Below are 56637 nucleotides of genomic sequence, written 5' to 3'. Positions count from 1 at the left end.
AGCCGCAATTTCTTCAAGGCCGGACGTGTCGCCATCGTTACCCAAAAGAACGATGTCATTGCGGCCAAGTGCCTTCGCAGCAAAGGATGCCCCGATGATCATGTAGTCGTTCGCCGCGAAGATCATGTCGAGATCGGGGTTCGACTGCAGGATGTCCATACCAGCAGTGTTGCCGCCCTCAACGTTCCATTTACCGTCGATAGACACCACAACGTCGAAGTTTTCGTTGCCCTCGATACCATCGAGGAAGCCACCCACACGCTCGGTTGAGTGATAGCCAGGCTGCCCTTCGATAATGCCGACCTTCAACGGTTTATCGCCATAAGTCTCAATGGCCCAGTCAGCGATAGCATGCGTGCCGTTGCGCTGAGAGTACCCGACAACGCCATGAATGGGTGTCGGGAAGTTCGGAATGTCCGAGTTGATCATCAGAACTGCCATGCCCTTGTCGACGGCCTGCTTCAGCAGTGGTGCCGCAGCAAATTCATCGTGTGTTCCAAAGATTATCGCATCCACGTCCTGCGTCAGCACATCCTGGATCATGCCCATTTGGCCGTTGATGTCCGCACCGGACTGGGGCGCAAGCATGAACACTTCGACCCCGGCCTCAGCAGCAACCGCTTTGATGCCTTCACCGATGGCGATGTAGTAGTTGAACTCGGTCGCCGGCGGCATATACGCGATCCGGAACGTTTCGTTCTTGGGTTCTATCGCATCGATCGGCGCTTGTGCCCCGTCCTCAAGTGGAACCGGCGCTGGATAATTTTCCGCCAGAGCGACCGTTGCCAGCGTGGCGAACCCTGCGGCAAGCGTAGTGGTCATTAGCGTTTTCAACATAGTTTTCTCCTCCAGAATTTCGTTGGTTATCCTTTGAATGGCGCGTCGATCACGCCACGAACGCCGGGTTTCACAGCATAGAGGCCGCCGGATTCCGGTTCTTTTGTTAAAGTTGCTTCGTCACTCATCAGCCTTGAGGTCGTGATGAACAGCGTGTCGAGATCAGGGCCACCAAAAGCGCAACAGGTGGGCTTCCAGACAGGCACCTCGATCACGCGATCTATCGTGCCGTCAGGTGCGACTCGAACAATGCGATGGCCTTCCCATTCGGCATTCCAGACACCCCCTTCGGCATCAACACAGGACCCATCAGGCAAGCCAGGTTCATCATTAAAAGAAGCGTGCTGCCGAGGGTTCGAAACGGTTCCACTGCTGGTGTCGTAATCAAATGCGACGATTTCCCGATCCGGGGTATCGGCGAAGAACATCGTCTCACCGTCGGACGTAAAGCAAGTCGAATTGGCGCAAGACACTCCTTCGATAATCGTCCGTACACTCAAATCCTTATCTACGCAGATGACCGACGAGTCGGCGTTACCAGAAACTTCATTCATGCCTCCGACAATCAATCGCCCCTGGCGATCGGTTCGCCCGTCGTTCAGCCGTGTTTCTGGGTTGTTCGGCTCGAATCGTGCCACGAGGGTTTGCTCGCTATTCGGCGAATCGAACAAGACAACTCGATCCGCATAAGCAACAATCAGACCGCCAGACGCGCGCGGCGCGAAGCAACACACGCGCTCCGGCATCTCATGAGAGGCGGTGTCTGACGTTGCAGGATCAAATGACCAAAGCGCACAGCCTTCAATATCGGTCCACCAGACAAGACCATCGGCGGGATTCCAGAAAATCCCTTCCCCGTGCTGGTTCTTACAATCGACGACCAACTCTGCGCGCACTTTTTGATCTCCCAAATACATTCTGATATCTGATATACCAGCTTGCCTAATCTGGTGTATCAGATATCTTGCATCTGGCAACACCTTTTTTTGGAGATATCCTCAGATGGCGCTTGAGAGACCCAAGTCTTTGCGTGAACTCGCACTGGAACATTTGCGGAATAGTATTATCGATGGCTCCCTGAAAATGGGTCAGGTTTTGTCGGAGCGAAAAATCTCCGAAGAGCTGGGCGTATCAAAATCGCCAGTACGCGAAGCACTCGCTCAATTACGTGACGAAGGGTTGGTCAGTATCGAGCCTCAAAAAGGCGCACGCGTTTTTTCGCTGTCTGAGCCGGAAGTGACTCAGATCTGCGATTTCAGACAGGCTATCGAAACTGCCGCCTTTGAACTTGCGTTGTTACGGAACCCGGAAGGTCTTGCCAGCGACATGCAGCGTGTCGTGAAGGACATGGAGAAGGAACGCAGGCGAGGTAATGAAAAGGGCTACCTTTCACTGGATACCACATTTCATCAGTTGATTTTTGAACATGCCGGTAACGATTATCTGACGGCCAGCTATACACGCTACATCGGTAAGATTGCCGCATTGCGAACCCATTTGGCGAAGCTGCCACAGCATACTGAGCTCTCCTTCGACGAGCATTCGAAAATCGCTATTGCCGTTAGCGAAGGTGACATGGCCAAAATCAAATCTCTTCTCACAGCGCATATTGACCGCACCAGACAAGCCTACAAAAGCGCCGCCATCGTCCTCGAAGGAGCGACCGCATCCTAGCAAAAACGTAGCTTCGTTGTGACGGGGGCGGGCCAGAACGGCGCCGCCCCTTTCTTTTGGGCACCTCACGGTCTTTTCTTTTTCAGTTGACATCTGAGATATCAGATGCCAATCAAAAGGCGGGAGGAAGCTTGTATGACGCCAGCAATGAAACCTGACTCACCGGGGCTACAGCCACTGATCCAGCTGGATCGGGTTGGCAAAAGCTTCGGCACGAACATTGTTTTGGATGGCGTCGACTTTGAATTGAGACCCGGCGAAGTTCACGCGCTATGCGGGGAAAACGGCGCCGGAAAATCCACCTGTCTCGGCCTGTTTTATGGACTTCACCAACCTTCTGCTGGGCGTATCCTGTGCGACGGCAAGGAACAGCGGGTCGAAAGCCCGTCGCATGCGCAATCCCTGGGCATCGGCTGTGTTTTCCAAGAGCTCAGCCTCGCTGGCGCGCTCTCTGTTGCAGAAAACATCTACGCGGGCCGCGTACCCACCCGGTTCGGCGTAGTTGACTGGCCCGAACTGCGCCGCCGAGCGGAGGCGTTGCTGGCGGAATTCGGTCTGGATATCGACGTCTCAACACCCGTGGAAAACTTGCCGATCAGCTCCCGCCAGATTGTTGAAATCGCCAAGGCTCTGTCGTTGAATTCCCGCGTCCTTTTGCTGGATGAACCGACATCGGCATTGGCACCCGACGAAGTAGACGCATTATTCGAAGTCCTAAAGTCCCTGACAAAGAAAGGGATTGGCATCGTCTATGTCAGCCACCATATGGCCGAGATTTTCCAGATCTCGGATCGCATTACCGTTTTGCGAGATGGGCGCCACATCAGCACTTTACCGGTTTCGGAAACTTCTCAGGAACAAGTCGTCGCCGAGATGATCGGCGGCGCTCACCCCGGTGATGTCACGCGGTCAGGTAAGGTTAACGGCGAAGAGGTTTTGCATGTCCAAGAATTAACCCATCCAGATGAATTCGAAGACATTTCTTTCTCCATTAAAGCCGGAGAGATTGTAGGGATGGCAGGGTTGATGGGCGCTCGCCGCAGCGAGATTGTTCGATCGATTGTCGGGTTGATGCATGGCGCGACCGGGGAGATCAGACTGCACGGCAAGCCTGTTAACTTTGCGTCCTTGCGGCAGGCGATGCGTGCTGGGGTCGGGTTTGTTCCCGAGGAGCGCAAGACTGAAGGCCTCTTTCTGGAACAATCACTCAGCGACAACCTGATCGCGGCCAGTCTTTCCGATCATGCGTCTGCTGGGTTCATGCGTTCGGGCTCGATCAAAGCAGCCAGCCAAACAGCCATTGACGCATTCAGTGTCAAAACCAGCGGGATTAACGAACTTGTTGGTGATCTCTCAGGGGGCAATCAGCAAAAGATTATGTTGGCCAAGTGGCTCAAACGCGCGCCAGCTCTTCTGATCATTGAGGAGCCCACAAAAGGGGTCGATGTCGGAGCCAAATTCCAAATCCACACGGAACTTTTGCGTCGAGCAGCCGAGGGAATGGCCATCCTCGTCGTGTCATCCGATTTTCCCGAACTGGTCTCTCTCTCGACCCGCATCCTTGTCGTCCACGACGGTCACCTCATGGGAGACATCGCAGCCGCTGAGGCAACCGAAACCACGCTTCTTCAAATGGCCGCTGGAAATTCCGTTCCAATTGTGGACGCACCCCAAACCAATCAATCAGGAGTCGCGACGTGACCATGACCGCTCAAGCCAACTTGCCCATGAAGCGTCCGCTGCTGCGCCGTGTTCTACAAGCTTTTGTCGATATTCGTGAACTGACGCTGATCGTTCTGATCGCCGCCATCATCATCGTGATGTCCAACGTTAATCCCTATTTCCTCAGCTTCTCGAACTTTCGAGCCGTGGCCGTGGGCATGGCCCCCACCGCGATCATCGTGATCGGTATGGCGATCCTACTTGCATCCGGCGGGTTCGATCTTTCCGTTGGATCGGTTATGGCTTTGTCTTCTACCGTCGTAGCCATGCTGCTTTTGACTGGCATGCCAATTCCGCTCGCTGTGGTATGCGGATTAGTGTTGGGTGGAATTGTCGGGGTAGTGAACGGTTTGCTCGTGACCGGCCTCGGGATCAATCCGCTTATCGCGACCCTCGGCACGATGTCGATCGCGCGAGGCATCGCTCTTGTCCTGACCGAAGGTTTTTCTGTCTCAAGCCTGCCGGCATCATTTGCCTGGATCGGCAAAGCTGACATAGGCGGCTTTCCGGTAATCGTCTTGTTCACCATTCTGCTCGTCGTTCTGTTTGACCTGGCCGTCCGCCATACGCGCTTTTTCCGTCAGGTCTATTTCATCGGCGCCAATGAAAAGGCCGCGATGTTGTCAGGCATCCATGTCACACGCGTACGTATCATTCTGTACGCACTGACCGGTATTCTGGCTGCTTTGGCGGGTGTTTTGCTGGCCTCCCGCCTGATGAGCGGCACGCCCACGGCAGGAAACGGTATCGAACTTCAGGTTCTGGCAGCGGCTGTCATCGGTGGCGCATCTCTACGCGGCGGCGAAGGTACTATTCTTGGTGCTTTCCTCGGCGTCGTTTTCGTTGCGTTGATCAACAACACTATGACGATGCTGGCTGTATCGATCTACTGGCAGATGATCGTCATCGGCGGTGTACTCGTTACAGCGGTCGCCTTGGACATGCTGATCCGAAGCAAACGGGGCTAATCCCGAAGCTTTCCAAAACTCAACAACAACCAAAGATCCAAAACAGGGAGACTACGATGACTGAATTGAACGTGAATCGGCGCAGGCTGCTGACAGCGGGCACCACCGCTGGATTGGCCGCAGCGTTCGGACTGCCCATGCTGTCCAAAGAAGCCATGGCGCAAGCGGCCGGCAAGGAGTATGTGTTCCTGTCCATCGTCACGCAGGTGCCGTTCTGGGTGGACTATCGAAATGCAATGGAAGACCTTGAGGAACTGATGGGCATCAAGGCCACATTCACGGGCCCCTTGGATTTCGACACGGCCGCACAAGCACGCCAATTGGATGAACTGATCGCAAGACGTCCCGCAGGCATCCTTATCTTCCCCGGTGATCCGGCCACTCTGGCCCCCGGCGTCGAACGTGCGGTCGAGGCGGGCATTCCGGTCACATGTTGTATTGGCGATATTCCCGACAGCCCCCGGTCCACATTCCTTGGTATCAATGGCGTTCAGGCAGGACGTGTCGGCGGCGAAATGCTCGCGCAAGCGATTGGCGGGAAAGGCAAGGTTATCCTCGGCACTTTCCCTGCCCCCTCCACATTGGAGCGGGTCGAGGGGTACAAACAAATCTTTGCTGAGAAATACCCGGATATCGAAGTGGTCGACGTCGTCAACGATAAGGCCGACCCTTCCTATGCGCCGACAGCCTACCTTCAGGCAATTCAGGCGAACCCGGATATTGTTGGAATTGGCGGCACGGACGGCGACAGCGGCAAAGGCGCTGCAATTGCCGTCAATGAGGCGGGACGCAAGGACATTAAGATCGTCGCGATGGACCGAAATGATGATATGCTTCCCTATATCGAAGACGGCACAATTCACGGCGCTGTGGCACAGAAATCCTATCTTGAGATCTTTCTAGCCTTCCACATGATGCATTGGCAGAACACAGACGCGCTGAAGGTCTTGCCCGATTGGAAGGCGGCTGGCATCAACCCTTTGCCGGAGCGCGTTGAGACCGGGGTTATGCCGATTACGGCCGAAAACGTCGTCCAGTTCAAACACACCTAAGCGATTGTCCCGGCGCATTCGATCGCGCCGGGAACCCGATAGGAGGGGGTACATGTCGGACAGATGGAGCGTTCTTCACCTGCAGCAAAACGATCTGCAACTGACACTCCTGCCCGGCATCGGGGGCCGCCTATGGGATATAAACTTCCAAGGTCGCTCCCTCCTATTTCAGAACGCAGATCTCGACGGTTTGGATGTCGATGACACACGGCTTACTGATCTGCCCACACGCTCTCCACAATTTGGTTTTCCGCTCTGGGGCGGAGAGAAGACGTGGATCGCCCCAGATGCATCCTGGGTAAACGGCGCTCCGTTTCCCGTGTTGGACAGCGGCTCTTACCAGATCACTTCAAGAAGCAGCACTCGTATCGACATGACCAGCGCAGTATGCCCGACCTCGCACTTGTCAGTGTCGCGCCGCATCACGCTGACCTCGGCGGAAAGCTGGGAAATAGAACACATCGTGGTCAACCATGGGACCTCCTCTCGCCTCACCGGCATTTGGTCAGTCATGATGCTTAACACCACTGCCAAGATCGGTGTCGAGTTGGAAGACCCCGCGTTTTATCCTGTTTTTGGCTCTTCCGAAGGGATGATAGCTACGCACGGCAAAAGCATTGTCGTGGATTGCAACAGACAGCAGGAATTCAAGGTCGGGCTACCGAACCCCAACGGTCGTACATTGATACGGTGCGGCGCCGATGCCCCGTTGCTAATGTGCTCGGTACCAGAACCTCAAAAGGGCGATCAATTTGCACACGACTATCCGTTTGAGGTCTTTAATTCAGCCGATTACGCCTATTGCGAAGCGGAGTGGCACTCCCCGGCACGCAAGCTTGCACCAAATGAAACGCTGAGTTTTCGGCAGACGTTCCGCGTCTTGACGGATGAAGATGCAACCCAAATGCGATTGGGGCTCACAAACAACAAGGAGTTCCTGTCATGCATGTCCTGATTACAGGCGCTGGTGGGCATCTCGGCCGCAAACTTTTTGACGCGCTAGAAAGCGACCCCGACTACACCGTTTCTGGCATCGACATTCGCCCCGTTGATCATCCCGACATTCACGCCGCAGACCTGTCCGACGACAGCAGTTGGGTCAGTTTGCTAAAGGGAGTGGACGTTATCGTGCATCTAGCTGGTGACCGAGAGCCCTCCGCCACTTGGGCCTCCGCGATCAAACACAATATGGATGCAACGCTTTCTCTCTATCACCATGCGGCAGCCATGGGCGTCAGCCGCGTGGTTCTTGCCAGCTCCAACTGGGTTCACGGCGACAAAAGGTTCACGCATGAGGTGCTCAACAGCGCGACACCACCAGGGCCAGTAAACGCCTACGGCATGTCAAAGTTATTCTGTGAACGGACAGGGGCCTATTTCGCCGAGCATCACGGACTGTCGGTCATCTGCTTGCGCATCGGCTGGACGCAATGGACTCACGGCAACCAACCCGGCACACACATGGCGATGGGCCGGTGGGGTCAGGAAATGTGGTTGAGTGATCGGGACTTTCTAGGAGGAATGCGCGCCGCAATAGATGCCAAGGATATTTCCTTCGCAGCCCTGAACCTAATGTCAGATAACCCAGGTATGCGCTGGGATATCACCGAAACGCGGCAAGCGATTGGCTACTCTCCAAAGAACGGAAGCCCCGCGAAAACAACAGTGGGCATTGTCTTAAGATCCACGCTGAAACGGCTGTTTACAGACCGACTCCCCAGCTACGTCACGACACGTTTTCCAGATTGGTAAAGTACAAGGTCCGGGCACTGTTGTTGCGTTGTGCAATCATTTTCAGAAACCTCGCATCGAAGTAAGCGCTGAAAAGGTCAGCGTTGTCCGCTTTGCATTCGACGGAGAGCGACAGAACGAGCGCCAGATATCGCAGCCGTTGGATGATTGATAGCACGGTAACGAACCGCGAACGTCGCTGTATGGGTATAATGAGAAGCGATCTCTGGTTGAGTGGTCAACTGCCCTGCGGACGAGACGAACCAGCACTTCAATCCGCCAGATAGCAGCCGTTGATACTGTGCACGGAAAAAGAAAACATCGCACTCGGCTGGGCCGCTATTGCACGCTCGTTCGAGAAGTAGCCCTATAAACTGCTTTTGCCTTCTTCTCGACATAAGCAAGATGACATTTCGAAAGTCCGCATTGGGCTCATAGCCGACGTACGCTGCTATCTGAAGCAATGACCGTTTGGAGCAATCTGCTGCACTTTCCAAAGTCTGCTTTCCGCGCATCTCTGCCGTTCGTGGCCAGCGCAGCAATTGCCCCTACTCCAGCACCTCATTTCCGTCGCGAGCAGCCGCACGCCTTTCGGCTAGACGTTTGGCCATGTTGTACTCGTCACTGCCGCGTTCGAAGCGGCTTTCATAGAAGTCGAGCACCATTGCGTTTTCCTTGGCGGTCAGCAAACCACCAGTAGAAAGCCCTTCAATAATGCTGCGACGTTGCTGGTCCGACATTTTCCCATAGTAGATTTCCGTGATTTTTTCGTTCGTATGGCCGAGGTTTAGGGACCAGGCTTTGCGGTCTTTGGGAGAGGTGCAGAGCTCATCCCCAAGTGCCTTGAGTGTATCACGAACGGAGTGCGGTGTGCATTTGCGTCCGATCTGGGAGGTGGCGAGATCAAAGGCACAACTCACGGCTGAGGAGGATTTCATAGGGGGTACGGGGCTGATCTCTGGACCTCGTTGTTTCAGATGTGCAAGCTCAGGGAAGATAGCGTCGTCTTGGGTGAAGCCCAGTACAAATAACTCCGAAAGCCAGGATACAAGGACCTCTTGGAAGGCTTCAGTACGCGGGAAGAAAACACTGCGAAAGCTCTTCCCATTCTTCGCGCGCATTTCTAAGGCGTCCTGAACCAGCTCCCCTTTACAAAGGTCAATATGTTTCAGTCTCAGGGTAGTGAGCGCTGCGGCGCGTAACCCACTGGCATAAGCACAAGCCACCATGGCGCGATCACGGCGCTCCGCAATCGTGCGATCTGGCATCTTCTCCAACATCTTTTCCGCCTGCTCGATCGTCAGATAGTCGCGATCATCGCGTGGCAGGGTTTTGGCGTGTACCGCCTTCGGAAGCGCTAGATAGAGCAGAATGTTTTGGTTCAAACGCTTGTAGCCGTCCTGAAGCCGGAGCCATTCGAAGAACTGGCGAACCTGCGAAGCGTGGTGCCGGATGGTGGAATTGCCCAAACCTCCATGCGCTTTGGGCGTTTGGCCAAGATTGACCAAATGATCACGAAAGGCTGCGGCGTCTTTCGGCGTGACCTTGTCGAAGGCTTTGCCTCCTAGGTAAACCTCCAGCATGCGGATGCTGCGCAAATGGGCGCGCTTGGTCGAAGTCTCAAAGCGCCCAGCATAGATTTGCCACTCATGCACGATCCGATCGTTTGTCGGGTACCAAACCGTCTCGCGAAAGTCGGGTTTATTCCCGGTATCAGCTGGGATCTCGCAATTACTTTCGTCTATTAGAGCCAGGCTGGTACCCGTCTTTTGGCATTTTTTTATGCTGTCGTATTCTGACGCTTTCAGTAACTTTGTTACCTGGGCGTCGCAGGTAGCGCAGACGCCCGTTGCCATGTACCGAAAACTGGAGGTAGTCATCAGCGAGATCGACTGAGGAGCGGGATAGCCTGCACTGCCGCAGCTCAAACAATTGAACTCACCCTGCTTCAGTTTAGCCAGCGGTTTGCGCTTCTGGCCATTGTGGTAGCGTTGCAGCTCAGCCCCACGAAAAACAAAAGGGCGCAGATCGTCTGATTTCCGCAGGCCGGATTTCATCCAGTCGGTGATGGCATTGCGGCGAACATTGTAGAGTTTGCATAGTTCATCTACCGAATAGACTTGATCTTGGCAGACCTTTACCTTGTAGTGGGCCCGCGTCATATTTCGCGCCCTGACTTGCGACTTATCTTTTTGGTTTGGCGTGATGCTTCAGCCAGTTTTTTCTCAAATGCGAGCAGGCTGGATAGGCGCCAGCGACTGCTGTTTGGAGGCAGCTTGATCGGTGCGGGTAGAACACCAAGCTCCACGCGTTTCCAAACTGTTTGGCGAGCGATACCGAAGCGTTTGGCCACTTCAACGTCTTTGAGATAACGTTCGTCTTCGCCGAGGTTTTCAGCTTCTATCGCCTCCAATGCAGCAACCTGCACTGACGTCAGAGCGGGCGGATTGGAGTGAAGCTGAACTTGAGCCGGAACCCCGCCTTGATTGGTGTCAGACACAGGCGATTGCGAAACGGCAGTAGAGGGATCTGCGAACAGATCCCCCATTGCAGAATTGTAGCTGAATTTAGCCATCGGCACCCCCATTCCGAGATGCCCAGTTATGGGAAAGAGAAAAGCTCTGGGGCTGGTACATCAAGCGCCCTCCCGCAAGAGTTCGCGGATGTCACCAACACGCCAAGCTGTTGTGCGAGGTCCGAGGCGAACAGGCTGAGGGAAGCGCCCAGCGCGGACGCCTGCCCACCACGTCGAACGGGATACAGGCACGGGACCGTGAGGGTGCAGGATCTGCTTTTCGCGCAGCAGCGCATCGTCGGGAAGATCGTCAAATTGCATCGTAGTCCATCTATGTTTGTTACAGATGGTCCAAGGCTGACGAGGTCCGGTCTTGTGCAGCGAGTATCCACGAAGCCCGATCGTGGATCCACGATGTGAATTATATTTTTAAGGGTTCAGTCGCTCCAATAGTCGCTGTTGACGTGCAACTCACTGGCATCCTTAAGAAGCCTGCGAACCGTTTGTTGGTCCACCCCGCAGCCAAGTTCAGCAGCCTTGTCCGCAATCTGCTTCGGCACATCAGAGCGTTTTTGAATGGGCGTATAGCTGTGGCCGTCCACTGCGCAGGCAATGAGGGCTTTTTGAAGCGTTGCGATCCGTGTAGTGCTTGCAGACTTTTGAGCCCGGCTATTTTCGGCGGAGGAAGAGGCCTCTAGCTTTGCGTCCAATTCAGACAGGCGCTCATCTTTCGCTCGCAGCATATCTCGAAGTTTATCGTTCTCCGCGATGATTTCCGCATTCTCGACAACAGTATCCGGATGCTGGTTATTGTGAGGCGGCATCCCTACGGCACGCCGCCACGCTAAGGACACATAATACCCCCTTTTCGCCAGCCAAAGCAGATAGTCCTTTGCAGGCGCCTTCTCACTGATTTCCCCGATCTCTAACGCCCTTTCCAAAATCAGGAACCTGTCGTTACGCTCACGTATCGTCTCTCCGGTTTCCGGGGCGATGCCGTGCCAGCTATCTGTGCTGAATGGCTTAAAGTTCAGCGACAAATCGATTGCCTCGCGGGCTGTCCAATAAGGTTTTCGGACCCATTCCCCAATCAGACGCCGTTCCTGCCCGGCGTAGTCGGGGGACAGAATTTCCTTCCTCCGATGGGCAAAATGCTGACCGTCAAATGCGATCGGACCTTCCGGTGTGATGGCCAGCCACCAATCCGTATGGAACGGTAGGTTGTTGCGCTCTGCCCACCAAAGCCAAAACACAGGCGCGCCCAATCGTTCACCTGACTGCTTCGCTCTGGTTAGTAGCGCGCTATGGTCATTCAGCACCTGTGCGACTCCGGCATCATCTGGCGAAATGCCCAGCGCCAGTGGGACGGCTTCTTCGAGAGACCAACTGCTCTGATAGATCCAAGCCTGCATCAAGTGTTCAGCAGGTTGTACCGGGGCCTGTTTACATTCAATCATGTCCCAGTTTGTCCTTCTTCATCTTATCAAGCTGATCTGCCCACCACTGTGTCAAATCAACTCGCTCATCCCAGTGAGCGCCGCGTGCGTATGCCCGGCGGATTTCGTTCTTTTCCACATGGGCGAGGGCTCGCTCAATGGCGTCCGGATGCCAGCGGCCGGATTCATTGGCCAATGTGGAAAACATTGCCCGAAAGCCATGCGCCGTCATCTCGTCCTTCTCATACCCCATGCGGCGCAGCGCGGCATTCAAAGTATTGTCGCTCATGCAGCGCTTGGATGAACGTACCGATGGAAAGAGCAACTTGCCCCAGCCCGTCAGTTCGCGCAGTTCCTTCAAGTGATCGAAGGTTTGGCGGGACAGCGGTATTGTGTGAGGCCGACGCATCTTGGCGCGATGTGCCGGAATGGTCCACGCCATTCTGGCTTCGTCGATCTCATCCCACTCCGCCATTCGCAACTCTCCGGGGCGCAGGGCAGTCAACGCGAGCAGTTGCAACGCGAGGCGCGTAGTTCTTTGACCGGAAAACCCGTCGATAGCCCGGAGCAATGCACCGACCTGCGCCGGATCAGTGATTGCCGCGCGGTGCTGTACCTGGGGCCGGATTAGGGCATCCTTCAAACCATAGGTCGGATCGTTATCCGCGAGTCCTAGGGCAATGGCATAGCGAAAGACAGCCCCGGCAGCAGACCGCATCCGTACGGCGCTTTCGTGATTGCCCTTTTTTTCCATCTTCTGCAGCGGAACCAGAATATCCCGTGCTGTTATTTGCGTGATCGGCATTTTCCCGATGTCTGCGGAAAGTAGCCGGTGAAACCAGGCGGTCTTTGTCAGCGTTGCTTCGGCACGGCCTTCACTGCGCTTTTTTTCCAGCAGTTCTGCCGCCAACTTGGAGAAGGTAGCGTTGTTCTCTGCCTCTTCTCTGGCTTTTTTGTCTTTGCGAACGCTGGAAGGATCTTTGCCATTTGCGATCAGGCCGCGGGCGTCGTCGCGTTTCCGTCGCGCATCAGCCAGTGTCACTTCAGGATACTTGCCCAGCGCCAGCAGCTTTTCCTTTTGGAGCCAACGATACTTGAAGCGCCAGAGTTTCGAACCGTTCGGCTTTACCAGCAAATATAGTCCGTCAAAATCGGCCTGCTTGTAGGGCTTCTCCTTAGGTTTTAGAGCCCGAATCCGTGCGTCGCTCAAGACAGGCATTGGGGGTACCTTCCAGTCATCGTGTGGCACGTACCCCAATTCGGCACCCCATTTGGGGGTAGATTACAGCGCACGTGGCAGGACAACATCGGACAATCCGACAGTATAAATCCTGCAACTACAAGCTACTATCAGTCAAAATCGGACGCAACTGGATGTTAAAGTGGTGCCGCTGAAGGGACTCGAACCCCCGACCCCATCATTACGAATGACGTGCTCTACCAGCTGAGCTACAGCGGCCTAGTTATGTTCGCCAAGCCCTGTATTGGGCCGGACTGTGACGGCCTTTTCTAGTCAATTCGAAGCGAACGTCAATCGGAGATGGGGCGTTTTGAGAAAAACTTGCGCTCCTCACTCGGATGTGGCCGCTGTGCTCTCGACCCTGTGTGGCCTGTTAGCTTTTTGAGACGGGATGAGCCCAGTTCAGAAATCCAGGCCTAGGTCGATTGTCCGGTAGGAATGGGTCAGCGCGCCGGAAGAGATATAGTCCACTCCGGTGGCGGCGATTGCCGCTACCGTTTCACGGGTTACGTTTCCCGACGCCTCGGTTACCAGACGTCCGTCGACCATCTCGACCGCGTTTGCCAGGGTTTCCACGGACATATTGTCCAGAAGAACCACATCCGCGCCACCGACATCCAGGACTTCGGCCAGTTGATCCAGGCGGTCGACCTCGATCTCGACCTTCATCATGTGTGAGGCACGGGATTTCGTAGCCCGCAGAACGGCGGCGATTCCACCGGCGGCGGCGATATGGTTATCCTTGATCAGGATTGCATCTGACAGGGAAAACCGGTGATTGAAACCGCCGCCATGCAGGACGGCCTGTTTTTCGACCAGACGCAGGCCGGGCGTGGTCTTGCGGGTGCAGGTGATGCGCGCCTTTGTACCTTTGGTTTCCGCCACAAGGGCCGCTGTTTTTGTCGCCACGCCAGTCAAACGTCCGGCAAAGTTCAGCGCGACGCGTTCTCCGGACAGGATCGAGGCGGCGCTGCCCCTGATTTCCATCAGCGTTTCACCTTTGGCGCACCGCTGTCCGTCGGCAACAAGCGGCGTAATCTGAAGTGATGGGTCGACCAGACGGAAAGCCAGTTCCGCGACCTGCATTCCGGAAACAACAGCGTCTTCGCGCGCGTTGAGACGGGCCGTGTACTGCGTTCCTGCCGGAATAACGGTCAGGGTGGTGATGTCGCCATTGGAGCCGAGATCCTCCATCAATGCAGCCCGGACAAGGGGCTCCAGGATCATGTCAGGCAATGTCGGGATTGTCATTGTGGAACCTTTGCGATGCGGTCGCGCAGTGTCACGGCCTCGCCGAGTGTCAAAGCTGAGCGTTTACCGGGGCCGGGATCTGTCTGGGGAAAATCGGACCGAAAATGCGCGCCGCGGCTTTCTTCGCGCATCAGCGCGGCCGCGGTAATCAGGGTGGCGGTTGCGGTCATGTTCAGAAATGTGGCCGATGCCGCACTTTGTTTTTCGAGCCTGGCGATTTCGGACAGCGCTAGGCGCAATCCCTTGCCGTTCCGAACAACGCCCACGTAATCCGTCATGACCCGCCGCAGAGTTGAAACCGCCGGGACCTCTGTTTTCGGGTCACCTTTAGCCGGGTCAATCGAGACCTCAGGGCAAGGCTCCGCTGCCGTATTCGCTGCGATGTCTTGGGCGCAGGTGCGGGCAAAGACCAACGCCTCCAGCAACCCGTTTGAGGCGAGGCGATTGGCTCCGTGCAGGCCCGTGGATGCGGCTTCGCCACAAACCCAAAGCCCTGTGAGGGTGCTGCGGCCGTTAAGTTCTACTTCAACACCCCCCATGTGGTAGTGAGCTGCGGGCGTGACAGGGATCGGTTGGGAAACGGGATCCACCCCATTGCGAATACAGGCGTCGGTCACGGCCGGAAATTGCGTTGTGATTTCCACACCAATGGCCGCCCTTGTGTCCAACGCAGGCCGCTGTCCGGATTGCGCCTGCAAGTAAACTGCCCGGGCAACAATATCCCGGGGCGCCAGATCACCATCGGCATGAACCCCTTGCATGAAGCACTTCCCGGCTTTGTCGATCAGAACCGCCCCTTCACCGCGCAATGCCTCGGTGGCCAGCGGCGTTGGATCTTCGCCGACATCCATTGCGGTCGGATGAAACTGGACGAACTCAGCATCAGCTATTCGCGCCCCGGCGCGGGCGGCCATGCCGATCCCCTGCCCGCGGATACGCGCCGGATTGGTGCTTTGGGCGTATAGCCCCGCGGACCCGCCAGTCGCCAGAATGTGTGCGGCCCCGCGCAGAAGCACTGGTTTGGCGCCGTTGTCGGCAGCAGCAGTCAGGTAGACGCCGCTTACATGTTTGCCGTCGCTTTCCAGCCCGATGGCCTGAACCCCTTCGATCACCTGAACCGACGGGGTCCGGCGCAATTCGGCAATCAGAGCGCGCATGATTTCCGCGCCTGCCTGATCCCCTTTCACCCGCACCACGCGCGCAGCGGAATGGGCGGCCTCGCGGGATTGAATATAGGCCCCGTCCGGCGTGCGATCGAAATCAGTACCCAGATCAGTCAGATCCAGAACATGGTCGCGGGCAGAGCGGGTCACGTATTCGGCAACCTCACGCAGAACGGACCCGGCCCCGGCACGGATGGTGTCTTCGGTATGGGCTTCAGGACTGTCACCCGGAGCCATGGCAGCGGCGACCCCGCCTTGTGCCCATGCGGAACTGGCCCCTGACCCCAGCGGCTCGGGCGAAATCATGACAACGGGTCGTGGTGCCAGTTTCAACGCGGCGTAAACGGCGGCCAGCCCGGCGCCGATAATGACCACCCTTGGAGTCACAATTTCCTGCATCGGCTGGGTCAAATACCCAGCTTGCGGGACAGGTCGATCATTCGCTGCACGGACAACCGCGCCTTTTCGGCAATGCTCGCGTCAACCTCGACCTGACCGGTCATCGTGTCGAGTGCATAAAGCACCTTTTCCAGCGTGATCTTTTTCATGTACGGGCACATATTGCACGGCCCGACAAATTCGACTTCGGGCAATTCATCGGCGATGTTCGACGCCATCGAACATTCCGTGATCAGCAGTGCTTTCTCGGGCTTTTCTTCTGTGACATACTTGATGATGCCGCTGGTCGATCCGGAGAAGTCGGCCTCATTCACCACGTCCGGTGGACATTCAGGATGCGCAATCAGGCGCGTACCGGGATTCCATTCACGGAAATCGCGCAGATCGCTGGCGCTGTATTGTTCGTGAACGATGCAGGACCCTTCCCACCAGACCACGTTCTTTTGCGGCACGTCACGTGCCACATTCTGGGCCAGGTACTGGTCCGGCGTCATGATGACCGTTTCACTGTCCTGCGCGGCCACGATCTGCGCCGCGTTCGACGAGGTGCAGCAGATGTCGGATGCGGCTTTGACCTCGGCGGTCGTGTTCACATAGGACACAACCGGTGCGCCTGGATAGCGGCGGCGCATTTCCGCGATTCCCTCGGCTGTAATGGACTCGGCAAGCGAACATCCCGCCTCCATATCCGGCATCAGTACCGTCTTTTCCGGGCTGAGGATCTTGGAGGTTTCCGCCATGAAATGCACACCGCATTGCACGATCACATCTGCCTCGACCTCAGTCGCCTTGATCGCCAGTTGAAGGCTGTCACCCCCAAAGTCCGAGATACCGTGAAAAATCTCTGGCGTCATATAGTTATGGCCCAGGACGACCGCATTCCGCTCGGCTTTCAGATCATTGATCGCCTTCACGTAAGGGGCATAGATCGCCCAGTCCGCCGGGGACACAACGCGGGACATGCGCGCGTAGATGTCCGCCATGCTGGCGGCCAGTTCCGGCGATGGGCTGAGGTCATATTTTTCGGAAAGATGCGCGCGCTGCGCGGGTAGGTCGAACACGGGACTGTTTTTCTGCCTGATGACGTCGTGAAGCTCTGATTATTCGATTTTCTTCAGAATGGCTACCGTCAACGTGAACCGGCAAAACTGACCCAAATTTTCTGCGATGGATGGCCAAGGCGGTTGCCAATCGCCCGCAGTTTTCCTAGCCTGACGCAAAGGTAACAACCAACAAAAGGAGGGCACGAGCTGAACATGCGTATCATCCGCCGACTTCAGCACGGTCCCCGTTTCGCCCTGTAGATCCGTTTACAGGGCCGACCCGAGACACCTTTCATCGACGGTCTGCTCAAAGCCGCTGTGCGGCCATACCTTCTGGGTGCGAGATTTCCATGACTGTCATCAACATCAATGCCTTGGGCGTGACCCTTGGCGCGACTTTATTTTCTGACCTCAACCTGACCATATCGAAAGCCGACCGGATCGGTCTGGTGGCCGCAAACGGACGCGGCAAGTCCACGCTGTTTGCATGCCTGTCGGGCGACCATGAGCCAACAACCGGAGAGGTTACCCGCGCTCGCGGCTTGCGAGCCGGACACGTAAAACAGAACATTCCGGCCGGCGCGCTGGCGCACAGCTTGCACGATTGGGTCCTGGCGGCCCTGCCACCAGAGCAGGCGGACTATGAAAGCTGGCGCGTGGATGTCGTGCTGGATGACCTTCAGATCCCCTATGAGTTGCATCACAGGCCGCTGCGCGATCTCAGCGGCGGATGGCAGCGCACTGCCATGCTGGCCGCGGTCTGGATCACCAGACCGGACCTGCTGCTCTTGGACGAGCCGACCAACCATCTTGACCTTAACCGGATTGCGCTGCTGGAAAACTGGCTTGGCGCATTGCCGTGCGACGTGCCGGTTGTGATCGCCTCGCATGACCGGGCGTTTCTGGATGCCACGACCAATCGTACCTTGTTTCTGCGCCCCGAAAATTCCCGCGTGTTTTCGGCGTCATACTCATCGGCACGTGCCGCCCTTGCAGAATCTGACACAGCCGATGAGCGGCAGCAAGCCAATGAACTGAACAAGGCCCGGCAGCTTCGTCGTCAGGCGGCAAAACTGAAGAACGTTGGTGTGAATTCCGGCTCTGATCTGTTGCTGACCAAAACCAAACAGCTGTTACTAAGGGCCGACAAGCTGGTACAGGCAATCGGTCACGTTCACCACGAACAATCTGCAGGCGATATCCGGCTGGGGAACAGCGGCACCCACGCCAAGGCGCTTGTCTTTTTGGATGATGTGCCTGTTCGCTCGCCAAACGGGCAATTACTTTTCAAGACCGGCCGGAAGTGGATTGCGCGCGGAGACAGAGTTGTGATGCTTGGCGCGAACGGTGCTGGCAAGACACGTTTGATCCAGATGATACAGGCAGCTCTGGCAGGGGCGGAAGATGGCATCAAATACGCAGCATCCATCGTTCCCGGCTTTTCCGATCAGCATCTGAGCCAGCTTGATGATGCGGAAACTCCTTTGGCTATGGTGGTAGCACGGTTTTCCATCGGCGATCAGAGGGCGCGTTCGGTCCTGGCCGGGGCTGGAATAGACTACCAGATGCAAGACACGACAATTGGAGCGTTGTCCGGTGGCCAAAAGGCCCGGCTGGCGATGCTGATGCTGCGGCTAAAGGCACCTAACTTCTATTTGCTCGACGAACCGACCAATCATCTGGACATTGACGGGCAAGAGGCGCTTGAGGCCGAACTGACGGAACATGACGCAACCTGCCTGCTGGTCAGTCACGACCGAAGTTTTCTGCGGAATGTAGGAACCCGGTTCTGGTGGATCAAAAACCGGAAACTTGAAGAAGTAGACTGCCCTGACACGTTCCTGTCTGACCAAAGTCAAGGTGGCGCGGACGACTGACTAACATACTATTTTGCGTGCGTTTCCGCGGCGCGGCGCTGCACTGCAGCGCCGTGTTGGCTAGCAACGCGTTCAATTCGCTGGTTTTCGCCTGAATGCCATTCCACATGGGAGATTCCAGTTGTAGTTTTTGGGTTTATCAATAATAAAAGCCGGAAAGACAGACGCCTAGGAAAAGTATCGATAAAATGGATCAATCGACCCCCACCTGGACCCGCGAGGCCGCGCAAGCCTTGTACGACATGCCTTTGATGGATTTGCTGTTTCGCGCTCAGACGGTTCACCGCGAAAACTTTGATCCAAACAAGATCCAGACATCCAAGCTGCTCTCGATCAAAACCGGCGGCTGCGCCGAGGATTGCGCATATTGTTCGCAGTCCGCTCGAAACGGCTCGAAGCTGTCGGCGTCAAAACTAATTGAGGTTCAGCGTGTTCTGAACGAGGCGCGCAAGGCAAAGGATGGCGGCGCGACCCGGTTCTGCATGGGGGCCGCCTGGCGCGAGCCCAAGGAACGGGACATGGACGCGCTTGTAGCCATGGTAGAGGGCGTGCGCGACCTTGGCATGGAAACATGCATGACGCTCGGCATGCTGGACGACAACCAGGTCGTCCGTTTGCGGGATGCCGGTCTGGACTATTACAACCACAATATCGACACGTCCGAACGGTACTACTCCGAAGTGATCACAACCCGCACTTTCGCGGACCGGATCGACACGATGAACCGGGTTCAGGAAGCCGGAATCAAGGTCTGCTCGGGTGGCATCCTTGGCATGGGCGAGGAAATTCAGGACCGCGTCGACATGCTGGTGACGCTGGCCAACATGTCCCCTGCGCCCGACTCCGTGCCGATCAACATGCTGATGCCACAGGAAGACACACCGTTGGCCGATGCCAAGCCAATCGACCCGATCGACTTTGTACGCGCAATTGCAACCGCCCGCATCATGATGCCAAAATCCTACGTGCGTCTGTCCGCTGGCCGCAGTGAGATGAGCGATGAGATGCAGGCGATGTGTTTCCTGGCCGGAGCAAACTCGATCTTTGTGGGCGAAACCCTGCTGACCGCTGAAAACCCCGAGGAAGATACTGACGCAATCCTGTTTGCCAAACTGGGTTTGCAGGTCGAAACCGTGGCCGGGCAGAGCTGCGTGGAAGCGGCTGAATGAAGGCATTGGACCGCCTGAAATCCATGCTGGATGTTCTGAACAACCGGCACCGCTATAGGGTGCTCGCAACTCGTTGCGGCCTGGATTTCGCCTCCAATGACTATCTGGGGCTGGCGCAGTCTCCAATGCTGAAGGTGGCGGCGCAAGACGCGCTGGACCGTGGAGTTCCGCTGGGGTCCGGCGGGTCGCGCCTGTTGCGGGGCAACCACCCTGAGCATGAAGCGTTGGAACAGGAAGCCGCCGCCTTCTTCCAGGCCGAATCCGCCTTGTTCATGGGCGGTGGGTTTCAGGCCAATCAGGCGATCTTTTCCACCCTGCCCGCCGCAGAAGATCTGGTTCTCTATGATGCATTGATTCATGCCAGCGCGCATGAAGGCATGCGCATGGGCCGCGCCACTACACTGGAGTTTGCACATAACGATGTCGCCGATGCGCGGCGTGTCATCGCGGAGTGGCATTCGGCCGGAGGCTCCGGTCAGATCTGGATTGCCGTTGAAAGCATCTACTCGATGGAAGGCGACTTCGCGCCTTTGGCAGAATTGTCGGAGCTGGCCCGCGCCAATGACGCGATCCTTGTTGTGGACGAAGCCCATGCCACAGGCGTATTCGGCCCGCAGGGCAAAGGGCTGGCGCATGGCTTGAACGCGGAACTGCTGACGCTGCACACCTGCGGCAAAGGGCTTGGTGTTGCCGGCGGGTTGATTTGCGGATCAAGGGTGATGATCGACGCCCTGATCAACCGCGCGCGCCCTTTCATCTTTGCAACCGCCCCCTCCCCCTTTAACGCAGCGCTGGTGCGGGCAATGATCAGCGTGCTGAAGGCGGATAGCTCGCTAATTGATGCGGCGCAGGAACGTCTGCGGCATGCCCATGCAGAAGCACGGCGTTTTGGCGTGCCGAACGACGTTCTGAACAGCCAGATCATACCCGTCATTCTGGGGGATGACGGGCGAACCATGGAAATGGCGGCCACGCTGGCAGAACACGGATTCGATGTGCGCGGTATTCGACCACCGACCGTGCCGCGCGGCACTTCGAGGTTGCGTATCTCTATCACCGGCAATGTCAGCAAGGCGGAAATCAGCGCCCTGTTCGAAACACTGAACCGTTACCAGAGGAAAGCGGCATGAGCGCTGTCGTCGTGACAGGAACCGACACCGGTGTCGGCAAAACGGTCTTCGCCGCAGGCCTGACGGCGGCGCTTGGAGCCAGCTATTGGAAACCAGTTCAATCCGGGTTGGAGGATGCAACCGACAGCGAAATCGTTGCAACTCTCTCGGGGGCTGAAGTGCTGCCGGAAGCCTATCGGTTGAACATGCCTGCATCTCCGCACCTATCCGCCGAAGATATGGGTGTCGAAATCGACCTGTCGCAGCTTGCACTGCCGGAGGTAGACGGCCCGTTGGTTGTTGAGGGCGCAGGCGGGGTCATGGTGCCGCTAAACCGCAGGCATTTCTTTCTGGACCTGTTCACCCACTGGAAGGCGCCGGTGGTGCTTGTCGCGCGTACCGCGCTTGGAACGATCAACCATACGACCCTGTCCCTGATGGCGCTGCGCACCGCGGGCTGCACCGTGGTTGGCGTGGCCTTTATCGGCGATGCGGAACCCGAAGTAGAACAAACTATCGTCGAAATGTGTAACGTCCGCCATCTGGGCCGGCTGCTGCTAATCGACGATCTGTCACACGACACGCTGTCAGCGGCCTTTGAAGCCATCGATGTCAACGCTATCCGGAGCGTCCTGTGACCCCGCTGGAATTCGACGCACGCCATCTTTGGCATCCCTACACCAATGTGTTGAACCCCGGCCCGATGCACCTCATCACCGGGGCCGAGGGCGTCTGGCTTACTCGGGAAGACGGCACACAGATGATCGATGCCATGTCGTCATGGTGGTGTGCAGTTCACGGGCATCGGCACCCTGCCATTATCAGCGCAATGCAGGATCAGCTGGCGCGAATGCCGCATGTCATGTTCGGCGGCCTGACCCACGAACCCGCCGTGGAACTGGGCCGCAGGCTGATCAGCCTGTTGCCGGATGGTCTGGACCGCATTTTCTACAGCGACAGCGGTTCGGTCGCGATCGAAGTCGCACTGAAAATGGCTGTGCAGTATCAGATGGCCATGGGTCGTTCCGAGCGCACGGAATTCGCCACCATTCGCGGCGGTTACCATGGCGACACCTGGAAGGCGATGAGCGTTTGCGACCCCGTCAACGGTATGCACGGGCTGTTTCGGGGCGCATTGTCGATACAGCATTTTTTGCCCCGCCCACAGATCACTTTGGATCAGGACTGGTCTGACGACACTGCCCTCAATGGCCTTGGCGCACTTGAGGAGTTGCTGGAGACCAAAGGCAATCGAATTGCCGCACTGATCCTGGAACCGGTGGTTCAGGGCGCGGGCGGCATGTATTTTTATCACCCGGTCTGGTTAAAGCGCGCGCGGGCGCTATGCGATGCATACGGGGTTTTGTTGATTTTCGACGAAATCGCCACAGGCTTCGGCCGCACCGGTGAATTGTTTGCGATGCATCTGGCTGACGTCGTGCCGGACATTCTTTGCCTTGGTAAAGCGCTGACAGGTGGTCATATCACTCTGGCGGCCACGGTCGCCACTGAACCTGTGGCTCGTGGGATCGGTGAAAGCGAAGCCAGTGTGCTGATGCACGGCCCCACCTATATGGCCAATCCGCTGGCCTGTGCCGCCGGTGCCGCCAGCCTTGACCAACTGTCCCGGCGCGACTGGCGCGCCGAGGTGCACGCAATCGCACAGCAGATGGCACATGAACTCGCCCCCGCGCGGAATTTGCCCGGAGTGGCGGATGTCCGGGTTCTGGGTGCGATCGGCGTCATCGAGATGGAGAATTGGGTCGATCCCTCTATCGCGCACAGGAAGGCGCCGGAAACCGGTGTCTGGTTGCGCCCGTTTGCGCGGAATATCTATTGCATGCCACCCTACATCATCTCACCGGACGAGTTGAGCAAAGTCACCGCTGCGATGGTGGCGTTGGCCAGGGAATCGTAATGAAACGCCAGTGGTTATCCCGGTCGGAACAATCATCGCTGATCCTTGTTTTTGGTGGCTGGGCACTGGGTGCGGCCCCGTTTGCAGAACTGACGGGACAGGACGATGTCCTGCTGGTGGATGACTACCGTCACTTGGATGATGCCCTGCCCGAACTCGCGCAATATGACCGCGTTGATCTGATTGCTTTTTCTTTCGGTGTCGCGTCCGCCGCGCATTGGATTGCAATGACTGGCTTTTCACCCGCGCGTCTTGTCGCCGTCAGTGGAACGCTGTCGCCAGCGGATGCGGAAACCGGAATAGCGCCCCAAATGATACGCGCGACAGCCGATGGCCTTACGGCAGACAGTTTTTCGAAATTTTGCCGTCGCGCCGGTTTGCAAGGCCCCGCTCCTGCCCTGAACATCGAGGCCGCGCAGGCTGAGCTGCATTGCATCATTGATCGGGGTCCAGCCCCGGAACGTGCCTTTGATCGCGTCTGGATACCCGAAAAGGACCGGATCATCCCGACCGGCGCCCAAAAGGCAGCGTGGGCGCGGCAAGGCAAGGCTGTTCGCCCCGTCTCGGGGCCACATGTTCCGTTTCGGGCCGGGCAAAGCTGGGCGGAGTGGATCACATGATGGCGCATTTGACAGACCGGGTTCAGCGTAGCTTCAGCCGTAGCTTTGACACCTATCACCAGGCCGCGGGTCCTCAGGGGCGGATCGCGGAGCGACTGGTAACGGACCTGCGCGATTGCGGCGCGCCGGGTCACTTTTCCTCAGTCCTGGAACTTGGCTGCGGTACCGGGCTTTTGACACAAAAGCTGCGCGAAGCATTTGTCATTGGGGACCTGACCCTCAACGATCTGGCGCCCGAAGCCGGGCTGACTGCACAAACGGCCGCCGCCACGTTCCTATGCGGGGACGCGCTGCAGGTAGACTGGCCCGACCGGCCTGATCTGATCACCTCTGCCTCAATGATCCAGTGGCTGGCGGATCCGGCTGCACTTTTGCGCAGAGCCGCAGACGCGCTTGCGCCGGGTGGTTGGCTGGCAGTCTCGGGCTTTGGCCCAAAGCAGTATCATGAGCTTGCTCAAATCGGCTCGTCTGCAGGGGCACCGGGTTTGTGCCGTTCCGAGGATCTGGTTGCTTCAGTCCAAACTGAAATGGAACTTGTGACATCGGGCGAGCATGTGCAGCAACTGCACTTCGCGTCACCGCGTCTTGCGCTTAAACATCTGCGCCAAACCGGGGTCAACGGGCGGGCCAAACAGTTCTGGACCAAATCCGATCTGTTGCGGTTTTCAACAGACTACACCCGCCGGTTCGGGACCGACGCCGGCGTACCCTTGACCTATCATTCAGTCTGGATCGTCGCACGAAAACCGGTCTAAGTCACCTTTGTGCCCGGACCGAACAAGACAGATGGCCTAGATGTAGGAATTGGCAATCAATTGCTGGGTATAGGCATGATGGGCGGATCTGCTTCGCAGTTGCTCGACGCTCAGATGCTCGACGATCTGGCCGGCGTTCATCACGGCAATGTGGTCACACAAATGCCCGACAACCGCCAGATCATGGCTGACCATAAGATATGTCAGGGATCGCTCGGCGCGTATGTCCGTCAACAGGTTGAGAATCTCGGCCTGAATTGAAACGTCCAGCGCGCTGGTCGGCTCGTCCAGCAAAAGCACATCCGGCTCGGCCGCAAGCGCCCGTGCAATTGCAACCCTTTGGCGTTGGCCACCTGACAGCTGATGCGGATAACGAAAACGAAACCTGTGGCCCAGATCCACATTGGCCAGAAGATCCTCGATCCGGCGGTCAATGTCGGTCATGCCGTGTAGACGCAAGGTTTCAGACAAAACCTGATCGACGGTCTGGCGGGGGTGAAGCGAGGCATAGGGGTCCTGAAAGACCATTTGAACCGTCTGATAAAACTCGCGCGAGCGATGTCGGCCCAGTTCGGCACCGTTGACATGCATTCTGCCGGACCAGCCGGGTACAAGGCCGGACAGCGCCCGCAATATTGTCGACTTGCCCGAACCGCTTTCGCCGACAAGGCCCAGGCTTTGCCCTTGTGCGACAGAAAGCGAGGCGCTGCGCACGGCGTCCACCCGATCCCTTCCCGTTCCGAACCAGACGTTCAGATTGTGTATGTCAATCATGCTCATGACTTGACCTGTCCGCTGACTGAAGGCGCATCGGCCCAGGCTTCGTCCCTGTTCAGAACCGCAAGCCGTTCATGCGGCTCATCCAGACGGGGCAAGGCATTCAGAAGTCCCTGAGTATATGGGTGTTTGGCCTCAGACAGCTTGTCGGCATCGCAGACTTCGACAATGCGCCCCGCAAACATGATCAGCACCCGGTCGCAGAATTCGGCCACCAGGTTCAGATCATGGCTGATAAAGATCAGCCCCATTCCACGCTCGCGCACCAGATCGTCCATGATATTCAACACCTGACGCTGGACCGAAACATCCAGCGCGCTCGTCGGTTCGTCGGCAATCAGGATCTCGGGATTTGCGGCCAGCATCATGGCGATCATGATCCTTTGCCCCATGCCGCCGGACATCTCATGCGGATAAGCGCGAAGTACCCTTTCCGGGTCTCGGATTGCAACGGCGTCCAGCATTTCCAGACTGCGCGTTCGGGCAGTGGAATGCCCGGCGCCGGTGGATTGGCGATAGGCCTCGATCATCTGCGCACCGATGGTCATCACGGGGTTCAGGCTGAACTTGGGATCCTGCATGACCATGGAAATCTTGCTGCCGCGAACAGCGCGCATCTTGGGTTCGGACAACCTCAGCAGGTCAATGTCGTGCAGCTTGATATGGTCCGCCTCGACAAGACCCGGGCTGCGCACCAGGCGCAGGATTGCCCGCCCGGTCATGGATTTTCCGGACCCGCTTTCGCCGACGATCCCCAGTCTTTCGCGCCCAAGGCTGAAACTGACCCCGCGCACTGCGTCGAACACGCCCCTGCGGGACGGAAACCGAACCCAGAGGTTCTGCACATCCAGCAACTGTTCGCTCATCCCTGGCCCCCTTGTTTGGGGTCAAGAATGTCACGCAATCCGTCGCCCAGCAGATTGAAGGCGAGCGATACGATGAATATCGCCAGCCCCGGCATGGTGGCGACCCACCAGTGATCCAGGATGAAACGGCGCCCCTCGGAAATCATCGCACCCCATTCCGGGCTGGGCGGTTGCGCGCCGAGGCCCAGAAATCCAAGACCGGCTGCCGCAAGAATGATCCCTGCCATATCCAGCGTGACCCGAACGATGAGTGAACTGATGCACAACGGCCAGATGTGGCGCGTGATGATCCGGAACGGACCGGCCCCTTGCAACCTTATGGCGCTGATATAGTCCTGCGATCTGATCGTCAGCGTCTCGGCCCGAGCCAACCGTGCATAGGGCGGCCAGGCAGTGAGCGATATTGCAAGAACTGCGTTTTCGATCCCCGCGCCCAGACCGGCCACAAAGGCCAGTGCCAGAACCAGCCGGGGAAAAGCCAGAAATATATCGGTAATCCGCATCAGGACGAGGTCGGCGATTCCGCCGACATATCCTGCCACGGTGCCAACCAGAAGCCCAAGAACCGGCGCGATAAGAGCGACAAGTGCAACGATGTAAAGCGTTATTCTCGCACCGAAAATCAGGCGGCTGAGGATATCACGCCCGAGGCTGTCCGTCCCCAGCAGATGTCCTTCTGTCCCAAGCGGAAGCAGACGTTTGCCAAGGTCCTGAACATACGGATCATGCGGTGCCAGAAGTGGCGCGAACAGGGCGGTCAGGACCAGCGCCACAATGATGACCAAACCGATCATAGCCATGACATTGCCGCGCAACGTGAGCCATCCGTTATATATGGAGGCGAGGCGGGCCTGTACCCTGCTTTCCGGTTCTTCCGAGAGAAGCCATTGTCGTAGCGTTTGAGTGGTCATTTGGCCCTCGGGTCCAGAACTTTGTAAAGCAGATCGCTTGTGACGTTCAGCAATATGAAGCAGAAGCCGACAACCACGGTTCCACCCAGAACGGCATTCATGTCCGCACTCAGAAGCGCCGTGGTGATATAGCTGCCGATGCCTGGCCAACTGAAGATGATTTCGGTCAGCACGGACCCTTCCAGCAATCCCGCATAAGACAGGGCTATGACGGTGATCAGTTGCACACGGATGTTGCGAAAGGCGTGACGCCAGATAACGATACGTTCGGGCAATCCTTTTACACGGGCGGTCAGGATGTATTCTGCGCTGAGTTGCTCCAGCATGAAACTGCGGGTCATGCGGCTGATATAGGCCAGCGAATAATAGCCCAGCAGCAGCGCAGGCAGGATAATATGGCTGACGGCATTCCAGAAGACCGTCATGTCGCCGGCAATCAGGCTGTCGACAAGGATCATACCCGTACGCGTCGGCACGATGTCCTCGTAGAAGATATCCAGGCGCCCCGGGCCACCGACCCATCGCAACTTACCGTAGAATATCATCAATCCCATCAGGCCCAGCCAGAAGATCGGCATTGAGTATCCCACCAACGCGATGAAGCGGGCGATCTGATCGATCCAGCTACCCCGGTTGACGGCCGCGACAATGCCCAGCGGCACGCCGACCAGAATACCCGCCAGAACACCCAGGGTGGCCAATTCCAGTGTTGCGGGAAAAACCCGCTTGATATCTTCAATCACTGGACGCGCGTTAAGATAGGAAATTCCAAAATCCAGCCGGGCGACGTCGGACAGGTAGTACCAGAACTGGACAAGCAAAGGCTTATCCAGCCCGAGCATTTCATAAGTTTCCTGATAAACTTCCTGCGTGGCGCGTTCACCCACTATCGCAATCACCGGGTCGACCGGCATCACCCTTCCGATGATGAAGGTCACAAACAACAACCCAAGCATCGTCACCAGAATCGATCCGATCGTCAGAACGGTTGTTTTTAAGACGTGCATGAGAGGCGCGAGCCCGCGCCTCTCGGAATTTGTCATGTCGCTCATTACTTGGTTACGACAAAGTAACCGGCTTCGGACACCGCACCGCCAAGGTTCCAGTTGGTGACGTTGCCGCCGATCCCGGATCTCTCAGTCCTTTGGAACATGATTGCAAAGGGCGAAGTCTCGCGGAATATGGCCTGGATTTCCTCGTACATCTCGGCCCGTTTTGCCGTGTCGGGCTCAATCTTGGCCGCATCGGTCATTGCCGTCATTTCTCCGGGGTTCCAGGAATTACGCCAAGCAAGAATACCCGTGGCCTTGGCTTCGTCCGAATTGTCAGGGTTCCAGGCAAAGGTTCCGGCATTGGTCTGCGGATCGGGGTAATCCGGCCCCCAAGCGCCAAGATAGGCGTCCAGTTCACGGGCGCGATACCGGGTCAGCACCTGCTTGGCGGTCCCCACAGTGATCTTCATGGTGATCCCGGCCTCGGCCAGCGTGTTCTGGATGGACTGTGCGATCTCGATACGTTCCTGCGCCTCGCGCACACCGACTTCGAACTCAAACCCCGAAATACCGGCCTCGGCCAGCAATGCCTTTGCTTTTTCCGGATCATAGCTGAACGGATTGTCGTCGACCGATCCCATGTAGGTTGCCGGCAGGAAGTTCTGGTGAACCGCCCAGTCACCTTTGAGGAAACTATCGGCCATCGCTTCATAATCGATCAGGTACTTTATGGCCTCCATGACCTTTGGGTTCGACAGTTCGGGGTGTTTCTGGCTCAGCGAGAAATACATGATCTGACCGCTCAGGGCCGCGTACATGTCCAGATCGGCGTTCGACTCGACCGCGGCCATGTCTTCAGGATTCAGGTTGCGTGCGATGTCGATATCGCCTGCCTCCAGCAACAACCGCTGCGACGCGCTTTCCTGCACATGGCGGGTGATGACGCGTTCCATGGCAGGGGCACCGCCATAGTAATCAGGGTTGGACTGCAGCGAATAGCTCTCATTCGGTTTCCAGCCTGTCAGCATGTAGGGACCGGAACCCGCCGAGTTTGTCGCCAGCCAGGTGTTGCCCATGTCGCCATCCACGGCGTTGGCTTCGACGGTCTTCATATCGACGATGGCGCCGACACCGGCTGTCAGGCAGTTCAGCACAAAGGATGTCGCGTATTTCTTGTCCGTCGTAATCAGCAGCTTGCCATCTTCCACGCGGATCATCTGATCAACGTTTTCAGGGGTGAAACCGAACTGAGTGAGGATGAAGGCCGGTGTCTTGTTCAGCTTGATGACACGGCGCAGCGAGTACGCCGCATCTTCCGCCGTCACCGGGTTGCCGGAGTGAAACTTGACGCCCTCGCGCATCGTGAAAGTGATCGTCTTTCCGTCCTCGGACACATCCCATTTGGTCGCGAGATCCGGCTGATACCCGGCGTCCAGATCAAGCGGATCGTAATTGACCAGCTTGCCGTAAATGTTGCGCGTCATCTCCATGCCGGTGAATTCAAACGACTGCGCCGGATCGGCTGTCGTGATGTCATCGATACGCATCGCCATGACCAGCATGTTGGGCGGCGTTTGGGCAAACGCGGCCGGTGCACCCACAGCCAGTGTCGTCGCAAAAGCTGCGGTGCCGACAAGTTTGGAAAATAACTTCATAGTCTAACTCCCTGTTGATTATGCTCGGGTCTACCCGCCCCAGGTGTCGGTCAGCACGCGCAGCCAGTTTCCGTTGGCTATCTTCGTGATCCGATCTTGTGTGTATCCATGGACATCCATCGAGTTCAGCAATGCAGGCAGCTTTTCTGCGCCGTCGAGGGCATTGGGCACCGTGGCACCGTCATAGTCCGAGCCCAGGGCCACACTGTCTTCGCCCATGACGTTGATCATATGATCGATATGGGCCAGAACCTGATCCAACGGCACATCCGGGTCGCGACGACCGTCTGCGCGCAGGAACTGGGCCGCGTAATTTATCCCCACGACACCGCCCTTTTCGCCGATTGCGCGCAGTTGCGCGTCGGTCAGGTTCCTGGAATTTGCGCAAATGGCATGGGCACAGGAATGTGTGGCCACCAGCGGCGCATCCGACGTTTCGGCAACATCCCAAAACCCCGCTTCGGTTATATGCGACAGGTCCACAAGAATACCAAGCGTGTTGCACCGTGCGACCAGCGACCTTCCCGCTTCGGTCAGTCCACCACCGGTATCGGGTGATCCGGGAAAGCGGAACGGAACGCCGTCGCAAAAGATGTTGTTGCGGCTCCAGACCGGGCCAAGCGACCTGAGGCCAGCCGCATAGAACAGGTCGAGCGCTTTCAGGTCCGGATCAATCGCCTCGGCCCCTTCCATATGCATGATTGCGCCGATTTCGCCGGACTCGCAGGTTAGGCGCAACTCCGCCGCGTTCTTGCAAATGCGCAGCGCCCCGCGTTGCTCAAGCTGAACAAGACTGCTTGCCAGTGCAACCGATCGTCTCATCGCCGCATCCTGTGGCAATTCGGGTGGCAACGGCACGTCATAGGTCGCTCCGGCCATCAGGCCATCATAGTCGATCGTATCGTTTTCGGATGGCCCCCAAATGGCGAAGAAACCGCCCAGCAATCCGCCGGCCTTCATTCTTGGACGATCAAGATGCCAGTCCCCGTTTCCGGAACAAAAAAGCGCAAGAGGATCCGAGGCATTCGAACCGGCAATTTTGCTTAAAACGTCATTGTGCCCGTCAATGGCGAATGGCGGCATATCGAAAACCCTGGACTACGTGTTCTGAGCATGGTTCCGCTGGTTAGTATCAATTTGCAACAAAAAAATCCAAAACTCCGGAAATGTCTTTCGGAGGGATTGCAATAAAATGAATGCCTTCTGGGGACGCCAACAGGTTATAGGGCGGTTTTTGCCTTTGTCTGCCCATCAGCCCTCGGATGCAGATCATCAATAATGATCACGTGCTGATGAGGCTCATCGCCCTGTAGATGTGGGTGATCCTGCGGCAAATCCGGGTGGTCGTGACGGACAGGTCGGCCGTCATCGGCCGGCCATAGTCGCACGGCCGCCAGAAGACCGAACAAAGCCAGAGCAGACAGTGAGATCATGGCGACAACGGTGCCGAACACGGTGATCAGCCAGCCCGACGCAGGGTAAAAGACTAACCAGCAGGCGTGGGACAATGTGAATTGGGCTGCAAAGATTGCCGGACGGTCTTCGGGATGCGCCGACCGTGTAAGCAGCCGCCCTGTCGGTGTCAGTATTGCGGAATATCCCGCACCAACCAGAAGCCAGCCGACCATCAGAGCGGTTTGGGACAGCGGCGTTGCCAATGATGTAAGCGCCAACGTGAACAGTGTCAGAATGCTCAGCACCGCCCCTGACAGCATCACCTTTCGGTCGGGCACGCTGTTCAGCAGGCGCGGAAGGGTCAATGCGGTCAGCATGGAACCTGCCCCGAACGCCGCCAAGACAACCGCGACGGCGCTTTCCGACAGGCCCAGATCCCCACGCACGATGACAACGGTGTTGACGATGACCATCGCGCCGGTGGCCGAGGCGACCCAGTTCAGCGCCAGCAAGCCGCGCAGGCGCGGCGTTCTGAGATATAGCCGCATCCCGCGCGTTGTCCGATCGTAAATGCCGCGCGGCTTTGCCGGCTTTGGCGACGGCAGAAGCACCGAGACAACCAGAAGCGCAGAGGCGACAAACCCGATTCCGGTACCCCAGAACAGGTTGTCAAAGCTCATCACGGTCAGCAGCGCCGCCGCCAGCATCGGGCTCAGCAGGCTTTCCATGTCAAACGCAAGACGGGACAGCGACAGCGCCTTGGTATAGTCTCGTTCATCAGGAAGAACGTCGGGGATCGTTGCCTGAAAGGCGGGTGTGAACCCGGCCGATGCCGATTGCAGGACAAAGATCAGAACGTAGACCTGCCAGACCTCTGATACAAATGGTAGGGTCATGGCAACCGCGGCCCGGATCAGATCGAGGACCACCAGCATTCGTCTCCGATCGACGCGCTCGGCAAATGCCGCCGCAATCGGAGCGATCGTGACATAGGCCACCATTTTGATGGTCAGTGCGGTTCCCAACACCAGCGCCGCCGAATCCCCTGCCAGCTGGAATGCTAGCAAGCCAAGTGCAACAGTGGCCAGACCTGTGCCCGAAAGCGCCACGATCTGGGCGAAGAAAAGATGGCGATAGGTGCGATTTCTAAGAACTGAAAGCATCGGATTACAGGTACTTGCTGATTGTTTTCAACTCTTCCACGGCTCCTTCCGGATCATCGCCACCCGTCAGACAATGATCGATATGATCATGGATCAAAGCTCGTTTGGCGTTTGTGATCGCTTTCTCGACCGCGTGCAATTGTTGGGCGATGTCGGAACAAGGTTGCTGCAGTTCCAGCATCGAAACCACTTTGGACAGATGCCCTTCGGCCCTTTTCAGTCGCGCAATGATTGCCGGATGGGTTGAGTGGATGTGTGTCATGTGGCGAACCTTATCCTCCCCCGGGGGATATCGTCAATCGATCTGTCTTTCTTGTCGAACGTGTCCCGATACTTCGACAAATGGCCACCGTCAGAACAGTTGCGGGCCGTCGAACAACTTCATTTCCACTGTTGAATGCCTGCCTTATGGCTTCTTATGGTTCTGTCCCTGATGACACGTGAGCCCACCTGAAACGCGGCCCAAAATCCCGCGCTCCTCCACTATTTTCGTTGAGCTAGAATTTCTCAGCCGATAAGTCTCTTGCATCGCGAATACAAAGGTCAGTTTCTTGGCAAACCCACTCTATGACAGCCTGTTCGGAATTCATGCGGACAAAGACACACCGTTCCTGCATCTCGCGGATGGCAGGGTGATCTCTTATCGCCACTTTCTGAATACAGCAGCGCAGATCGCGAATGTCACTGCGCGGATGGGGTTGCAACCCGGTGATCGGGTCGCGGTGCAGGTCGAAAAAACGCCCGAGGCGCTTGCCCTTTACGCAGCCTGTGTTCAGGCCGGGTTGGTGTTTTTGCCACTCAATACGGCCTACACGGTCGAGGAACTGACCTATTTCATCGAAAACAGCGGCGCATCTCTGGTCGTATGTGACGAACAGAACGAGGACCAACTGAAGTCTGTCAGTACTCCGATGGGGGCCAGCGTTGTGACCCTCAATGCCGATGGCGGTAGCACATTGATGGAACAGGCCGCCGCCATGCCGAACAGCTTTGCAACTGTGGATCGTACAGGAGACGACCTGGCGGTCTTTCTGTACACCTCCGGCACAACTGGCCGGTCCAAGGGGGCCATGCTGACGCAGAACAACCTGCTGTCCAATGCCCGGACGCTGGCAAAGGAATGGCGGTTCTCGCCTGACGATGTGTTGATGCACGCGCTGCCGATCTTTCACGCTCACGGGTTGTTCGTGGCGACCAATGTCTCTCTGATCGCTGGCAGCCGTATGGTGTTCCTGCCCAAGTTCGATCTGGACAACATCATCACACTGATGCCGACGACCACGGCGATGATGGGTGTTCCGACTTTCTACACGCGACTGCTGAATGACGCGCGTTTCACCAAGGAATTGACCGCACATATGCGCCTGTTCGTCTCAGGATCGGCCCCGCTGCTTGCCGATACACATGTTCAGTTCGAGAACCGCACGGGCCATCGCATTCTCGAACGCTATGGCATGACTGAAACCAGCATGAACACGTCCAACCCTTATGACGGTGAACGGCGGGCCGGGACGGTGGGATTCCCACTTCCGGGGGTCGAGCTTAAGGTATGCGACGCAGAAGGCAGTCCGTTGCCCCAGGGCGAGACCGGCGTGATCGAGGTGCGCGGCCCCAACGTGTTTTGCGGATACTGGCAGATGCCGGAAAAAACTGCCGCCGAGTTGCGAGAGGATGGTTTCTTCATCACCGGTGATCTGGGGCGGATTGACGAAGACGGTTATGTCCACATTGTCGGGCGCAACAAGGATCTGATCATTTCGGGAGGCTACAACGTCTATCCAAAAGAGGTTGAAATGGCGCTGGACGACCAGCCGGGTGTTCTGGAAAGCGCAGTCATCGGTGTGCCGCACCCGGATTTCGGTGAAACCGTGGTCGGTGTGATTGTTGCGGAACCGGACGCGCACCCCGATCTGGAAGCGATACAGGCCGCGATCAGCAGCGGTCTGGCCCGCTACAAACACCCACGAAAACTGATCAAACTGGATGAGTTGCCGCGCAATACGATGGGCAAAGTTCAAAAGAACGCGCTACGCGCGCAATTCAAAGACCTGTTCGCGGGCTTGTGACACGATCACCCCGCAAGAGCCCTAGGGCCCTTCGCGTACCATCGGAAGATCCTCAACCCAACCGCTGTGAAAAGAAGATTCTGAGGTCTTCAAGATGAGTCTGAACACCCCTATCAGGTGATGTTGGGCACCACCATCGTTGGAATTGTCGAGCGTCTCAGCACCCGTTTGACGACCGTCCCGATGAAGGTGTGTCCGGTGCCCTGCTCGTGCGTGCCCATGACAATCAGGCCGCAATCCAGCTCGCGCGCGCGCTGCAGGATGGACTCGGCGGGATGCCCGTCAACCAGCTCCACCGAGGCGACAGACGCGTAAGCCTCCTTTCCTTCTTCGGTCAGGGTTTTCACGAACTTCTGCTGGTTCTCTTTCAGCAGTTCCTTCACCGAAGCGTGGCGGTCCCGGATCGCTTTTTTGCGCGATGCATCATCCTGAATGAACATTCGCATCGTCACGATGGCGTCCTGTGTCAGAGGCTCGGTCACGTGCAAAACATGGACTTTCGCCCCATGGGCGCGCGCCATGCTCAGGGCATGGCGCAACGCATTGTTGGCGTTTTCGGACAAATCCGTTGCGAACAGGATGTCTTTGATCTGAGGTAACATTGTTCAGTTCCTTTCTGTCCGCACTCAATACCCAAGCGCCCGCGGCAGCCATAGCGAGATTTCGGGAAAGAACGCTATGATGAAGATGGCGACCGTATTGATGAAGGCAAAGGGCAGCGCTGCAACGGAAATCTTCTCGATTGATATATTGGATATACCGGATGCGATGAAAAGGTTTTCGCCCAATGGCGGGGTTTGGAAACCGATACCCAGCGTACACACCATCACGACACCAAAGTGGATTGGGTCGATGCCGACGCTGTAGGCCACAGGCAGCATCACCGGAACCAGGATAAGAATGGTTGCCAGCGTTTCCATGAACATGCCCACGAACAGCAGGAACAGGATGACCAGCGTCCAGATCACATAGATGTTGCTTGTGACGGAAAGCATACCTTCGGCGATCAGCGCGGGGATCTGGTTTTCGACCAGAAGCCGGCCAAACACCGTTGCCGTGAACATGATCAGCAACACGCGCCCCGTCAGCCATGTGGTGGTTTCAAGCGAGGTGAACAGCTTTTCCCAGCTGAGTTCGCGGTAAATGAATGCGCCCACAACCAGTGTGTAGAAGATCGCGACGATCGCCGCCTCGGTCGGGGTGAAGAAGCCCGAATAGATGCCGCCCAGGATTACCACCGGGGCCATCAGGGCCCAGAAGCCGCGGTACATCTCGCACCAGATATGACGCATGGACCAGCCCTCGGTCGTACCCTTGTAGCCGCTCTTTTTGGCCAGGATGTAGTTCATCAGCAAAAGGCTGCCGGCGATCACGAATGCGGGCATGAAACCGGCGATGAACAGTTTCGGGATGGACACGGTCTGGAAGGTGCCATGTTCGGCAACAGCTTCTGGCGGGGCTGGCATGCCGAGCGCGGCAATGCCGAAGATAATCAGCGGGATGGACGGCGGAATGACAATCCCCAGCCCTCCGGACGATGCAGTGATCGCCGAAGCATAGTTGCGTCCGTATCCCCGATCTATCATGGCCGGGATCATCAGCATGCCGACGGCGGCAGTTGTCGCCGGGCCTGAACCCGAAATCGCGCCGAAGAACAGGCAGGCAAAAACTGTTGCCGCCGACATACCGCCGGTGAAGGGACCAGCAAAGCTTTCGGCAACATTGATCAGTCGCCGTGACAGGCCCGAGGCTTCCATTAATGCGCCCGCCAGAATAAACGCCGGCAGGGCCATGAGCGGGAATGAACCCACGGACGTGAACGCAATCTGGACAAATTTGATCGGATTCTCGTCCAGGACGAGAAAGGTGATCATCGTCGAAACGCCAAGCGCGACCGTTATCGGCGCGCCGATGAACAACAGCAACAGGAAGCCGCCGAACAGGATATATACGATTTCACTGCCCATTATTTTGCCTCCCCAATGTCAGTGTGGTCCACGTCAGCGCCCAGGTCTGCGCGGACTTCTTCCAGATCGATCGCGTCAGGATCACGCAGATCTTCGTCCAGAATGATTTTCTTGTAGTTCACCTGAAGGATACGAATGGTCATCAGGGTGAAGGTGATCGGCAAAACGATGTAGACCCAGCTTAGGTGGAACCCCAGGGTCTGGGAGGACTGGAACCGGTTCATGCGGTTGAAGATGAAGTCGATCGCCAGGTAGACGAAGTAGACATTGAAGCAGATCCAGAACAGATCCGCGAAAGCCTCGATATATTTGATCGCGCGAGGGGGCAGAAACTTGAACTGAAACGTGACGCGGTTATGCGCACCCATCTTGGCCGCATAGCTGGCGCCGAAAAACACGAACCAAACGAACATGTAGACGGACAGCTCTTCAACCCACGAGAAAGAAAAGTTGAATACTGTCCTTACGACCACCTGCAAAAACAAAAGACATACAAAGACTGCCAGAAGAAACCGACAGATGTAGCTTTCTATGTTGTCGACTATTCCCCAGAAGTTTTTCATCGGTCCCTCTCCCTCAGAATGGAAAGCGCCAGTCAGGCGCTTTCCTTTGTTTTATACTATTTTCATTCCGAAACGGGGTCGCGGCCGATGGCGGCCAGAACGGCGTTCAGCTTTTCAACACCACCGATGCTTTCATAGAACTTCGGCCAGACCGCTGTGGTTGCCAGTTCGATGAACTCTGCCTCGTCGTTTTCGGGAACATGGATTTCCATACCCTTTTCAACCAGCAGTGCTTTGATCTCGGCTTCCTTGTCGCGCAGGAATTGGGCCGAGGCCTGGGTTGCATACTGCCCGGCTTCCAGTACGGCGGCCTGATCTTCGGCGGACAGACCCTGGAATACCTGCTCGGAAATGATCAGAGGCTCGATCGAGAAGATGTAACGGATTTCAGTCACATAGTCCTGAACTTCGTAGAACTTCATCGCGTTGATCGTGGTGTAGGGGTTGTCCTGACCATCAACAACCTTGGTTTGCAGACCGGCAAAAGTTTCCGACCAGGCCATCGGTGTCGGGCTGATGCCCCACGCCTTATAGGTGTCGATCATGATCTCGTTCTTGGGAACGCGGATAACCAGACCTTCCAGATCCGCAACCGATTTCACCGGCTTCTTGGAGTTCGTCAGAACGCGGAAACCGGTATAGGTCCAGGCAATGATGCGCACACCGGCGTCATTGATCGTGTTTTCGGTCAGTTCCTGCCCAATGGGGCCCTGGGTCAGGGTTTCGGCGTCCTCCAGGCTGAGGATGACGTAGGGCAGCGTGAACACACCTACGGTCGGCGAGAACGGCGTGACGTTGTTGATCGCCAGCAACGACATGTCCAGCGTGCCGATTGCTGCTTCGTTCACGGTGTCCTGTTCGGACCCAAGCTGGCCGTTCAGAAACAGAGTTGCGGTGTGATTGCCACCCGACAGCTCCTCGAGTTTTTCCTTGAAGGCAAGGCCGGTTGCCTCCTGGCTGGAACCGCCGCTGTCGCCCACGGCAATCTTGAAGTTCTTCGCCATGGCCGGCGCGGCAAAGGTCGCGGCGGCAAACGTGGCAGCCAACGCGACAGATGAGAATGATTTGATGAGTTTCATAAGTCCTCCACCTTATTTGTGACGATGGCATCGCATTCCTACGCCTGTGAGTATGGCGCAAACTGGAGTCACCGGTGGGCGAGTTATAAGTTGCAAAAACCGTTGAGGTAATACAAAGTAATCTACGTAAAGTTCGATAAAAGGAAACCTTTCAATTCCAAAGAAACTTGCCATTACGCGCATCTCGGATGTGGACATTCGCTTGCTGCAGATTTTTCGTACCGTGGTTGCCTGCGGAGGGTTCACCGCCGCCGAATTTGAGCTCAACATCGGGCGTTCAACTATCAGCAAACACATCTCGGATCTCGAAACCCGCCTGAACCTGAAACTATGCCATCGCGGGCCCGCCGGGTTCTCGCTGACATCCGATGGCCAGCATGTCCTGAAGTCCGCAGACAGCTTGTTTGCCTCAATCGACAGATTTCAGAACATTATCGGTGAGGTTCGCGCAGAAATGGCGGGAAAGTTGAAGATTGCAATCTTTGACCGGTCTTCCTCCAACCCGGATGCGGAAATGTCCGAGGCAATTCGACTATTCCGAAACCGGGCGCCGGGCGTCACGCTCGATATTTCGGTCGAACCGCCCAACGTGATCGAAGAAGGTGTCATAAACGGTCGCTTCAATCTGGGCATCGTCCCCTTGCACCGCCAATCGCCGATGTTGAACTATTCACCGCTGTATACCGAAGACATGCGCCTGTTTTGCGGCCAGAATCACGAGCTGTTTCAGCGCGCAGAAACCGAGTTCAAGTTAAGTGAGCTTCGAAAGTACACCTACGCGGGCCTGAGCTTTAACTCACCCAACATGTCGATCCATCAAAAACTGAAACTGAGAAAGTCTGCCTTTGTCCAAAGCGAAGAAGCGTTGGCACTTCTCATCCTTTCCGGTTGCTATCTGGGCTTCTTGCCGACCCATCAGGCACAGCCGTTCGTGGAAGCTGGTCAAGTCCGGGAAGTCCGTTGCGAAGCTGCGGAATATATTTCAAGCATGGCCGCAATCGTGCGCAAAAGCGCTTCGCAAGGGCGCAGGTTGAACGTGTTTCTTGAATGCCTGAAAGACGCTCATGACAGGTAGGCTATGAAATGCCGGTCCGGTTACTTTATTCGACCACCCAAAGTTAGCGGGATCGGATTCTTCACCATTGAAAGCACGGTGCCCGATTGGTTGGAGCAAGCAGTGTGTCAACTTGTTCAAAGCTCGGGCTCTTGGCATAATTTTATTTCGTTTCCGCCATAGTTGGCGAAACTTCATGACAAGGCTGGCGCAATAAGTTAAGTGTTCCCAAAAGACCAAAATACAATTTCCCGGTGAACTTTGTGGAACAAGTAACCTTTACGTTCGAGATGGGTGTGGTTTGCGCCCTGTTGGCCTTCACCGTTTTCCTGTTTGTTTCCGAAATCGTAAGAATTGACCTTTCCGCCATACTGGTTTTGGTCATCGTCGGCCTTCTCAGTTATGCGCCCGGGCTGGAGAACCTGGCAAATGTCTCTCGACTGTTCGACGGGTTCGCGTCCAACGCCGTTATTTCAATCATCGCGGTCATGATCGTCGGTGCCGGATTGGACAAGACCGGCATCATGAACAAAGTGGCCGCCGTCATCCTGAAATACGGCGGCACAGCCGAGAACCGGGTTTTGCCGATCGTGTCAGGCACTGTCGGAGTGATCTCGTCTTTCATGCAGAATGTCGGCGCGGCGGCCTTGTTTTTACCGGTTGTCAGCCGAATTTCCTCAAGGTCCGGCATTCCGCTGTCGCGACTGCTGATGCCTATGGGTTTTTGCGCCATTCTGGGCGGCACCATGACCATGGTCGGTTCTTCCCCACTGATCTTGCTGAATGACCTCATTCTGACGGCAAATGACGGGTTGCCCGAAGGGCAGAAAATCGAATCGTTTGGACTTTTTTCAGTCACTCCAATCGGCATGGCCCTGATCCTGACGGGTATTGCATATTTTCTTTTGCTGGGGCGCTGGGTACTGCCGACTGAAGGCGCGTCTGATGCAACAGGGACCGGGCAAGGCACGCAAGAATATCTGCAAAGGGTCTACGGCCTCAAGGCAGACGTTTTTGAGCTCATCGTCCCCGAGGACAGCCCCCTGGTGGGGCAGATTCTGGCCGATATCAACCACGAGAACCACCTTTACATCATCTCGACATTCTATCGCGGGAAAACCTCGATGGTGCAGGTTCTGACTGCCGAGATTGCCGCACCTTGCCGGCTGGCCATCATCGGGCGTCGCTGGGTGGTCGAGGAGTTCGCGCAGAAGTTCGGTCTGACTGTTCTGCCTGAACTGGATATCTTCGTCGAAGAGTTTGCACCCACCAATGCCGGGATCGCAGAAGTTGTCGTGACCCCGGACAGCAAGCTGATCGGCAAATGCCCGCGCGAGCTTTTGTTCCGCAAGACCTATGGCATGTCTTTGCTGGCGATCCATCGCGGGGAAGAAACGCTCAGCCATGTCGAGACGGATGATCACGCATCAACCCAGATCGGCCTTGAAGCATTTCACGCCGGTGACATGCTGGTCGCCCATACCCGATGGGACAACCTGATGCGGATCAAGCGCGATCCGGATTTTGTCGTTGTGACCACGGACTTTCCGCAAGACGAATTGCGGCCGCAAAAGGTCGGTTGGGCGCTTGCCTTTTTTGCCATTTCCTTGTCGCTGATCCTGTTCACCGACGTCCGGCTGTCACTATGCCTGCTGACCGGAGCGGCCGGCATGATGCTGACCCGCGTGTTGAGTGTGGACGAGGCATATCGCGCAGTTGGGTGGAACACCGTTTTCCTTCTTGCCTGTCTCATTCCACTTGGTCAGGCCGTGCAGAATACCGGGACGGCCGCATGGATTGCGCAGCAGATCATGACCATTCTGGACGGCTGGCCCATTTGGGCGCTTCAGGCTGGGGTGGCAATACTGGCCACAGCTTTTTCGCTGGTAATGTCGAATGTCGGGGCAACCGTCTTGCTTGTGCCCCTTGCGGTTTCAATCGCGGTTGCCGCAGGGGGCAATCCGGGGGTCTTTGCGCTGACCGTTGCCATATCGACCTCGAACAGCTTCATCATTCCGACCCATCAGGTGAATGCCCTGATCATGGGTCCGGCAGGCTACAAGGTAATGGATTTCGTGCGATCCGGCGGGGTCATGACAGTCCTGTTCCTGTTCGTGTCTCTGTTCATGCTCAACGTCCTGTATTGATTTTACAGGCATGTCAGTGACAGCCTTGCAGGTCTTTTTCCTCAGACGGCCGTGATTTTGAACACAAGCACCTGCGACCACTGGATATGACACGATGTGGTCCGGAACCCATTTCGACGATACATATGCAGATCGTGTCGGGCTTTCTCGAAGCACTCTGTGTAAAACGGATCATTGGCGAAATGACCGATCACGGGGTTGAGCATGATCAGGATCGTCTTTCGGGTGATGCGGCAAAACTCGTCCAGTATCAGCATCCAGTCCTGAGGGTGGCAATAGTGCTCGATCGACTGCATGCAAATCAGCACATCCTTTGATTTGTCCGCCAATGGATAGGGCGTGCGCCCGGCGTCAAACAGCGTCATTGGAATATCGATTGCTTCGATAATCGGGCGATAGGGCCAGTCGTGTACCTTGTGGTCTTTGGGGATCTGAATGCCGTGATTGTCGGTTTCGCAGACAAACGTCTCGTCGTTCAGGCGACGATGCGTGGATGCCAGTTCAGTTTGTTTGTTGTTGAGCATATTGGGAAAGTCATTTCCCAAAACGGTATGGCCAAAGTGCCGGGCAACCTCGAGCATACCGCCATGCGCCGTCGACATCTCGAATATGTCCTGCGGTTCTTCGGTGTACATCAACTCGGGAAGGTAAAGCTGAAACCTGTTCCAGCACCTTCGGATGTTGTTGGCACGATTGATATATTTCCTTTGTACGCGGATCTGCTCAAGCTCGGTATTGTCACCATTGGAATACGGCGTGAGAAGTTCAGCGGGTACCGGATGGTCGAACAGATGGCCGTTATCGCCCATGACCCGTTCAGCACGAACTCGTTTTTCAAGCCTGCGCTTTTCTGCAGCCGTGAACTCTTCCGACATGTATTGGTCCCATCCTTCTGTACCGCGCCTACTCGGGTGTTCTCGACGCCCGAGCGCCGGTACCCGCCCCATTTGGTACAGAACACGTACGGCAGACAACACCAAAACCCAGGTCGTGTGTGGTAGTTCTGAGGAATTGTCGCCGAGACGGCACGCAAAACCGAACCGATCGGATTCAGTGCCCGCCGAAATACGCTTCGAGCAGCCTTTTGTCGTTCCGCAGTTCGTCCGCAGTGCCGGACGTTTGCATGCGGCCGGACTCGAGCACGTAAATTCGGCTGGCCAGCGACAGGGCGAAGTTGGCGTTTTGTTCGGTGATGACCACGGTCAGGCCGTATTCCTTGTTTAACTGACGCACGACCTCGGCGATCTCAAGGCAGATTTTCGGGGCCAGACCGATTGTTGGCTCGTCGACCAACAGCAACTCGGGGCTGGTCATCAGGGCCCGTCCGAAGGACACCATCTGCCGTTCGCCGCCGGACTGGGTCGAGGTTTCCTGCCCTTCCCGCTCGGCCAGCCGTGGGAACAGCTTGTGGACCATGTCCAGATTGCTTTCGATATCCTCGCGGGCAGTATAGGCGCCCACCATCAGGTTGTCGCGCACCGACATGTAGGGAAACAGGTTGAACCGTTCGGGCGCGTAACCGACGCCGTGGCGCACGATTTCGGCCGGTGATCGGCCTGCAAGACTGTGGCCGCGCAGCCGGATATCACCTTCCGTTCTGACCATCCCCATTATGCTGTCCAGCAGGGTGGACTTACCCGCACCGTTCGGACCGACGACGGCCACGATCTCGCCCGGCTGGACCGTGATCGAGATGTCTGTCAGCGCCTGCGCCTTGCCGTAGAATGCGGACAGGTTTTCGATTTCCAGATAGGACATCAGGCGCCCCCCAGATACGAGGCCTGCACGGCCTTGTCATTCATCACTTCGGTGAATGTGCCTTCGGCGATCATCGTTCCCCGCTCAATTGCAATGGCACGGTCGATCAGGGGTTCAAGCGCGGGCAGATCGTGGCTGACGATCAGAAAAGTCATGCCGTCCTTGCGCATGGACTGGATGAGGTCCGAGATCTGCGCGATTTCCCCCACCGTCAAACCGGCAAACACCTCGTCCAGCAGCATCACACGCGGCGCGGTGGCCATGGTGCGCGCCATTTCCAGCTTGCGCAGATCGCCCATGGCCAGTTCGGACGGTGTCCGTTGCAGGTCAGCCTCGGTGAAGCCGACGCTCAAAGCCAGTTCCCGTTCCCGATCCGTGTCAGGGGATTTGGTGATCATGCGCCAGATGTTGTCAGGCATCAGGCCCACGCGGATATTCTCGGCCACGTTCATTTCGCCGAAGGGCCGCGGGATTTGATACGTGCGGCTGACGCCCGCCCGAATGCGCCGGGACGTGGGCAGGGCCGATATCTCCTGCCCGAAAAGTTCGATCGTGCCGCTGTTCTGTCGCAGCTCGCCCATGATCTGGCTGAACACGGTGGTCTTGCCCGCCCCGTTCGGACCGATCAGACCCAGAGATTCCCCTTCTTTGAGGGAAAAGGACAGACCATTCGTGGCCACCAGCCCGCCAAAGCGTTTGATCAGATGGGAAACTTCCAGCGCCACAGTCACGCCACACCCCCTTTCCGCAGCCGGGTGAATCCGCGCCGCACCAGTTCCACCAGCCCTTTGGGTTGGTACATGTAGAGGATCAGCGCGATGGCGCCGTAGACAAAATACCGCTCGGCCCCCGGCAAGACCGGCCGCAGGTATTCCAGCAGGAAGGTCATGAAGAATGCGCCGATCATCGGCCCAATGATGGTCGATGTACCGCCCAGCAGTGCGGCAACGATGATGGTAAACAGGAAGTTGATGTCAAACAGCGCACGCGGGGCCAGTGATCCCAGATAGTGCACATAGAAAGCCCCGCCCAGCCCTGCGATAAACGCGCTGGTCAAAAAGGCAAACGCTTTCAGCCGGGTGGTGCTGAGCCCCGAGCCGCGCACGCTTTCCTCGTTCATGCCGATCGCTGCCAGCGCTGTTCCCAGCCGGGTTTTCATCAGCAGCCACATGCTGACGGCGACGCTCAGCATCAGGGCGGTCGACAGGTAATACCCGTTTGCTGCGCCCCGCGTCAGGGTCTGGATACCTGACATACCCCGCGTTCCGCCGGTCAGGTCCGGGCGGATCACCTGCACCAGCTGATACAGCAGCTCCATAAAAGCCAGTGTAACCAGTGCGAAATAGCTTCCGCGAATACGCAGCGCAGGCAGCAGCACCAGCAGTCCGGCTGCCATGGTGACCAGCACCGCGACCGGGATCGAGATTTCAACCGGCACATCAAACCGTTTGGTAAGAATGGCGGTCGTGTACGCTCCGATGCCGATCAGGAAAGGGTGGCCAAAGCTCACGTATCCTGTCCGCCCGGACAGCACGTCCCAACTGATCGCGAAGATCGCCAAGTAGTTGGCAAAGATCATCGTACGCAGTGTTCCGTTGGAAACGACCTGAGGCAACAGGAACATCCCCGCAATCAGACCACCCCAGAGGGCAAAGTGAAACCAGCGCAGCCCCATCTTTATAACTCCTCACGGCCAAACAGGCCCTGTGGCCGGGTCACTAGAACGCCAATGATCAGCAGCATGGTGAAAACACCGCGCAACTCGGGCGCAAGGGTCGCCACCACGATGACTTCAAGAAAGCCAACGATGTGTGCGACAACCAAGGTCCCGATGATCGACCCGATGCCGCCCACGATGACAACGGCCACCGAGATGATCAGCGGGGCGACCCACATGGATGGTGAAAGCTGCGTGTAACTGGCAAAGAACACACCGCCAAGTGCCCCCAATGCCCCCGAGATGCCCCAGGTGATCAGGTTGATCCGGTCCGGGTCGATCCCCGAGATGGCAGCCCCCTTGGCGTCCATCGAAACCGCCTGCATTGCCCGCCCGGTGTGGGTGAGCCGCACGAACGCGTATAACCCCAGAAGGATGGCCCAACTAATGAGCGTTGCAATCAGGATGTTGTAGGTGACGGACGCTCCTGCAACGTCGATCACCCCGGGAACGATGGGCAGCAGGATCTTGCTGCTGTCGCCAAAGACCAAAACGATCCCCGCCTGTATCACGACCGCAAGGATCAGCGTCGATATTTCGACCGCCACATGATCACCTTTGAGCGTCTTCACGATCAGGCGGTACTTCAGAATACCCATCAGAACGCCCAGTGCGGCGGCCACGACAACGCCCATGAGCTTGGGCATCCCCAGCGTTTGCGATACCCAGAAGTAGATGTACCCACCGACCATCAGATAGGCGCCATACGCCAGATTCAGAACACGCCCTATGCTGAAGATCAGCGTGAAACCCATTGCGATAAGCGCATAGAGACCACTGAGCAAAAGCCCCTGGATCAGTATCTGCAACATTGAGGTATCCCTGGCTGCGGGCGCACGCTGTCGCGCGCCCGGTTCAAGCTATGTGGACGACCGGATCAGTTTTTGACCCAGCTTGGCAGGGTAAACTCGCCCGTCGCGTATTTCTCTGGGTACACAACAGCGGCGGTTCCGTCCTCGTACCACTGCACGACAACCATGGACGGTGCGGCGTCATCAAACGGCTCGGACAGATCAAAGCGGATATTGTGCGGATAGGTACGGCCGGTCACGGGTTCGACCTCATCATCGCCCCAGAAGGCATAGCGCAACCACAGCTGACCATCCATCTCCAGGACCAAATCCTGCTTCTTCATCGCATCGGCCCAGCCTTCGACATTGTCGAAACCGCCAGCCTCTTCGGCAGCAGCCATGGCCTGCTTAAGACCGTGATAGGCGTTGAACCCGTTGAAATGCGGCAGCAGCGGGCGGCTGTCATACTTGGCCTGATAGGTGTCGACAAAAGCCTGGCTTGCCGGATCCAGCCTGAACCCGACCGAAGGGATCGGGGACAGGGTCGAAATGCCGCCGCCGGCGCCGCCCGTGTCTTCCCAATACTCCATTCCCAGCGCGGATACGTTGACGCCCGTCATCGCCATCGGCACTTGCAATTTCACATATTGCGACGACACAACCTGAGAGTTAACGGACGAAACCTGATAGATGAAGTCGGCCCCTGTATCCTGCGCACGGCTGAAGATCGGCGCGAAATCGACAGTGGCCACATCATACGTAATGATATCCTTGACCTCGATCCCGGCGACCGGTGCAAGCGCTTCGGTCACAAGTCCGGTGATCGCTTCGCCAAAGGCGGTGTCCTCGGCCAGAATGACAACGGAATCCCAGCCCATCTTTTCCTTCAGGACATCCGCGCCGAAATTGATGTAAAGCGTGGCCAACGCCTCGTCCGAGGCGATGTTCATGAAATAGGGCGCCATGCCCTCGGGATCTTCGACCACCATGTCGATGATGCCGATATAGGATGTTCAGGTGTCCAGCGTCGGAATGCGGTATTCCTGCATCCGGGGCAGCCAGCCAAGCGACACATCGTCGATCGAGCCCGATATGATGAAATCAACCTCTTCGGTCTCGGCCAGGTATTCATAAGCGCGCACGCCTTCGGTCGGATCCTGCCCGGTATCTGCAGAGACCAGTGTGATCTGCTCGCCCATCACGCCGCCATTGGCGTTAAGCTCCTCAATCGCGACTTCTGCCCCGCGAAGGGTCGACAGCCCGGTGTCCGAGGAAAGCGACCCAATAAACCCAACCTTAATTTCTGCTCCGGCCGTCGAGGCCATGAGCGCGATGCATGTTCCGCTAAGTAGCGCTGTCTTGATCATCAGTTTTGCTCCCTGTGTCTCATTATGCCGTTCTTGTATTCTGTATACAGTACACAAGAAGATGGATCGATCAAATCCTTTCTTGAAAACTCATGTTCAGAATCCGCCGATTTTACCGCTTTCATCGTGGATCACGGCGTCCACATCGATTTCCACCATCAGACCGGGTTGGGTCAGGCCTGCCTGAACAGCGGTCAGAACCGGATCGATCCCCTTGAAAAACTCTCCGTGCACACGCGCGAATTCGCCCGCTGTTGACAGATCGGTCAGGTATGCGCGCACCCGGCCCACATGGCGCAACTCTGCCCCGACAGCCTTAAGCGCGTCTTCGGTACGGGACAGGATATACCGTGTTTGCGCGCCCACATCGCCCGGCGCATGAATACGCCCTGTTGGTTCAATCGCGGTCGTCCCTGCGACCCAGACAAATGGTCCGATCCGCTTTGCGCGGGAATACGATGCGACCTCTTCAAACCGCCCGCCGAACTTCCACGACCGAAGGGTCACAGACCCAGCCTCAGCCGGATCGCATCAGCTGCTTCTTGCAGCCCTGCCTGTTCCTGGTCCGTCAGGCGCAGTTCCTCGACCTCGACCAGTCCACTGGCGCCAAGATGTGCGGGCACGCCCAGCACCACGCCATCAATTCCGTATTCGCCCTGCAACATAACAGACACCGGAACCGGACCAGACCGAGCGCCCCTGATGTGATCGATCAGTTCAATCGAGGCATGGGCCGGGGCAATCGTCGCCGAACCGGATTTCTTGAGCGCGACGACCTGCCCGCCGCCTGTGATCGCGTCCTGTACGCATGCTTCAATTTGATCCGGTGACAGAAAGACCTCAAGCGCCCGTCCCTTGATCCGGGCGCGACTGGGGATCGGCGCCATTTCATCACCGTGACTGCCAAGGGTAAAGGCCTCAACGTCAGCGGGAGAGACCCCCGCGGCCATGGCAAGTGCGTTGCGGAACCGGCTGCTGTCCAGTGTTCCCGCCATGCCCAGAACCTGTTCGCGCGCGAAGCCTGTGGCCCGCAGCATCTCGACCGTCATTTCATCCAGAGGGTTTGTTACGACAATCACGATGGCGTTTGGTGCGGCTGAACGGATCGCTTCTGCCGACTGGCGGATCACGCGCGCGTTCACATCGATCAGGTCAGCACGGGTCATGCCCGGGCGGCGTGCGCGCCCGGCGGTTACGACGACCACCTCGGCACCTGCCACCAGATCCAGAGATTCCCCTCCGACGCATCGGACACGAGCACCAGTGATGCCGGACGTGTGATTGAGGTCCAGCGCTGTCGAAGCTGCCAGACCCGGAGAAATGTCGATCAGGGCGATTTCATCCGCGATATCCGCCATCGCTGCCAGATGTGCGATATTGCCACCAACGCCGCCTGCACCGATCAGCGCCAGCTTGCCCAGCCTGCGGGCCTTGCGCGGTGCCCGCGCAGGCGCAACCCATTTGGGTGAACGACGATAGAGTACGCGGCGCATCGAAACGGCGCCATCTGTACGTGGTGCCTGTGGCCGCTCCAGCGGGCCGTCCACCAGGGTGATGCCGATGCGCTCCGCCGTTTCCCGGGCCAGCGCCGTGACGATGTCGCCGGGCAGAACTTCGAACACGATCCTGCCACTTCGGCGCGCGTCCTCGACTGCGTCCGAGCCTATGACCCGCGAAGCAGCCATCAGCCTGCCTGCCCGTCCACCGCCTCGATGGCGCGGGTTGCCGCTTCGACGGCGGTTTTGACCGAGTTTTCCGACCCCGAGATGAACAGGCGGCCAAACCGGCCCACGGCGCGCACTTCGACGATGTCGATCTCGGCTGCCTTCTCCGCCTCGTTCGCGGCGATCGAGATGTAGGCGGCTGGCGCGCATTCGACGATCCCCAGTGTTTGTCCGGGAACGATGAGGGCGCCCTTGCGCCATTTGTTCAGCAATTGCGCCTGATAAGGTTCAACGCTTGTGATGATCTGAGTCGAACTGATTGCGGGTTTCAGACGGTCCGACATCGAAGCCCCAAGTTCGGCCAGCATCGCATCGCGGGCCGCAGACACCTCGGCATTTGAAGGTGAGCGCAGGATAAAAAACCCGAACTCTCGTTCCACCATCTGCGTTGTTGCCTCTACCGAAGACGCCTTGAGCGCGCGATCGATCAGCGAAAACACCCCGTTGCCCGGTGCAAACTCTCCGATCAGCACTGTGTCCCCGGACAAAGGCACCGAGCCCTGCACCGTCGCGCCGTTGTAGGCCGCGAATTTCGGTTGCAGGTTGTCGATCTGCATCAGCGCCCGGATCGTGATCTCGCTCATGCGCCATACTCCTCGTAAATGTCGCGCCAGGGTCTGCTTTCATAAGCAACCCGCTTGATGTTGATGAGATGCAGGGCCGTCACGTTGTCCGACGTGATCGACCCTGACCACGTGCCAGTGCCCAGCATGAAAGACGGCTCCAGATCTGTGGAATAGCCCATGCCACCCATGATCCCTGGCGTGTTCACCAGCACGCGTCCCGTGGGTACGGTGGCAAAGCGGGCGACAACCTCGGGGTCGTCCGAATGGATGACCGAAGAATGTCCCCAACCTTCGAACCGCGCGATGGACTGCGCTAGTTCGATGCCGTGGTCGGTGGATTTCGCCTCGTAGAAAGCCAGAACCGGGTTCAGTTTTTCCGCCGATAGCGGGCGTTGCCAACCCACTTCGGTTTCTTCGGAAACCAGACAACGGGTGCGCGGCGGAATCGAGAAACCGGCGGCATCGGCCAGGGCCTGCGGGCTTTGCCCGACCCTATCGGGGTCCATCGCCCGCGCACCCTTGAAAATCACTTTCGCCAGTCGATCCGCCTCGGCCGGGGTGCAGAAATAAGCTCCCTTCAGCTTGAGTTCATGCCGCAGGTCACGGGAAATTTCCGGGTCGGCCACCACGGCCTGTTCGCTGACACAGGCGGTGCCGTAGTCGAAGCTTTTCGATGTGACGATCATTTCGGCCACTTCCGCCAGATCGCGCGCCTTCGATTTGTGCACATAACACGGCACGTTGCCCGCCCCGACCGCCAATGTCGGCTTGCCGCTGGAATAGGCGGCCTTGACCATAGCCGGGCCACCTGTCGCCATAACAACCGACGTACGGCGGTGCTTCATCAACTCGGCCGTGCCCTGAATGGTCACTGCATCCAGACATTGGATCAGTCCCTTGGGTGCACCCATCTGTTCGGCCACCCGCGCCATGATGCGGACGGTTTCGATCCCGCACCCTACGCCTCGCGGATGGGGCGCGCAGACAATCGCGTTGCCCGCTTTCACTGCTGACAGCACCTTGTAGATGATGGTTGAGGTCGGATTCGTGACCGGAATAAGGGCGGCCACCACGCCCATCGGTTCCCCAAAGGCCGCGACCTTTGTGGCATCATCCCGCCACAACAGGCCCAATGTCGTTACATCCCGCAAATAATCCGCGACTGACAACGCGTTGAAAAGGTTCTTGACCCGTTTGTCCGGGACATTGCCGTATCCGGTTTCCTCGACCGCCAGCCGCCCCAGCCGTTCAGCCTCGGGTTCAATGGCGCGGGCCATGGCGTCCACGATGGCATCAACTTGTGCCGGATCGGTCCCGAGAAAGGCCCGGTAGGCCTCGAACGCTGTTTCGGCAGCGCGCCGCGCGGCGGCGATGGATTTCAGATCTGCGTCCATCACGAGGCTCCAGTGGCAATAGTGTCAAAGATACGACGCGCCTGATCGACATCGCCTGCGGTTATTCCGATGGTTTCAAGCCTGCGCCCTGCCGCCGCGACGTCAGCGCCAAGAATACGGTCTGTCATGGTGATCAGACTCTCTGTCAAAGGAACGGGCTGACCGGCCAACCTTGCAGCAGACACCAGCGGGACAAGCGAGCCAAGCACACCGTCACGCATCAGGTGGCGTGCGGCCTGTCGATCCGGCACAGGCCGGGAACCCGACCCCCTTTCAGCCCCGGCAAAGGTGGCGATCCAGTCCGGCGTTTCTGGCAGGTTTCGGACTCCAAATGCAGCCGCGACCTGTCTCCGTTCCTCGGCCAATCCTTCGATGACGGCGATCTGATCGGCGCCGATGAGCGAGGCAAAAGTCTGGTTTGCCTCCAGCGAAACACCCCCCATCGGAACATCGGGGCCGCCGTTGCCCATCCCCTGCCCGCCAAGGGTCAGGGCAGGTATTTCCACGGCCGCGGACAGGTCACGAAATCCGGAAGCCAGGACAGAATCAACCGGGTGAAGGTTCGGCAGAAAACGGTTCAGAGCTTCAAGGATGTTGTTGCGGTCGCGTGGCAGCGTTGCCGCCGCCATTGGTGCGGCTGTGGACAGGGTCAGCCCAGCACCTTCGGCGTTGAACCAGTAGGGCAAACCCAGAACTTCAACCAGCGTCACATCCGCCCGACAGCCCCCGATGCGCAGCATCCAGGCGGCTTCGACAGCGCCCAGAGACCGCCCGGGGGCCAGTACCAAAACCTGGCCGTCACTCAGGTGATCAGCCAGAACCATGGCATAGGTACGCTGCTTGTGAACGGGTCCGGTCAGAAAGATCACTTGTGCGTCCCGAACAGCGGCATCCAGTTCCGCTGTTGTTTGCACCGATGGCCCGTCCCGGTTCACCTGGTAGGTGCCCACAGGACCGTCACCCCGGATACCAATTCCCGAGGATTGGGTCAGCAGCGAAAGCTCGGCTCCATAGGCCGAAAACAGTGTGACATCGGCCCCTTCAGCCAGACACAGCGCTGCCAAAAGGCGGGCATCCGGTCCGCCGCCCAGCACTGCAAAACGCTCAATGCTGCGCGCGGCAGGGGCGTCGCGGGTAGCGCCCCGCGTCACCGCACGGGTGAAATCCTCAAATCCGGCTGACATAATGTCTCCTTAGCGGCGATGGATCAGGCCGAAGATCCGGCTCCGAGCCCGTCGATAATGGCTTCAAGCTCATCATGCGGGCGCGCGATCACATGGACCGACACCACTTCACCAACTTTGTTGGCTGCCGTAGCGCCCGCATCTGTTGCGGCTTTAACGGCGCCGACTTCGCCGCGCACAAGGGTTGTCACCAGACCGCCGCCAGCTTTGGTCTGGCCGACAATCGCCACGCTGGCCGCCTTGACCATTGCGTCCGCTGCTTCGATTGCCCCAACAAGACCGCGGGTTTCGATCATGCCCAGGGCCATCTGCCCTGCCACTGGTTTCGCCATTTTTCCTATCCTCCGAAGGCTATTGATTTGTGTGTTGTGTTTCAGCTCGTTGAAACGCGATCGACCACCGCGATAATCGCCAGATCCACCGGAGCGGTGGACAACCCCGCCGCCATTCGTGCGGCTGAGCCTGTCGCGATCAGCACCGTGTCACCCACGCCTGCGCCGCATGTATCCGCTGCGACGCGCGCCGGGTCGATCAGATTGCCATCGCTGTCGATCAGGTCTGTCACCAGCAGTTTCAGACCGACCAATCTGGCGTCCTTTGCCGTTGCCGTAACCGTTCCCGCAACCTTGCCGAGGTGCATCAGAATGTCCTCAGATAGCGGTCAAGCTCGACCTGAGTGACCTGTTGGTTGAAAAACTCCAGCTCGCGTTCGGCCTGCTGCAAGACCAACTCCCACAGCATCTCGCCCATTACGTCGCGCAGCCACTCGGACCCACGTGCCAGTCCGATGGCGGTTGGCAGATCGGTCGGAATGGGATCACCTGTGCCATCCTCGTATGCGTTGCCGGTTGTGGGGTCGGTTGGGGTCAGACCCTGCTCGATCCCATCCAGACCTGCGGCGATTTCGGCGGCGAGCAGCAGATAGGGATTGGCATCCGCACCGGCATCGCGTTTTTCGACACGCACGGCGCTGTCGGATCCTTCGATGATGCGGATACCGACTGTGCGGTTGTCGTATCCCCAGCTCGCGTTGATCGGACAGAAGGTATACGGCTGGCGGCGACGGTAACCATTGACTGTTCCGCTACCGCAGATCGCACTTTCGCACATCCGCTTCTGCAGCCCGGCTATGAAAGACTTACCTGTGTCGTTGATCTTGCCATTTTCGGCAAAGACGTTCTTTCCGTCCTTCCACAGCGAATAATGCGTGTGAAAGCCGTTGCCGGACTGATCAAAGAACGGCTTGGGCATGAAAGTCGCCAGATACCCGTGGGCGATGCCCAACTGGCGGATCAGCGACTTGAAAAGAACAACGCGATCTGCAGCAGCCAGCGCTTCGCCATAGCGAATGTTCACTTCGATCTGGCCGGCGGCATATTCCGGGTTCGATTGTTCGATCGGAATGCCGCATTCATTGATCTGCTGACGAATGGGCCCAACGATATGCTCCATTCTTGCCGCCCGACCCAAACCATAGACCTGAATTCCGCTGTCACGCGGCTGCCCGGTTTCAGGGTCCAGCAAATAGAATTCCAGCTCGGTGCCGACATTGACCTCGAAGCCCATGTCGCGCGCGCGCTCGACCTGACGCACCAGAGCCTGGCGCGGATCAATGGGCACCGGCTTGTGGTCCATACCTTCGGCGCGGCCAAAGCAGACCGCCACGCCCGGCTCCCATGGAACAGCGACCGGTTTGGTCATCGGGAAAACATGCATGTCGGGATAGCCGTTGTCGAAATTGACATAGGGCGTGTCCCAGACATCGCAGGTCATATCGATTGCCATCAAGGCAATCGAGAGCGCATTGCCGCTTTTGCACACATGATCCCAATGGCTGGCCGGAATGCGCTTGCCCCGCATGATGCCGTTCAGATCGCCGACGCCAAGAATGACGGTATGCGTGCCCTCGGGCAGATCAAACCCCGAACTCATTGATGCGCTCTCCCTGTTTTTTAGCTTTATAAATGCTGTATTCTGTATACAGTATTCACAAAGACAATCCAGAAACAAGGAAAATCTGCGTCATGTCCAAAAGCTCGGTCATCGTTGTCGGGGGCGGCATCGTCGGCGTCATGACGGCGCTCACACTGCAACGAAGGGGCGAGGCGGTGACTTTGATCGATAGGTGGGAACCCGGTCATTCCCGTGCATCTTCAACGGATTACAACCGGGTGATCCGCGCCATATCGGGACGGGATGAGTTCTATACCCGATGGGCGCGCGAAAGCCGCCTGCGCTGGCTCGAGCTGCAGGCCGAAAGCGGACAGAACCTGATGTATGAATGTGGTGCCCTGATTCTGGCCACCGGCGGCCATTGTGACTGGGAAGACGCAACCGCGCAGACTTTCGACAAGGTTGGCGTGCCTTACTACAAGTTCGATCAGCACGAGATCGAATCGCGGTTCCCTCAGTTTCGGGTGTCCGATATCGAATATGCACTGTTCGAGCCCGAAGCCGGAATGCTGATGGCCCATCGCTGCGTGTTGACCGGACTGGATCTGTTTCGGCGCGCTGGGGGAATCGTGCAGCGGGGACGTGTCACCACGGACGGCTCTGAGCGTCCGATGCTGGACGGCAAACCGCTTGAGGCTGATCTGATCGTCATTGCGACAGGCCCTTGGATGGCGGACATGTTCCCCAAAACAATCAAGCCGATTTCAACGGTGGTTGGCGTCAATGTCCTTTACACCTCGACGCCAGATGGGTCCGAGGACTTCGATATGAGCCGAATGCCCTGCTGGATCGATCATGGTCAGGGGTCATTTGGCCTGCCCTCGTCCGAGGGGTCTGGTGTCAAGGCGGCTGTTGTGATCCCCGACAAGATCGACCTGGACAACGACGAACGCCTGATCCGTCAGGAGACACTGGGTCGCACACGCAGCTATATCCGCCACCGTTTGCCGGGGCTGGAAGGCGAGCGTGTCGTGGATTCGAAGTTCAACCAGATCATACTGACACCGGACACTCACTTCATCGTTGACTGGCACCCGGAACATGACAACGTGTTATTTGCCGGGGGATGCTCAGGGCATCTGTTCAAGCATGCTCCTGTGTTTGCTGAATTCGCTGCAGGTGTCTGCATGAAAGATTTTGGCACGGCTGACCGGTTCAGGGTCGCCGGACGCAGAAAACTCAGCCCAAAAGAAAGCCCAAGCGGCCGCTAAACTTCGGACAAGGCGCGGTACAAGCCAGCATTGGGACATTTTTCCTGCGGCAGCCGGGCTCCGGCCCGAATGGCGTCGCGGCATGTCTCCGCCTGCAGGCAATGGCCGCATTTTTCGGCAAGCTCCAGGCCAAGGTTGGCGTGCGCGTTCAGGTCATCTTCCGTCAACCCGAACTGCCGAGCCATCGCAAGGATGCGCTCGCGTGCCTGCGGCGCACCCGAGCGCAGCATCGCCAAATCCGCGCGGGAAAGCCCCAGATCTGACAACTCGCGATCGTCCACATGTTCCGTGCGGGGCGCGCCAACGATCCGCGCAATGGACTGAAAGAAACCTGAGTAACCGGACATCTGACACCTCCTTTGCCTTGTATTCAGTATACATGACAAGCTCGTGCGAGAATTGATCAGGATCAAATGGTGCTGTCGGCTATTCGCTCAGCTGAAAGCGGTATTTTCCCCGAAACAAGGCTGCAGCCTGCAACGCGGCCAGATCGCCCGGAACATTCGCTGTCCTGAGCGCTGCCAGGCCCGCATCCGCATCCTCTGGCGTCACAATTATGTCGCGACCCCGAATGAACAGGTCGCGCAAATGTTCAGCCGTGTATTCGGGGTGAAACTGAACCGACCGGGCCGGAAATTCGTAATCGAGCGCCCCGACAGGACAGTGATCAGCCGAACCCGTAACCCGAGCCGCCGGGGGCACCTTGGTCACCTGATCCTGATGCCAGACATAAGCGTCCGGATTACCGCCTCCGTAGTCAAAAGCGCGGCAGCCAACAACGTTGCCGATCACCGCCTTTTCCGCCTTTCCGCCATAGACATCGGCCATGATCTGATGGCCGAAGCAAATTCCGAAGACAGGTTTGCTCTGGTCCCGGCAGGCTTGCAGGAACAAGCGTAGGGGCTGCATCCAGTCGGTGTCGTCGTAAACGCCGAACTCGGAACCTCCGACAATGACCCCTTCAAAATCGGACAACGCCGGAAGAGCGGCGCCATCCACGACATTCGCCACAAAGAACTCTGCTTCCGGCAAATGCGGTTCGATCCACTCGCGGATCTGCTGCGCGGTTCGCGGCAAACCCTCCAGCAACGGCAGCGGGTGGCTGGTCATCTCAAGCAGGGCGATCCTCACCAGTCGAAAGCCCGGTCTATGCCCGCCATCTTGACTCCGGTGAAGGCCGACGCCTGAAAGCTGAGTGCGCGCAGGTCTTCGGTTTCCAGATTGTGGACCGAGGATTTGCCGCAAGCCTTGGCCAGCGCCGTGATCTCCATCGTCATGGCCGTCAGATACCGGGCGATACGTTCCGCACCGGCATGGGGGTTCATGCGCGCCTCAAGTTCAGGGTCCTGCGTTGCGACGCCGACCGGACACCGGCCTGTATGGCAATGATGGCATGCACCGGGCGATGTCCCCAAAGCGGTGTAGTCGTCGAGATACCTGGGGCTGTTGCACCCAAGCGCGACCATGGCTGCGTTGCCAATCATCACCGCATCGGCACCCAATGCCAGACATTTGGCTGCATCCACTCCCGAGCGGATACCCCCGGCCGCCACAAGTGAGACCTTGCCGGTCATACCACAATCGTCCAGAGCCTCGCGTGCGGCGCGAATGGCGCTCATGGTCGGAATGCCGGTGTGATTCAGCAGCAATTCGGGGGATGCCCCAGTACCGCCCTCTGCCCCGTCAACAACCACGACATCGGCGCCTGCCTTGGCCGCAACCGCCACGTCGAACCTGGGACGGGTCGCGCCCATTTTGATGAAAATCGGCACCTGATAGTTGGTCGCGATCCGCAATTCCTCGATCTTTACCGCCAGATCGTCAGCTCCGAGAAAATCCGGGTGGCGGATGGTCGAAC

The 56637-nt window shown here is 57.5% G+C and carries 55 protein-coding genes, 1 tRNA gene and 1 pseudogene (2 of these 57 running past the window's edge); 17 read left to right on the top strand and 40 right to left on the bottom strand.

Features of this window, described 5'->3' with window-relative positions:
• Both ACR0J2_RS13360 and ACR0J2_RS13355 read right to left on the bottom strand, forming a co-directional pair.
• A protein-coding gene (locus ACR0J2_RS13360) for a sugar ABC transporter substrate-binding protein (RefSeq protein WP_117868122.1) crosses the window boundary here: on the bottom strand, positions 1–837 show its 5' portion. It extends 198 nt beyond the left edge of the window; only the first 837 of its 1035 coding nucleotides appear in the window; the start codon lies at positions 835–837; the stop codon falls past the left edge of the window.
• 26 nt (positions 838–863) lie between these two features.
• Positions 864–1733 carry an SMP-30/gluconolactonase/LRE family protein gene (locus ACR0J2_RS13355; protein WP_480812866.1) on the bottom strand — a complete coding sequence of 290 codons (870 nt, stop codon included), beginning with the start codon at positions 1731–1733 and terminating at the stop codon, positions 864–866.
• A 106-nt stretch (positions 1734–1839) separates the two neighbouring features.
• Here ACR0J2_RS13355 and ACR0J2_RS13350 point away from each other — a divergent pair, with 106 nt between their 5' ends.
• The 6 genes from ACR0J2_RS13350 (at position 1840) to ACR0J2_RS13325 (ending at position 8005) form a co-directional block, all read left to right on the top strand.
• Positions 1840–2511, top strand: a complete 672-nt coding sequence (locus tag ACR0J2_RS13350; protein ID WP_480812865.1) for a GntR family transcriptional regulator — start codon at positions 1840–1842, stop codon at positions 2509–2511.
• Positions 2512–2616: 105 nt separating this feature from the next.
• Entirely contained in the window at positions 2617–4212 is a 1596-nt protein-coding gene (locus ACR0J2_RS13345; protein WP_480812864.1) for a sugar ABC transporter ATP-binding protein, read from the top strand.
• Between the two features lie 2 nt (positions 4213–4214).
• A complete protein-coding gene (locus tag ACR0J2_RS13340; protein ID WP_174818509.1) occupies positions 4215–5201 on the top strand; it encodes an ABC transporter permease in 987 nt (328 codons plus the stop codon).
• 56 nt (positions 5202–5257) lie between these two features.
• The gene (locus tag ACR0J2_RS13335) at positions 5258–6253 is read left to right on the top strand and encodes a substrate-binding domain-containing protein (RefSeq protein ID WP_010437236.1); all 996 of its coding nucleotides are present in this window, start codon (positions 5258–5260) and stop codon (positions 6251–6253) included.
• Positions 6254–6305: 52 nt separating this feature from the next.
• The gene (locus ACR0J2_RS13330; RefSeq protein ID WP_480812863.1) at positions 6306–7208 is read left to right on the top strand and encodes a hypothetical protein; all 903 of its coding nucleotides are present in this window, start codon (positions 6306–6308) and stop codon (positions 7206–7208) included.
• Positions 7196–8005, top strand: a complete 810-nt coding sequence (locus ACR0J2_RS13325; RefSeq protein WP_480812862.1) for an NAD-dependent epimerase/dehydratase family protein — start codon at positions 7196–7198, stop codon at positions 8003–8005. Before ACR0J2_RS13330 ends, ACR0J2_RS13325 begins: the two co-directional genes overlap by 13 nt.
• A gap of 527 nt (positions 8006–8532) precedes the next feature.
• Here ACR0J2_RS13325 and ACR0J2_RS13320 read toward each other — a convergent pair.
• From ACR0J2_RS13320 to nadA, 9 genes are all read right to left on the bottom strand, one after another.
• The gene (locus ACR0J2_RS13320; RefSeq protein WP_480812861.1) at positions 8533–10146 is read right to left on the bottom strand and encodes a tyrosine-type recombinase/integrase; all 1614 of its coding nucleotides are present in this window, start codon (positions 10144–10146) and stop codon (positions 8533–8535) included.
• Complete coding sequence (locus tag ACR0J2_RS13315) at positions 10143–10559, bottom strand: helix-turn-helix transcriptional regulator (RefSeq protein WP_480812860.1); 417 nt, start codon at positions 10557–10559, stop codon at positions 10143–10145. The genes ACR0J2_RS13320 and ACR0J2_RS13315 overlap by 4 nt, the downstream gene beginning before the upstream one ends.
• A 60-nt stretch (positions 10560–10619) precedes the next feature.
• Positions 10620–10820 carry a helix-turn-helix transcriptional regulator gene (locus ACR0J2_RS13310; protein ID WP_170519334.1) on the bottom strand — a complete coding sequence of 67 codons (201 nt, stop codon included), beginning with the start codon at positions 10818–10820 and terminating at the stop codon, positions 10620–10622.
• A gap of 116 nt (positions 10821–10936) precedes the next feature.
• On the bottom strand, positions 10937–11956 hold the full coding sequence (locus ACR0J2_RS13305; protein WP_480812859.1) for a hypothetical protein: 1020 nt from the start codon (positions 11954–11956) through the stop codon (positions 10937–10939).
• Positions 11949–13154: a tyrosine-type recombinase/integrase gene (locus ACR0J2_RS13300; RefSeq protein WP_480812858.1), complete on the bottom strand. Its 1206-nt coding sequence runs from the start codon at positions 13152–13154 to the stop codon at positions 11949–11951. Before ACR0J2_RS13300 ends, ACR0J2_RS13305 begins: the two co-directional genes overlap by 8 nt.
• Before the next feature lie 164 nt (positions 13155–13318).
• A tRNA-Thr gene (locus ACR0J2_RS13295) sits at positions 13319–13394 on the bottom strand.
• Positions 13395–13577: 183 nt separating this feature from the next.
• Positions 13578–14426 carry a carboxylating nicotinate-nucleotide diphosphorylase gene (gene nadC, locus ACR0J2_RS13290; protein WP_480812857.1) on the bottom strand — a complete coding sequence of 283 codons (849 nt, stop codon included), beginning with the start codon at positions 14424–14426 and terminating at the stop codon, positions 13578–13580.
• On the bottom strand, positions 14423–15988 hold the full coding sequence (locus tag ACR0J2_RS13285) for an L-aspartate oxidase (RefSeq protein ID WP_480812856.1): 1566 nt from the start codon (positions 15986–15988) through the stop codon (positions 14423–14425). Before ACR0J2_RS13285 ends, nadC begins: the two co-directional genes overlap by 4 nt.
• 8 nt (positions 15989–15996) lie before the next feature.
• Positions 15997–17049, bottom strand: coding sequence for a quinolinate synthase NadA (gene nadA, locus ACR0J2_RS13280; protein ID WP_480812855.1), 1053 nt, complete (start codon positions 17047–17049; stop codon positions 15997–15999).
• 332 nt (positions 17050–17381) lie between these two features.
• Here nadA and ACR0J2_RS13275 point away from each other — a divergent pair, with 332 nt between their 5' ends.
• From ACR0J2_RS13275 to ACR0J2_RS13245, 7 genes are all read left to right on the top strand, one after another.
• Positions 17382–18908, top strand: a complete 1527-nt coding sequence (locus tag ACR0J2_RS13275; protein WP_480812854.1) for an ABC-F family ATP-binding cassette domain-containing protein — start codon at positions 17382–17384, stop codon at positions 18906–18908.
• A 188-nt stretch (positions 18909–19096) separates the two neighbouring features.
• On the top strand, positions 19097–20077 hold the full coding sequence (gene bioB / locus ACR0J2_RS13270) for a biotin synthase BioB (protein WP_170611795.1): 981 nt from the start codon (positions 19097–19099) through the stop codon (positions 20075–20077).
• Positions 20074–21207: an 8-amino-7-oxononanoate synthase gene (locus ACR0J2_RS13265; RefSeq protein WP_480812853.1), complete on the top strand. Its 1134-nt coding sequence runs from the start codon at positions 20074–20076 to the stop codon at positions 21205–21207. The genes bioB and ACR0J2_RS13265 overlap by 4 nt, the downstream gene beginning before the upstream one ends.
• Entirely contained in the window at positions 21204–21824 is a 621-nt protein-coding gene (gene bioD, locus ACR0J2_RS13260; RefSeq protein WP_480812852.1) for a dethiobiotin synthase, read from the top strand. Before ACR0J2_RS13265 ends, bioD begins: the two co-directional genes overlap by 4 nt.
• Complete coding sequence (bioA, locus tag ACR0J2_RS13255) at positions 21821–23104, top strand: adenosylmethionine--8-amino-7-oxononanoate transaminase (protein WP_480812851.1); 1284 nt, start codon at positions 21821–21823, stop codon at positions 23102–23104. Before bioD ends, bioA begins: the two co-directional genes overlap by 4 nt.
• Entirely contained in the window at positions 23104–23724 is a 621-nt protein-coding gene (locus tag ACR0J2_RS13250; protein ID WP_480812850.1) for a pimeloyl-ACP methyl esterase BioG family protein, read from the top strand. Before bioA ends, ACR0J2_RS13250 begins: the two co-directional genes overlap by 1 nt.
• The gene (locus ACR0J2_RS13245) at positions 23721–24479 is read left to right on the top strand and encodes a methyltransferase domain-containing protein (protein ID WP_480812849.1); all 759 of its coding nucleotides are present in this window, start codon (positions 23721–23723) and stop codon (positions 24477–24479) included. The genes ACR0J2_RS13250 and ACR0J2_RS13245 overlap by 4 nt, the downstream gene beginning before the upstream one ends.
• 36 nt (positions 24480–24515) lie before the next feature.
• On the opposite strand, the gene ACR0J2_RS13240 is transcribed toward ACR0J2_RS13245, so the two are convergent.
• The 8 genes from ACR0J2_RS13240 to ACR0J2_RS13205 form a co-directional block, all read right to left on the bottom strand.
• Complete coding sequence (locus ACR0J2_RS13240; protein ID WP_170679020.1) at positions 24516–25259, bottom strand: ABC transporter ATP-binding protein; 744 nt, start codon at positions 25257–25259, stop codon at positions 24516–24518.
• On the bottom strand, positions 25256–26122 hold the full coding sequence (locus tag ACR0J2_RS13235; RefSeq protein ID WP_480812848.1) for an ABC transporter ATP-binding protein: 867 nt from the start codon (positions 26120–26122) through the stop codon (positions 25256–25258). Before ACR0J2_RS13235 ends, ACR0J2_RS13240 begins: the two co-directional genes overlap by 4 nt.
• The gene (locus ACR0J2_RS13230; protein ID WP_170611779.1) at positions 26119–27033 is read right to left on the bottom strand and encodes an ABC transporter permease; all 915 of its coding nucleotides are present in this window, start codon (positions 27031–27033) and stop codon (positions 26119–26121) included. The genes ACR0J2_RS13235 and ACR0J2_RS13230 overlap by 4 nt, the downstream gene beginning before the upstream one ends.
• Positions 27030–28040, bottom strand: a complete 1011-nt coding sequence (locus ACR0J2_RS13225; protein WP_480812847.1) for an ABC transporter permease — start codon at positions 28038–28040, stop codon at positions 27030–27032. The genes ACR0J2_RS13230 and ACR0J2_RS13225 overlap by 4 nt, the downstream gene beginning before the upstream one ends.
• Before the next feature lie 44 nt (positions 28041–28084).
• Positions 28085–29680: an ABC transporter substrate-binding protein gene (locus ACR0J2_RS13220; RefSeq protein ID WP_480812846.1), complete on the bottom strand. Its 1596-nt coding sequence runs from the start codon at positions 29678–29680 to the stop codon at positions 28085–28087.
• 30 nt (positions 29681–29710) lie between these two features.
• On the bottom strand, positions 29711–30763 hold the full coding sequence (locus ACR0J2_RS13215) for a dipeptidase (RefSeq protein ID WP_480812845.1): 1053 nt from the start codon (positions 30761–30763) through the stop codon (positions 29711–29713).
• A gap of 137 nt (positions 30764–30900) precedes the next feature.
• Entirely contained in the window at positions 30901–32238 is a 1338-nt protein-coding gene (locus tag ACR0J2_RS13210) for an MFS transporter (RefSeq protein WP_170806726.1), read from the bottom strand.
• 4 nt (positions 32239–32242) lie between these two features.
• Complete coding sequence (locus ACR0J2_RS13205; RefSeq protein ID WP_170611769.1) at positions 32243–32500, bottom strand: metal-sensing transcriptional repressor; 258 nt, start codon at positions 32498–32500, stop codon at positions 32243–32245.
• Positions 32501–32789: 289 nt separating this feature from the next.
• Here ACR0J2_RS13205 and ACR0J2_RS13200 point away from each other — a divergent pair, with 289 nt between their 5' ends.
• Positions 32790–34304, top strand: a complete 1515-nt coding sequence (locus ACR0J2_RS13200; protein WP_480812844.1) for a malonate--CoA ligase — start codon at positions 32790–32792, stop codon at positions 34302–34304.
• Between the two features lie 113 nt (positions 34305–34417).
• On the opposite strand, the gene ACR0J2_RS13195 is transcribed toward ACR0J2_RS13200, so the two are convergent.
• From ACR0J2_RS13195 to ACR0J2_RS13180, 4 genes are all read right to left on the bottom strand, one after another.
• Positions 34418–34906, bottom strand: a complete 489-nt coding sequence (locus tag ACR0J2_RS13195; protein WP_170611758.1) for a universal stress protein — start codon at positions 34904–34906, stop codon at positions 34418–34420.
• A 24-nt stretch (positions 34907–34930) separates the two neighbouring features.
• Positions 34931–36271: a TRAP transporter large permease gene (locus tag ACR0J2_RS13190; RefSeq protein WP_170611756.1), complete on the bottom strand. Its 1341-nt coding sequence runs from the start codon at positions 36269–36271 to the stop codon at positions 34931–34933.
• The gene (locus tag ACR0J2_RS13185) at positions 36271–36834 is read right to left on the bottom strand and encodes a TRAP transporter small permease (protein WP_170611754.1); all 564 of its coding nucleotides are present in this window, start codon (positions 36832–36834) and stop codon (positions 36271–36273) included. The genes ACR0J2_RS13190 and ACR0J2_RS13185 overlap by 1 nt, the downstream gene beginning before the upstream one ends.
• Before the next feature lie 62 nt (positions 36835–36896).
• Positions 36897–37913, bottom strand: coding sequence for a TRAP transporter substrate-binding protein (locus ACR0J2_RS13180; protein ID WP_170611752.1), 1017 nt, complete (start codon positions 37911–37913; stop codon positions 36897–36899).
• A gap of 202 nt (positions 37914–38115) precedes the next feature.
• Here ACR0J2_RS13180 and ACR0J2_RS13175 point away from each other — a divergent pair, with 202 nt between their 5' ends.
• Both ACR0J2_RS13175 and ACR0J2_RS13170 read left to right on the top strand, forming a co-directional pair.
• The gene (locus ACR0J2_RS13175; RefSeq protein WP_170611749.1) at positions 38116–38988 is read left to right on the top strand and encodes a LysR family transcriptional regulator; all 873 of its coding nucleotides are present in this window, start codon (positions 38116–38118) and stop codon (positions 38986–38988) included.
• A 269-nt stretch (positions 38989–39257) separates the two neighbouring features.
• Complete coding sequence (locus ACR0J2_RS13170) at positions 39258–41114, top strand: SLC13 family permease (RefSeq protein WP_480812923.1); 1857 nt, start codon at positions 39258–39260, stop codon at positions 41112–41114.
• A 41-nt stretch (positions 41115–41155) separates the two neighbouring features.
• On the opposite strand, the gene ACR0J2_RS13165 is transcribed toward ACR0J2_RS13170, so the two are convergent.
• The 14 genes and pseudogenes from ACR0J2_RS13165 to ACR0J2_RS13100 form a co-directional block, all read right to left on the bottom strand.
• A complete protein-coding gene (locus ACR0J2_RS13165) occupies positions 41156–41989 on the bottom strand; it encodes a hypothetical protein (RefSeq protein ID WP_480525896.1) in 834 nt (277 codons plus the stop codon).
• Positions 41990–42164: 175 nt separating this feature from the next.
• On the bottom strand, positions 42165–42872 hold the full coding sequence (locus tag ACR0J2_RS13160) for an ABC transporter ATP-binding protein (RefSeq protein WP_170806730.1): 708 nt from the start codon (positions 42870–42872) through the stop codon (positions 42165–42167).
• The gene (locus ACR0J2_RS13155; protein ID WP_480812843.1) at positions 42872–43603 is read right to left on the bottom strand and encodes an ABC transporter ATP-binding protein; all 732 of its coding nucleotides are present in this window, start codon (positions 43601–43603) and stop codon (positions 42872–42874) included. The genes ACR0J2_RS13160 and ACR0J2_RS13155 overlap by 1 nt, the downstream gene beginning before the upstream one ends.
• Positions 43600–44547: a branched-chain amino acid ABC transporter permease gene (locus ACR0J2_RS13150; protein WP_170611741.1), complete on the bottom strand. Its 948-nt coding sequence runs from the start codon at positions 44545–44547 to the stop codon at positions 43600–43602. Before ACR0J2_RS13150 ends, ACR0J2_RS13155 begins: the two co-directional genes overlap by 4 nt.
• 2 nt (positions 44548–44549) lie before the next feature.
• Positions 44550–45401 (bottom strand): branched-chain amino acid ABC transporter permease, encoded by an 852-nt coding sequence (locus ACR0J2_RS13145; protein WP_480812842.1) that lies wholly within the window; start codon positions 45399–45401, stop codon positions 44550–44552.
• A gap of 65 nt (positions 45402–45466) precedes the next feature.
• Positions 45467–46705 (bottom strand): annotated as a pseudogene (locus tag ACR0J2_RS13140) (ABC transporter substrate-binding protein).
• 138 nt (positions 46706–46843) lie between these two features.
• Positions 46844–47254 carry a Rid family hydrolase gene (locus tag ACR0J2_RS13135; RefSeq protein WP_480812841.1) on the bottom strand — a complete coding sequence of 137 codons (411 nt, stop codon included), beginning with the start codon at positions 47252–47254 and terminating at the stop codon, positions 46844–46846.
• Positions 47251–48432 carry a malate dehydrogenase gene (locus tag ACR0J2_RS13130; protein ID WP_480812840.1) on the bottom strand — a complete coding sequence of 394 codons (1182 nt, stop codon included), beginning with the start codon at positions 48430–48432 and terminating at the stop codon, positions 47251–47253. Before ACR0J2_RS13130 ends, ACR0J2_RS13135 begins: the two co-directional genes overlap by 4 nt.
• Entirely contained in the window at positions 48432–49055 is a 624-nt protein-coding gene (locus ACR0J2_RS13125) for a BMC domain-containing protein (protein WP_170611731.1), read from the bottom strand. Before ACR0J2_RS13125 ends, ACR0J2_RS13130 begins: the two co-directional genes overlap by 1 nt.
• Positions 49052–50431 (bottom strand): aldehyde dehydrogenase family protein, encoded by a 1380-nt coding sequence (locus ACR0J2_RS13120; protein ID WP_480812839.1) that lies wholly within the window; start codon positions 50429–50431, stop codon positions 49052–49054. The genes ACR0J2_RS13125 and ACR0J2_RS13120 overlap by 4 nt, the downstream gene beginning before the upstream one ends.
• On the bottom strand, positions 50431–51615 hold the full coding sequence (locus ACR0J2_RS13115; RefSeq protein ID WP_480812838.1) for a hypothetical protein: 1185 nt from the start codon (positions 51613–51615) through the stop codon (positions 50431–50433). The genes ACR0J2_RS13120 and ACR0J2_RS13115 overlap by 1 nt, the downstream gene beginning before the upstream one ends.
• Before the next feature lie 23 nt (positions 51616–51638).
• Entirely contained in the window at positions 51639–51947 is a 309-nt protein-coding gene (locus tag ACR0J2_RS13110) for a BMC domain-containing protein (protein WP_117869464.1), read from the bottom strand.
• Positions 51948–51988: 41 nt separating this feature from the next.
• Entirely contained in the window at positions 51989–52255 is a 267-nt protein-coding gene (locus ACR0J2_RS13105) for a EutN/CcmL family microcompartment protein (RefSeq protein ID WP_170611725.1), read from the bottom strand.
• Positions 52255–53547: a glutamine synthetase family protein gene (locus tag ACR0J2_RS13100; protein ID WP_170806737.1), complete on the bottom strand. Its 1293-nt coding sequence runs from the start codon at positions 53545–53547 to the stop codon at positions 52255–52257. Before ACR0J2_RS13100 ends, ACR0J2_RS13105 begins: the two co-directional genes overlap by 1 nt.
• A gap of 92 nt (positions 53548–53639) precedes the next feature.
• Here ACR0J2_RS13100 and ACR0J2_RS13095 point away from each other — a divergent pair, with 92 nt between their 5' ends.
• Positions 53640–54779, top strand: coding sequence for an FAD-dependent oxidoreductase (locus tag ACR0J2_RS13095; RefSeq protein ID WP_170806738.1), 1140 nt, complete (start codon positions 53640–53642; stop codon positions 54777–54779).
• Here ACR0J2_RS13095 and ACR0J2_RS13090 read toward each other — a convergent pair.
• The 3 genes from ACR0J2_RS13090 to ACR0J2_RS13080 form a co-directional block, all read right to left on the bottom strand.
• Positions 54776–55126, bottom strand: coding sequence for a hypothetical protein (locus tag ACR0J2_RS13090; RefSeq protein WP_170806739.1), 351 nt, complete (start codon positions 55124–55126; stop codon positions 54776–54778). The genes ACR0J2_RS13095 and ACR0J2_RS13090 overlap by 4 nt on opposite strands.
• 79 nt (positions 55127–55205) lie before the next feature.
• The gene (locus tag ACR0J2_RS13085) at positions 55206–55910 is read right to left on the bottom strand and encodes a type 1 glutamine amidotransferase (RefSeq protein ID WP_480812837.1); all 705 of its coding nucleotides are present in this window, start codon (positions 55908–55910) and stop codon (positions 55206–55208) included.
• A protein-coding gene (locus ACR0J2_RS13080) for an FMN-binding glutamate synthase family protein (RefSeq protein WP_170679065.1) crosses the window boundary here: on the bottom strand, positions 55907–56637 show its 3' portion. Its footprint extends 694 nt past the window's final position; 731 of the gene's 1425 nt are visible here — the last part of the coding sequence; its start codon lies beyond the right edge, outside the window; its stop codon occupies positions 55907–55909. Before ACR0J2_RS13080 ends, ACR0J2_RS13085 begins: the two co-directional genes overlap by 4 nt.

It is taken from the genome of Ruegeria sp. CG4, from assembly GCF_056537185.1.
This window is presented reverse-complemented; position numbering and strand designations above follow the sequence as displayed.

Coding starts and splice junctions, on each gene's coding strand:
- ACR0J2_RS13350 (WP_480812865.1), top strand. CDS start 1,840: ATGGCGCTTGAGAGACCCAAGTCTTTGCGTGAACTCGCACTGGAACAT.
- ACR0J2_RS13100 (WP_170806737.1), bottom strand. CDS start 53,547: ATGAGTTCGGGGTTTGATCTGCCCGAGGGCACGCATACCGTCATTCTT.
- ACR0J2_RS13335 (WP_010437236.1), top strand. CDS start 5,258: ATGACTGAATTGAACGTGAATCGGCGCAGGCTGCTGACAGCGGGCACC.
- ACR0J2_RS13220 (WP_480812846.1), bottom strand. CDS start 29,680: ATGAAGTTATTTTCCAAACTTGTCGGCACCGCAGCTTTTGCGACGACA.
- ACR0J2_RS13165 (WP_480525896.1), bottom strand. CDS start 41,989: ATGTCGGAAGAGTTCACGGCTGCAGAAAAGCGCAGGCTTGAAAAACGA.
- ACR0J2_RS13105 (WP_170611725.1), bottom strand. CDS start 52,255: ATGCACCTCGGCAAGGTTGCGGGAACGGTTACGGCAACGGCAAAGGAC.
- ACR0J2_RS13250 (WP_480812850.1), top strand. CDS start 23,104: ATGAAACGCCAGTGGTTATCCCGGTCGGAACAATCATCGCTGATCCTT.
- ACR0J2_RS13110 (WP_117869464.1), bottom strand. CDS start 51,947: ATGGCGAAACCAGTGGCAGGGCAGATGGCCCTGGGCATGATCGAAACC.
- nadC (WP_480812857.1), bottom strand. CDS start 14,426: ATGACAATCCCGACATTGCCTGACATGATCCTGGAGCCCCTTGTCCGG.
- ACR0J2_RS13320 (WP_480812861.1), bottom strand. CDS start 10,146: ATGACGCGGGCCCACTACAAGGTAAAGGTCTGCCAAGATCAAGTCTAT.
- ACR0J2_RS13115 (WP_480812838.1), bottom strand. CDS start 51,615: ATGTCAGCCGGATTTGAGGATTTCACCCGTGCGGTGACGCGGGGCGCT.
- ACR0J2_RS13125 (WP_170611731.1), bottom strand. CDS start 49,055: ATGAGCGAGATCACGATCCGGGCGCTGATGCAGATCGACAACCTGCAA.
- ACR0J2_RS13145 (WP_480812842.1), bottom strand. CDS start 45,401: ATGTTGCAGATACTGATCCAGGGGCTTTTGCTCAGTGGTCTCTATGCG.
- ACR0J2_RS13285 (WP_480812856.1), bottom strand. CDS start 15,988: ATGCAGGAAATTGTGACTCCAAGGGTGGTCATTATCGGCGCCGGGCTG.
- ACR0J2_RS13130 (WP_480812840.1), bottom strand. CDS start 48,432: ATGGCTGCTTCGCGGGTCATAGGCTCGGACGCAGTCGAGGACGCGCGC.
- ACR0J2_RS13305 (WP_480812859.1), bottom strand. CDS start 11,956: ATGATTGAATGTAAACAGGCCCCGGTACAACCTGCTGAACACTTGATG.
- ACR0J2_RS13185 (WP_170611754.1), bottom strand. CDS start 36,834: ATGAAAAACTTCTGGGGAATAGTCGACAACATAGAAAGCTACATCTGT.
- ACR0J2_RS13160 (WP_170806730.1), bottom strand. CDS start 42,872: ATGTCCTATCTGGAAATCGAAAACCTGTCCGCATTCTACGGCAAGGCG.
- ACR0J2_RS13230 (WP_170611779.1), bottom strand. CDS start 27,033: ATGACCACTCAAACGCTACGACAATGGCTTCTCTCGGAAGAACCGGAA.
- ACR0J2_RS13180 (WP_170611752.1), bottom strand. CDS start 37,913: ATGAAACTCATCAAATCATTCTCATCTGTCGCGTTGGCTGCCACGTTT.
- ACR0J2_RS13170 (WP_480812923.1), top strand. CDS start 39,258: ATGGGTGTGGTTTGCGCCCTGTTGGCCTTCACCGTTTTCCTGTTTGTT.
- ACR0J2_RS13245 (WP_480812849.1), top strand. CDS start 23,721: ATGATGGCGCATTTGACAGACCGGGTTCAGCGTAGCTTCAGCCGTAGC.
- ACR0J2_RS13315 (WP_480812860.1), bottom strand. CDS start 10,559: ATGGCTAAATTCAGCTACAATTCTGCAATGGGGGATCTGTTCGCAGAT.
- ACR0J2_RS13325 (WP_480812862.1), top strand. CDS start 7,196: ATGCATGTCCTGATTACAGGCGCTGGTGGGCATCTCGGCCGCAAACTT.
- bioB (WP_170611795.1), top strand. CDS start 19,097: ATGGATCAATCGACCCCCACCTGGACCCGCGAGGCCGCGCAAGCCTTG.
- ACR0J2_RS13210 (WP_170806726.1), bottom strand. CDS start 32,238: ATGCTTTCAGTTCTTAGAAATCGCACCTATCGCCATCTTTTCTTCGCC.
- ACR0J2_RS13235 (WP_480812848.1), bottom strand. CDS start 26,122: ATGAGCGAACAGTTGCTGGATGTGCAGAACCTCTGGGTTCGGTTTCCG.
- ACR0J2_RS13190 (WP_170611756.1), bottom strand. CDS start 36,271: ATGGGCAGTGAAATCGTATATATCCTGTTCGGCGGCTTCCTGTTGCTG.
- ACR0J2_RS13195 (WP_170611758.1), bottom strand. CDS start 34,906: ATGTTACCTCAGATCAAAGACATCCTGTTCGCAACGGATTTGTCCGAA.
- ACR0J2_RS13225 (WP_480812847.1), bottom strand. CDS start 28,040: ATGCACGTCTTAAAAACAACCGTTCTGACGATCGGATCGATTCTGGTG.
- ACR0J2_RS13345 (WP_480812864.1), top strand. CDS start 2,617: ATGCCAATCAAAAGGCGGGAGGAAGCTTGTATGACGCCAGCAATGAAA.
- bioD (WP_480812852.1), top strand. CDS start 21,204: ATGAGCGCTGTCGTCGTGACAGGAACCGACACCGGTGTCGGCAAAACG.
- ACR0J2_RS13240 (WP_170679020.1), bottom strand. CDS start 25,259: ATGAGCATGATTGACATACACAATCTGAACGTCTGGTTCGGAACGGGA.
- ACR0J2_RS13265 (WP_480812853.1), top strand. CDS start 20,074: ATGAAGGCATTGGACCGCCTGAAATCCATGCTGGATGTTCTGAACAAC.
- ACR0J2_RS13215 (WP_480812845.1), bottom strand. CDS start 30,763: ATGCCGCCATTCGCCATTGACGGGCACAATGACGTTTTAAGCAAAATT.
- ACR0J2_RS13275 (WP_480812854.1), top strand. CDS start 17,382: ATGACTGTCATCAACATCAATGCCTTGGGCGTGACCCTTGGCGCGACT.
- ACR0J2_RS13150 (WP_170611741.1), bottom strand. CDS start 44,547: ATGGGGCTGCGCTGGTTTCACTTTGCCCTCTGGGGTGGTCTGATTGCG.
- ACR0J2_RS13330 (WP_480812863.1), top strand. CDS start 6,306: ATGTCGGACAGATGGAGCGTTCTTCACCTGCAGCAAAACGATCTGCAA.
- ACR0J2_RS13310 (WP_170519334.1), bottom strand. CDS start 10,820: ATGCAATTTGACGATCTTCCCGACGATGCGCTGCTGCGCGAAAAGCAG.
- ACR0J2_RS13090 (WP_170806739.1), bottom strand. CDS start 55,126: ATGTCCGGTTACTCAGGTTTCTTTCAGTCCATTGCGCGGATCGTTGGC.
- ACR0J2_RS13120 (WP_480812839.1), bottom strand. CDS start 50,431: ATGGACGCAGATCTGAAATCCATCGCCGCCGCGCGGCGCGCTGCCGAA.
- ACR0J2_RS13300 (WP_480812858.1), bottom strand. CDS start 13,154: ATGCCTGTCTTGAGCGACGCACGGATTCGGGCTCTAAAACCTAAGGAG.
- ACR0J2_RS13340 (WP_174818509.1), top strand. CDS start 4,215: ATGACCGCTCAAGCCAACTTGCCCATGAAGCGTCCGCTGCTGCGCCGT.
- ACR0J2_RS13095 (WP_170806738.1), top strand. CDS start 53,640: ATGTCCAAAAGCTCGGTCATCGTTGTCGGGGGCGGCATCGTCGGCGTC.
- ACR0J2_RS13205 (WP_170611769.1), bottom strand. CDS start 32,500: ATGACACACATCCACTCAACCCATCCGGCAATCATTGCGCGACTGAAA.